Here is a 57,671-nt window from a genome sequence, read left to right as displayed (position 1 = left end):
GGCGTATCGGGCGGACAGGCGATACCGGTAATCGACGAGCGGCGCGTATACAGGTCGACCAGGTCAAACGCCAGTTTTTTGGCATTCTTGCGCGCCTTGTTGGTAGCCCGCGTCCAGTCGGCGGTGTTGAGCCTGGTCAAGCGCGGTTTATCGCCGTCGGGACCAACATAGCGCGTAATGCGGTCAACCTGCTCCAGTGGCACGTAGAGCTTGTCGCCATCGGCGTATTCCAGCAAAAAGTAGTCGCGTTCCTTGCCGCCCACTTCCTGGCGCGCGATCTCGCTAAAGAGAGCGATGCCATGGGTAGCGTGCACCACGTAGTCGCCCGGCTTAAACGGGAAGGTGATCTGCGTAATGTCAACCTTGCGGCGGCTGCGCGCGCGGTTGGCATCCATGCGGGCGTTGAGGTCGGCGATCGAGAACACGGCCAAATTGGCGTCGGGCACCACCACGCCCTGCGGCAGGGCAGCGTCCACAAAGGTCACGCGCCCGCGCGAGATGGTGGGCACGGCGGCGCCGGCGGCAGCCTGCGCGGCGCCCGCCTCGAGCGAGCGGGCGTTGAGCGCGTCGGCCTTACGCTCGCGAATGGAAGCATGGGCCTCCTGGCGTGCGGCGCGATCGGCGGAATCCGCCGCTGCCACGCGCACGCGGTCGCCGATAGCGCCGGCGTTTTCGGGCGCCGCGGTCAGCGATTCCTCAAAGGTAATGCCCTCGTCGCCAAAGGTGAGCTCCATCGACTCGCGCGCGCCGCGGTCGGGGATGGCAAACACGCAGGCATAGCGCTTGCCCACGACCTCCTGGATGCGCGTCATAAAACGGTTGTCCGAGCCCGCGATGGCAGGCTGCTCAATCTTGAGCTCGGCCGTCACCGCACCGCCGGCACGGATGAGGCTCACATAGTTCAGGCGTTGCTGGGAACCAAAGTCGAGTTGCTGGGCACGCACGTACAGGCCGTCCAGACGGTCGACCCCCGCCTCGCCGGCACGTGCCTCGATATCCTCGTAGGCGCGCAGGCAATCGTCGAACAGCGAGCGCGGCTCGGACAGTACCACGAGCGCCTTGCCGCTCACATGCGACAGCGGGCTCACGGTCTGGCCGTACATCACCGGCAAAAAGCGGTCGAGCTCAGGCGTGACGATGCGCGCATCCACCATCTCGAGCAGCGCCGCCAACTTGCTGTCGTCCTGGCTGGCGCGGTAGAGCGCCACATGCATGTTGTGGACGGCCTCGTCGGTAAGCGCCAGCTCACGGCACGGGAAGATCTCGATGCTGTCCTCGTTGCCGATGGTCTGGCCCGTGGAGCTCACCATGCGGCGGATGCGGTCGATCTCGTCGCCAAAGAACTCAATGCGCACGGGCGCCTTTTCCTGCGCGGGAAACACCTCGACGGTGTCGCCGTGCACACGGAACAGGCCGGGCGCGTCGGCGGCGCCGGCATTGGTGTAGCCCATGCCCACCAGACGCTGCGGCACCTCGTCAAAGGGAATCTCCTCGCCCACCGCAAAAGTAGTGGACTCCCAGTAGCGGCTCTCGACCGGCGGCACGCAGCGCAGCAGCGCGCGGGCCGAGGCGACCATGATGCAGTTGTCCCCGCGTACGATGCGCCCGAGCGCCTCGCAGCGCTGGGCTACCACGGCATCGTCGGGCGCCTGCTCGCGCCAAGGGTAGTCCTTGCGCTCGGGAAAGCGGCACACGTGCGCCAGGCCCACATAGGCGGCCAGACTGCGTGCGGCGCGATCGGCCGCATCCTCGCCACTCACGATGTAGACCGTGGGGCGCGGACGACGCGCAAACTGGGCGGCGGCCATAAGCGTTCGGCCCGACTGAGACACGGCCAGCGTCACGTCCTCGCCAGCATCGAGCCCGGCCTCGACGGTCTGCAGTGCCTCGGCAGTGTAGAGCTGCGCGGCTATACGGTGAATGAGCATGCTGTTCCTCCGGCATCGCAACGCCAAAAGCCCGCCGGGGCAAGCTCGGCGGGTCGTTCGTCAAATTCGTTGCCTGTCATGGTAGCGCATGGAGAGGACTCCAGCTCAAGCGTACGCCCAGCCCCGCAACAAAAACGCCAGATAGAACTGGACTCGCCGGCTTCGCCCAAATCTCCCCGTCACGTCGAACGCCGCAACCACGGAAGCTCCCCAAGAAACGGCTATTCCTCAAAAAAGCTCGCAACGTTCAAACGGCTCGTCCACTCTCCTATGGTGTTAGCAAAGCCGACGCGTGTGTACACGCCCGCAAAACGGCCGCGATACAGGTACAGGCCTTCCATATTAGAAGCGGGCGCAAAACCAAGATCATCCACAAGTCCTTTGGGTGCCTCTCCTCGATGCGGCCCATCGACAAGCGTTCCGCGCAAGCAGGGAGTCTGATACTGCTGAGCATACTCCTGCACAATCGCCCCAGCGGCCGCAGCACGAGCAAGCACCTGGGACCATTCCTGTTCCGTGGCATCCAAACCAGCGACAACGCCAACCGCATTGTAGCCGCCGCACGGCTTGACGATCCATCGGTCCTTTTCGGCAAATCTCGACAACTGGGTGCTTTCGTCCAAAATCTCGGTATAGGGCACATGCTCCCGTACAAACGATTGCTCCTCCGGGCTCAACAAGGACTGCCCGGCTCGAGACCACAGAAATGCAAATACGGTCTTAGTCGCACACGGCCACGTTCTAAATCCCCCGACGATGCACGCGATCCCTTCTTGAGCCGCCTCAATTAAGGCCGAGCGTCCATCGCACGGCTTATCCCACAACTCGCCGGTCACCGCGCGCCGCCAAACGCAATCAATAGGGCCGACGGCATCGCACAGCCGCCTAGCACCGCCCTCGCCTTCGCCAATCCGCAGGTCGCGCACATCCGCAAAGCGTGCGACTACACGCCGCCGTCTCATAAGGTCGACAAAATGAGCCGCATCTTCCAAGTCGATGCTTTCCGAATAGTCGACGATTGCCACCGAAGCGGGATATATCTTTGATTGCGGTGCATAAAACCTCTCGTCAACGTGGGCCCCGTCGTCCGATCGCGCACTATCCTCGGTGCGGCGAGGATGGGCCAGTTCCCACTCTGCATAGGTCTCAAACAATGCATCTATCCAGCTACCGCACAAATCGTACTGCCGAAAGCCGGGATGGTCTGATGCAAACTCCTCAAAGGAAGGCGTCATTCGCACTGCCTGACAGACCGCATCGGTCACTACCATTCCGGCACTGCCGTCGGTATTGAGCTCGCAAAACGTATACGAACCGGCATCTTCGTCAAGAAAGATATCAACACGCGCAAGGGGAATTTGGCAATCATAGCCGGCATCCATAGCGCACAGGTCAGCAAAAGCCGGATCCATGCGAAACCACGCACGCACGGAGGCATCGGAACAAAACGCCCGCGTCACCTTGTCCATAATGCCGTACATGCGCTCGGCGGCCTCCTTAAGAAGCGCCGTCATATCCTTGTCGAATATCTTTGGCGTCAGAGCCCAGGGCGCAGAATCACCATGGTAGAGCGCATGGGTTTGAGACAAGTATTCGTCGCCTTTGCGACGACCAGGTAGGTCACCTTCGCGCGTGCGTACGATGCGTTCAAAATAATCTTCGAGCTCTCGCGTCTTCAATGTTGCCACGTTACCCTCCATTGCTTGATTTTTTGCTCATGCTACGCCAGCACGCACGACTTCGGCGCGCTTGAATAGGCTTCTAAATTAGCAACACATTTTTGCATGGGGCGGCAGGCGGCGACATATACTCCTGCTCGAGCGCATGCACAGCCCCGCAAAAAACGCCAGACGGGCAAGCCGTCTGGCGCTATCAGAGTGAGCTATACGCCGAGCCTAATCGTAGACGCCCATTTTAAGCAGTGTGAAGGTCGGAGCGCCGTCACCCTGCGCGACGCGGACCGTGCAAATCTCAGTACGGCCCATGGATGCGTCCGCTTGAATTGCGGCGATGAACTGGTCCTTCGGCAGGCCATAGGTGCTCTCGGGAATGTCGGAGGGTAGCAGCGTACCGCCAGCACTGTAAACCTCATAGGTGAGCTCGTAGATGTTGTCGCCAAGGTCAGTCGTGCCCGTAACGATGGCACACGGTGGGTTGTAATTTCCCTGGCCATATTCCTGTTTCAGGTACAAGTACCCGTCATGCGCTTCGGCCGAATCAGGAATCGCCTGCCCCTCCGGCGTTCTGTCATAAGTCATATCGGCATCGGAAAGCGTCAGACCCGTCAAGCGATTGAGTTCCCTATTGATCACATCAGTCGCCACACGCTGGCTATTACCGTTGTCATAGTCGCCTTTCTCGATTCGATACGGCGCGTTGTCAATAAAATGGCACCAGATAAACTTAACCAGCTTGTATTTCTCGTCATCAGAAAGTCCGTCAGTCGAATCGAAGCCGCCCGTCTGATACCAGTCCCGATCGAAGTGCTCCTCCGTAAAGTTCGACAGGAACAGGTTTGCGGCGGCATAGGTTGCCTGGTCATTGAGGTCGACTTTTACACTGCTGCCGGTCTGCTCAGGCTCATCCGCCTCATCCCCGTCGGCGGCAGGCTTCTCCTTGGCGCTTCCCTTGTCCTTGTGCTCGGCTGAACCCTCGTCGGACCCCAGTACCGTAATCTGCGATGAGTTGCCCTGCCCAAGCGGACCCAGCACGCCGGTCAGCGCCAGAGCGGCACCGCCGGCAACGAGCACGCCCGCCACGCACATGCCGACAATCACCGCGCGCTTATGCGATTTCTTTTGTACGGCACCCTGCACGGGAGGCATCCCTGCCGCCGGCATCGGTGCGGGCTCAGCAGGCGCGGCCGCCGGAGAGGCAGCGCCCATGCGCGCCCCGCAGTTCGTGCAAAAATCGGTTCCGTCGGGCATCTCGGAGCCACACTTGGTGCAAAACATATTCGGGCATCCCCTTACAACAAACGGCATCTGTCGCCATCATATTGAGCCCTCGCAGCCCAAATGTGTTGCGCAACATTGATCGCCGTCTTCGAGTGCCGGCAAAACGTGCCGGGCCCTATCCCGTCACACGCACGCTGGGGCAAAGGTCTGCCAGCGGGCACTCGTCGCACTTGGGCTTACGGGCATCGCAAATCTCGCGGCCAAAGGTGATCCACTGGTGATTGACCGACTCCCAATACTCGTGCGGCAAGATCTTGAGCAGATCTTGCTCGGTCTTGAGCGGCTCTTTGGCGTGCGTCTTGGGACTCAGCATCAGGCGGTGCGCGATGCGGTTGACGTGCGTATCCACCGCGATGCCTTCCACGATGCCGTACCCCACGTTGAGCACGATGTTCGCTGTTTTGCGCCCCACGCCCGGCAGCTTGACGAGCTCCTTCATGTCGGCCGGCACCTCGCCGCCGTAGTCGGCAACAATCATCCGCGCGGCCTCCACGGCATGCTTGGCCTTACTCTTATAAAAGCCGAGTGACTTAATGGTGTCCGCCACGTCGGTCACACTTGCCCCGGCCATGGCCTCGGGCGTGGGCCACTGGGCAAACAGTTGGGGCGTCACCTTGTTGACCTGCGCGTCGGTCGTCTGAGCCGAGAGCAGTACCGCGATGAGCAGCCTAAATGGATTCTCGTGGTCCAAGAAGCACTCGACCGGGCCATAGCGACGGTTAAGGCGCTCGCACACCTCGATGGCGCGTTCGCGTTTGGCGGCATTGGTCTCGCGTGGCATAACGACTCCTCGGCTCAGCGGCATAACAAACCTATGGGCACGATTGTCCCACGTATGGGGTCTTTACGCCTCCAAAAATGCGCCGGTCTGGCGGCTCCACAGGCTTGCGTATTCGCCGCCCGCCTCGACGAGCTGAGCATGGGTGCCATCCTCGACAATCTCGCCGTCTGCCAGCACCACGATGCGGTCGAGCGCCGCCACGGTGGACAGGCGGTGCGCCACCACAATGGAGGTGCGGCCGCGCATCAGGTTCTCGAGCGCCTCCTGCACCAGCGCCTCGGACTCACTGTCCAGGGCAGAGGTCGCCTCGTCGAGCACCAGAATCGGCGCGTCGGTGAGGATGGCACGGGCGATGGCCACGCGCTGGCGCTGGCCGCCCGAGAGCTTAACGCCCCGCTCGCCCACCATGGTATCAAAGCCATGGGGCAAGCGATCGATAAACTCGGTCGCGTTGGCCAGGCGCGCTGCCTCGCGAATCTGCTCGTCAGTGGCGTCGGGGCGGCCGTAGGCGATATTCTCGCGAATGGAGCGGTGGAACAGCAGCGCCTCCTGCGGCACGTAGGCAACCTGGCGGCGCAGGCTCTGCTGCGTGCAGCGCGAGACGTCCTGGCCGTCCACGAGCACGCGACCGCCCTGTACGTCGTCCAGGCGCAACAACAGCTTGGTGAGCGTCGTCTTGCCCGAGCCCGATTTGCCCACCAGGCCCACGCGCTGGCCCGCCGCCACATGGAGCGTCAGGTCGTTGAACACGCTCTCGCCTGCCGCGGCGTCACGGTATGCAAAGCTCAAGTGCTCAAAATCAATCGCGCCCTCGGTCACTTTGAGCTCGGGGGCATTCGCGTCGTCCGCCACCAGACGCGGCTCGTCCAGCACGCGTGTCATCTCGGCCGCATCGCCCAGCGCGCGATTGATGCGCTGCATCATGGAGCTCACATAGTTCAGACGCATGGTGAGATTGTACGTGTAGGTAAAGATCATGACGAGCGCGCCGGCAGAGATGCCAAACCACGCGTTGCCGCCCGCGACGAACACGCTCACCACGGCCATGGTGATGACGATAAGACCCGAGGTCGTAAAGTTGCGTTGCATCATGGCGTGCATCGATACCGTCTCGGCATCGCGCGCGGCGCGGTCGGCAGCATCGAACAGGTCGCGCTCAAAGTCCTCGCGCCCGCAGGTTTTGACGGCCAGGATGTTCGTGACCGCATCGGACAGCACGCCCGATAGCTTGTTCTGTGCGGCGGACGTCGCGGCCGAAAGCGGCATGATGCGCTTGTACATAAGCCAAACGAATGCGATGTAGACGACCATGATGCCCACCAGGATCACGGTAAATGCGGGCACCACCGGAGCGAGCGCCGCCACCGTGCAGACAACCGAGGTGATAGTGGGAATAAGCGAATACACCGTCACGTCCACCAGACCCGTGTAGCCGCTCATAAAACGGCTCGTCTGGCTCACGAGCGATCCGCCAAATCGGCTGGTGTGGAATGTCATGGATTGATTGGAGAGCGTGTCAAAGCACAGGCGTGCCAGGTGGTAGTTGCCCGCAATCTCGAGCTTGTAGACAGTGTAGTCCTGCAGCTTGGAGAGGATCTGGCCTACCAGGTTAACGAGCACGAGCGCCAGAATGTAAGGGCCAAAGACCTCAAACACCTGGTCGCCTGCCACGGGGCCGGCCTGGACGCGGTCGACGATAAGCGCCATCACGTAGGTGTTGGCAAACGTAAGCAAAAAGATATAGCCCGCCGACGAGAATACCGAGAGAAAGACGATCAGCGGCTGCGTGCGCGTGACATCCCAAAAACGCTGCAACGTGCGGCGCACGGTGGAGCGTTTGAGCGGACTGGTGCTTCTCTGAGACATGGGCTTCCTTTCGCGTCTGATAGGGCGAAACGCCATTGTTGCACACTAAAGCGCACTTCAGGCAAGCACGATGCGAAAAGCGCCCGCGCCCCGCGCTTGCGCCGACGCCCCGCCGTCCGTTGCGGCTAGCCCTCGTCTTCTTGGTCTGCGAGCAGGCCCGCGGACGTGAGCCCCAAGATCTCGTCGGCCTCCTCGGCATCCTCCAGCGCATCGATGTCCTTGAGTTTGCGCTCCATAACGTTGGTGCGCGTAGTGATAATGCCCTCGACCGTCTTGCCCGCAGTCTCGATCTGCTGTTGGGCGCGGCGTAGCGCCGCCTGATAGCGCGGCAGCTCAGCCTTGACGGCGGAAAGCACGCGCAGCACGTCATCGGTGCGTTTTTGCAGCCTAAACGTCTGGTAGCTCATCTGCAGGCTGTTGAGGATGGCGGCCATGGTGCTGGGGCCGGCAACGTTGACGTGATAGTCGCGACCCAGGGTCTCGATAAGCCCGGGACGACTGACGACCTCGGCATACAGGCCCTCAAACGGTACGAACATGATGCCAAAGTTGGTGGTCGCGGGCACGCTCAGGTACTTCTCGCAAATGTCCTTGGCCTCGCGCTTCACCATCGCGTCGAGCGTCTTGCGCGCAGCAGCGACGGCCTCCGCGTCGCCCGACTCCTGGGCGTCGAGCAGATGCTCGTACGCGTCGCCCGGGAATTTGGAGTCAATCGGCAGCAGCACGGGATCGCCCTCGTCTACCGGCAGCTTGACGGCAAACTCAACGCGCTCCGAGGCGCCGGGCTTGGTGGCAACGTTTTCCAGATACTGGTCGGGTGTGAGGATATCCGCCAGGATCGCGCCCAGCTGCACCTCACCCAAAATGCCACGCGCCTTGACGTTGCCCAGCACGCGCTTAAGGTCGCCCACGCCGGTGGCGATAGACTGCATGTCGCCCAGGCCCTTGTACACGGCCTCGAGCTGGTCGCTCACCTGCTTAAACGATGCAGACAGACGGTCGTTGAGCGTACGGGAGAGTTTCTCGTCCACCGTCGCGCGCATCTGATCGAGCTGCACGTTGTTATCCTTGCGAATGGCACCCAGTTGGGCATCGACCGTCTCGCGCACCTTGTCCAGGCGGTGCTCGATGCCCTCGCGGTTGGCGCCGAGCTGTTGGGCCGTCTCGCGGCGCAGGTCATCCATACGGTCGCCAGCCTGCGAGAACTCTCGCGCGATAGTCAGGTAGCGTTGCTGCTCCACGGCCGCATCGGTTGTCTGCTGTTGCGCGATGGCATTTGCCGTGCGGCGGGTTTCGGCCAATGCGACGTTCAGGGTGTCGAGCGCGTTGTTGGCCTGCTCGAGCGCCGCAAGCGTCTCCGCGTCGTTGCCGCCACGCTCTCGCAACTCGACACGAAGGCCTTTAAGCTGCAGGGCGCAAACCACAGCAACCCCCACCGCCACCAAAGCAATCACAATAAGCGCAATATCAATAGCAGGCATAGACTCCGCCCAACAAACCCAATCGATTATCAATCAAAACCGCGATCAATCTTACCCCGCCACACGCACCGGGCGCCCGGCCCCTTCTTGGGTGCTTCTCTCTTCCGCATATTCCATAATGCGGCGCGCCGTCTCCCTGCTCACCTTTGAGTCATCGCCGGCTAAGTATGCGTACACGTTTCCCTTATTCAGATTCAAATCGCGGCAGAGACCGTAGCGCGTTACGCCCGATTCTCCTAGCGCTCCCAATGTTCTCTTTCGCATCAGGGCGTTGATCCTTCTGTCCGCCACTGGCTTTTCCTTCACCGCCCTATACGCACGCCAAACGTTGGCATAACGGTTAGGGAGCTCGCTTTTGGCGCATAGAGACGCCATGCCACCCGCTTGATCGTACAAGGACAAAACGCCTCGGTAATCTTCTTCCATCCACGAGCCCTCGGATAAACCCAGAACGTATTCGGCTTTTCCTTGCGCCAAAGCGAGCAAAAATAGAGGCTCCGCCACGCGCGGCGCAACCGTCGTCGCCTGCTCAAGCAGTTTTCTAAAACTCAGCGACTGCTGTCCGGATAGCTCTCGGCAATAGCCTTTCAAAAATCCCTCAAAAGTCAGATTCAACCGAGCACCTCCTTTTTGTATTGCCTGTATGCGCAGACCATCTCTTGATAGCTCCGCTCCGAAGGCGACGATGCCAGCGCCTCTCCATCGTCGAATATAAGCCGCTCGAGTAGATCCCAATCAAGTCGGTCGATAAACGCTCGACTATGGAGGTCGACGATGTCGTTCGGACGATAGGCATAAAGCTTCATCACCGCCATGTCCTCCAAAGATGGCGTAAAGTACCTAATAAAACGCGCCCCAATCTCCAAGGGGATCAATCGATCTTCGTAATTGAATGGCATCTGGTTGCAATATGCCACCGCCATACCATTCACCTCGGGGTATCGAGCTATGATCTCGCGGAGGCACCTGTCTGCCTCAAACACATCAATGTCATGTGTAACCGACCGATTCGTCACATCGTTTAGCATGAAGGCGCTTCCTCCCACCAATACAACGCTCGGCCTGTCGTCTCTTGGACCTATTTCCAGCTCCGCCTCTTCGTCAATGCCCAAAAGAGTCTGCTCTAAATCCTGCTTATACATAGCAAATCCTATTATTATTTATCTTCAATAATACTATTCAGTTGCACGACAGGACCCACAGGTTGCAAGAATTCTACTCGTGGCGATAATCCCTACACCCTAGAAGTCCTAATGTGACAAACGCTAACTCTCCCAGCCGGCGCGAACGGTTGTTACGACATCGCCTAGGCGCTGGCCGAGGGCTGACAGATGTTGGAGCACTTCGCTGGGCGAGGCACCGTTGAGGATGCAGGTGAGTGCATACGAGACCAAGAAAATCGCCGCAAGTCCTAACGGAATGAGCACGATCATCGCTAATGTGCGCAGGCGCTGGCCCACGCGGCGGTGACGTGTGCGGCGCTTGTCAAACGCAAGCTCCTGCGCATATGAATCTTGTTGTACGGAATAGTTCTCTGGCGCCGATCCGCCCGCAGGCGAAACCGCGGGCGTGGCATTTTGCGCAGGGGACTGGGCGGCTACCCCTTGCATTTGCATCTCCATGAGCCGTTGCTGCTGACGCAACATGCGCTCAGCTTGTTGCTGCGGAGTCTCAAGAAACAGATCCATGTTGGCCTCCAAAATCGGAGCATTCGACGCTTACGCCCAGCATCCCGCACCGCCAAGGCCACGGCAACGCAATCCGTAGCAATAGCTGCAAAGTTTCTTGCTGACAAAAGCTGTCGAAAACCTCAACAACTCCCCCACCAGCACTTTCTTTGAGCTTTTCTATCGAATGATCTTTTGCCCTTCCGCCAGCCCGCCAACTAACCAAAATCTAACCAAAAGCTTGACGAAAATTGTGAAGACCGGGACCCCACACAAAAAGTGCCGCCCCAAAGGGGCGGCACACAAACTTATTATCAGCTTTTCTGTAACGAGCATGCGACGACTCAACGCCGGAGCGCAGGGCGGGGAAACCTTTGCCTCGCGCGACCCTGCGAAGCCGTGAGCGAGAGGGAAAGGTTTCCCCGCCCTGCGTTCCGTGGTAGGTGAGGACAGACTACATGCCCGCGAGACCACGGGCGGCGGTGGCGCACATAAACGCCAGGACCAGGATTACGAGCGAGCCCGCGATATCGACCAGCACGCCCATTGCGCGACGCTCAAACAGCCAGCTCTCAAAGTGCGGGGCAACGTTGCGCCACACGCGCCACAACAAAATACCCATGCCGATGACGCCGGGGATATTGAGCAGCAAAATCTCGGAGCACAAGAGGCCGATCAGGTTGCCGGCGGCAAAGCCCGCATCGCCCTCGCAGTATTTGCGATAAACCATGTACAGCATGTACGCCACAAACGGCTGCAGGCACGCAGAGATAAACGTAACCACCATCGAGGGGTCCTGAGAAAAGACATCGGTGAGCTTATCCACACTCGTGGCATCTTTCGAAGCCAAGAACAAGCCAATGACCACCACGGGCACCACGCCCAAGATAACCTCGACCAGAGTAAACAACTTAGCAGTCAGATCCTCGCTAGCCGTATTGAGGTGAGGCGCCCACTCAGGATGAGCATGCGCACCGACCTTCTTCTCCTTATCGGCACGGGCAACCTTACCGCCCTCATCAACCACGCGATTAGGATCACGACGAGTCCCAGCAGCAGCCACCCGAGCCCGAGACTTCTTACCCATACAAAAACACCCCACAACAGGAAATAAACTAAAACGCCACTACCCAGTGTACCCCACCCATGAACGGTGCCGTCCCAACCAGTCCCCATACAAAAACGTGCCGCCCCATAAGGGGCGGCACACAAACTTTTTATCAGCTTATATGTAGCGAGCACGCGGCGACCCGAAGCGGGCCGGGAGGGCGGGATTACCTTCCCTCAACGCGACCCTGCGAAGCCGTGAGCGGGGAGGGAAGGTAATCCCGCCCTCCCGGCCCAGCTCATGCCAGCGCCAAGCGCTAGTAGTTCACCACCTGCTCCTCAAAGTACGCCTTCGGGTGGTTGCACACCGGGCACACCTCGGGTGCCTCGGCGCCCACATGCAGGTGCCCGCAGTTCAGGCACTTCCATACCTTCACGCCCTCACGCTCAAACACCTCGCCCGACTCAATGCGCTCGACAAGCTTGTTGTAGCGCTCCTCGTGAGCCTGCTCGACAGCACCGACGCCACGGAACTTCTCGGCGATCTCGGTAAAGCCCTCCTCCTCGGCGGTCTTGGCGAACTCGTCGTACATCGTGGTCCACTCGTAGTTCTCGCCCGCAGCGGCATCACGCAAGTTGTCCAGGGTGTCGGGAACGGCGCCGTCATGCAGATACTTAAACCACAGCTTGGCGTGCTCGGACTCGTTGCCTGCGGTCTCGGCAAAGATATTCGAGATCTGAACGTAGCCATCCTTCTTGGCCTTAGATGCGTAGTAGCGATACTTGGTATGCGCCTGGGACTCACCGGCAAAAGCGGTCTCGAGGTTCTTCTTGGTTTGAGAGTTCTCAAAATCCATAGGTGTACTTCCCTTCAACATGCCGCCCGTAGGCTTCGAGCGGCCTTGTCTTTAGGATGCCCTCAAGCCGAGAATTTAAACCTTACAATCCTCTTCTTCAGATTCGGGTTGGTTACACGCTTAGCCATCGGTCACCCTCGGAGCGGCAAAAGCCCTCGCGCTCCAAGTCGGCCAAAATGTCTGCGACAAGATCGTGATCGACCGGCTCGCGACCTGCCGCCGCCTCCATTTCGTTGACGCCCGCCACGGCCTCGGCGAGTGTGATGCCCGCCGGCCGCCCATCGCGCGCAGCCAGCAGCATGCGCACAATATGGGCGCGCTTTTGACGGCGCGAGCCCTCAAACTTAGACTGACGGCTATAGCTCGCCGAACGCCTGGACGGATTGGGCAGCGTCTTCTTAAGATACGCGCCATAATCCAGCAGCGCGTAATACCATGCGCGCGGTGTGTCGGCATCGTCTTGAGGCGCGGCAAAGGGCGCAATCTCATCCACCGCCGCACCAGGGGCCGCCGGACAGGCGGCCTGAATCAGCGGCACCAGCTCGCGATCGGGAACGGCCGGCACGTCGGGAAAGAAATGATGCAGAAAGACCGTGCGCACGTTGGTCTCCAGATACACACCCGGCAGATCAAACGCAAACGACCGGATGCCCTGCGCCGTCGCCGGGCCGATGCCAGGCAGCGCGACCAGATCGCGCGTCTCACGTGGGAACTCCCCACCCCAGTCTTCCATAACGCACTGAGCAGCTCTGTGAAGCGCCAGGGCACGCCGATTGTAGCCCATCCCCTGCCAGGCATCCAAAACGTCGGAAGGAGCGGCCTGAGCGAGCGCCTGTACGGTCGGAAAGCGGTCGAGCCACGCGGGCATACGCGTCTCCACGCGCGGCACCTGCGTTTGCTGCAGCATAACCTCGGAAAGCCAAATAATGTACGGGTCGCGCGTACGACGCCACAGAAGGTCGCGATAACGCAGGACCCCTTCCGAACGAATCATCGAACGAAAGGGGTCCTGAATCATGACAATGCTCCTTATGCGGCGCTATTCCTCCCGGCAAGCATACGCGCAGGCGGCGTACTCGGGAAACGCATCGCGGTCGGCGAACTTGGGATCGACAGCCGGGAACTGGCGATGGGCGACGATATCGCCGAGCGAAACGGAATCGAGATAGTCGCGCATCAGCGCCTGGGCTCCGGCCCACAGGGGATGATAGCAGCACGTGCCCATGCGCGCACAGTCGCCATCGGGGGCGGTACAGTCGTTCATGACCATGGGACCCTGAACGGCCTCTACAACCTGACGAATCGTGACATCGTCGGGGCTCACCTTAAGGCGCATGCCGCCATGAACACCACGCAGGCTCTCCACAATGCCAGCCTGAACCAAACCGTGTTGGATCGAACGGGCAAACGAATACGGAACATTGACCTCTTCGGCAGCAGTGCGAACAGAAAGCAACCGCTCCGGCTCCTCGGCAAGCATCGCAAGCATGCGAAGGGCATAATCAGTCTTCCTCGATATGTCCATGTTTCCCCTTTCAAGGAATACGAACAGCTCGAACGAGCTCCGGGGCCGAGCTTGTGTCGAGACGCCAAATGACCGCCTGGGCAACCAAATTATAAATTGGGTGTCCACTGAATGCCGCGCTTGAAAACTGGATGAATCAGGTACGGCCTACAGTGCAATTTAGTATAACCGAACCCCCTGCTTCATTGAACAGATGTTGCGCAACAAACCCCCTGCTTGAGCACATATATCAGTAGAGGCTGACTCACTCGTTGCAAATGTGGTGATTTGAATAAAGAGGCCTATAAGATCGATGGCCTATTAAACGCAAAAAGCCACGTCCGAAGACGTGGCTTTAATTGCGTTGGCGGGAAGTACGGGGCTCGAACCCGCGACCTCCGACGTGACAGGCCGGCGCTCTAACCAAACTGAGCTAACTCCCCAGGCAGTCGTTCGCGTTTGTTTCCGCTCGCGTGCGCTGCGGGGATTAGTATACACAGAAGTCTGTCCGCCGCGCAACAACTTTTTTGAAAAAATTTTTTGGCTGTCCGGGAGGGTCTCCGGGGCTGAGGGCGGGGGTTAAGTTTGCTGCTCTACAGTCCTGCGCAAGACGGAAAGCACATTAAGTGCTTTCCTTTGCGTGCGGAACTCGCGACAAACTTAACCCCCGCCCTCAGCCCCGGAGACCCTCCCGGCCGTCACATTGTTCGAGCCGTTGCTGTTGCTCGCCGCTTCGCGGCTCGGGATCCCCGTGCTCCTCGGCGAGGTTGTCTGATGGTTGTTGTTGAACTTCGGCCTTTGGCTCAAATGGAAACGGGAGATGCAATCTGCATCCCCCGTTTTTGTTGCGGTTAGTCCAAGTCAATAAACTTGGTGCTTATGACATGGCCGTCTTTTACGAGCATTCTGGCCATGGTGGGGCCTCGGGTGCCTCTGGGATAGCTGGCGCTGCCTGGGTTGAGGACCAAGCAGCGGCCCACTTGGGCTTCTTTAGTTACGTGGGTGTGACCGTTGATAGCTACGTCTACGGATCCAACCGGGAGGTCTTCGCGGTAGTGGGCTACGGCGAACTTGAGTCCTTCGTAGGTAAAGAGCGCCAAGCGGTCCACATCGGGGCCGTAGTCGCGGTAGTAGTCGTTATTACCCAGCACCGCTCGCACGGGGGCGATGGTGCGCAGGTGCTCGTAGTCCATCTCCGACGTAAGGTCGCCGGCGTGGATAATCAGATCCGCACCCTTAAGCTCGTCCAGGAGCGCAGGCGAAAGATAGCCGTGGGTGTCCGAGATAATGTCGATACGCTTGGCGCTTGCACTGTTCATGGAATCCCTTCTGCAAAACCGATTCGACGTATATGCAAAAAGCCCCACGGCTCCGCAGACAATTGGTCTACAGGGCTGCGGGGCCAGTGTACTAGAGGCTCAGGGCCTTCTTGAGCGGCACAACGCGGCGGCGCGAGACCGGCACGCGTTCGTCGACGCCCGTAATGCCCAGTTGGATAGCGCCCGAGGGCACCGTCTCGACATCCGTGACGCACGCCAAGTTGACGATATAGCGACGATGAACGCGAAAGAAGCCAAAGTCGCAAAGCTTGGCCTCGAACTGCGCCAACGAAGTCGTCGATAGAAAACGATCATCGACGGTATAGATACAGGAGTAATCGTCCTTGGCCATGATGAAGCGAATGTCATCCACGGGGATGAGGACCTTACGGCCGCCCTTTTCCACCGGAATGCGCTCGATGGTGGCTTTGCTGTCCGTGACGGGCTTGGCGTGCTGCATGACCTTCTCGATCGCGCGATCCAGGCGTGCCTCCTCAACCGGCTTCATGAGGTAATCGACGGCATCTACGTCGAACGCCTCGACGGCATGATCGCTATACGCGGTCACAAACACAATCGCCGGCGGATTCTTAAGCTTATGCAGTGCCTCGGCAAGCTGCAGACCAGAAGCGCCGGGCATCGAGATATCGAGAAATACGACATCGACGCGGCTTTCCATCAACATCTCAATGGCGGAGCGGACGCTCGACGCCTCAGTGATCGTGCCGATCTTGCCCGTCTGCTCGAGCAAGAAGCGAAGTTCCGAACGGGCCGGGGCCTCGTCATCCACAATCATCGCACGCAGCATAGGGATTAAACCTTTCGTCAACAAACTACGCTGGGCATCCGCCGCTTGGCGTTGAGCCCATAGCCTTTTATTTTACTCTTGAATATCAAAGATGCTCTCTGACAAATCAAGATGCAGGAGCACTTTGGTGCCCTTGCCCGGCGCCGATTCGACGCGCGTATAAGAGTGCGGTCCATAAAAGCGATGGATGCGCTCAGAAATATTGTGCATGGCCACGCCGGCGCCGCCGCCTTGCGGGGAACTGGCATCGGGGCGGGCGGAGCGCTCATCAAACAGCCTGGCGGCGGTGCCCTCGTCCATGCCCACGCCATTGTCGGCCACGGCAATCAGGATTGCGTCGTCGCCGTCTTGATGGACGGTCACATCGATCCGCAGGGCATCGCCATCGCCCATGCCATGCCGCACGGCGTTCTCGACGATGGGCTGGATTACAAAGGCCGGGACCAACGTGTCCTCGACATCCTCGGAGACATCGAAGGTCGCCAGTACGCGGTCCTCGCCAAAGCGCGCCTTCTCAAACGTCAGGTAGCGCTTGGTCTGGGCAACCTCGCGCGAGACCGGGATAAGCGACCCCGAGTTGTCGAGCGTGGCGCGATAGAACGAGGAGAACTCGCGCAGCAGCTCGCGGGCGCGCAGCGGGTCGGTACGCGTAAACGACGCGATGGTGTTGAGCGTGTTGAACAGAAAGTGCGGGTTGATCTGCGCCTGCAGGGCACGCACCTCGGCACGGGCCGTCAGTTCCTTTTGCACCTCGAGCTCGTGGATGGCGAGCTGCGTGGACAGGATCTCGGCAAAACCCGAGGCGAGCGCATACTGGGTACGGTCGACGGCACGCGGGGTCTTGTAGTAGAACTTGAGCGTGCCGACGGTGCGGTCGCCCACCTTGATGGGCGCGATGATGCCGGCGGGAACATGGTTGTGCGAGCCATCCGAACCCACCACGTCCACCACGCGGTTGAACGACTGCACGATGCCGTGCTCAATGACGTAGCGCGTGGCAAGCGTATGGATGGGCGAATCGGGCAGCAGCTTTTCCTCGAACTCGCCCGCGCAGGCCAGCACGTTGCTCTCATCGGTGATGGCAACGGTCATGGCACGTGTCTCGGGCAGAATACGCCGGCACACCAAAAGCGCCGATTCCTGCGTCAGGCCGCCCTTAATGTCCTCGAGCATGGCCGAGGCAACCGAGAGCGTCTCCTCGGTGTACTGGGAGCGTACCGAATCGGGGTTGAGCGTCAAATAGATAAAGATGCACAGGAAGATGCACAGCAGCGCACAGGCGATCACCGTGGCAATCGGCTCAATGCCAGTCGCCAGGGCAAAGATAAAGTACACCAACACGCAAACGGCGCAGACAACGGCGATGATGCGAAAGATTGAAATTGAATTATCGCGCTGGGCGCGGCGGTCGATCATTCAGCCCCCTCCAGGATGCTAATCAGTTGTGCGTCGCGCCAAAGTTCGTCCATGATCTTGGGCCAGAAACTCTGAAAACGCAGGTAGCTTGCGGCGTTTTGGCGGGCATAGGTCTTGGCCTCGTCAATACCATGACGCCAGATGCGCAGATACCCCTCGTGCTCGCGGGTAAACATGCTGCGAACCATGGCGGTCTTGCGCACGCGGTCGTCGAGCTCGCGCGAGATCCACGGACCCGGATAGGGCATGAGCGATGCGGCCGTAACCGGAATGAGCTCCTTTTGGTGCGCAGCGAACGTCAGCTTGGCCCGCTCGTAGTACCAACGGTACACGTCCTGCATAAAGCGCGGCGAGCGCTTCTCGGACTCGGGCGGCAGGTGGCGCACGGTCCACTCGTTATCGAACCACACGTCATAGCCGAACATGCGCATGTTAAACAGGTAGTCCAGATCCTCGCCGCGGGTGATAAACGGGTCGAAGGCCACGCGCGTAAAGGCGCGGGCATGCAGGGCCACAAGGCCGCCGCACACGTAATTGGAGCGCGAGATGCGGGTGCCCGAAAGCGCCTTTTTCATCCAGCGATTGAACTCGATACGCTTGGTCCACCAGCGATGGCAAATGCCCACTTTGTCCGTGGGAGCCAGCGGCGACCCGTCGCGATCGTAAAAGTATCCGCTCTTGACTAAAATCGGCAGGCCCTGACGCGTCTGTTGACCCAGTGCATAGGTCGCACGCTTCATAAAGTCGGCATCGATGACGGTCTCGTCGTCATCCAAAAACACAACCGCGTCGTGCCCCAGCACCGCCGCGCAGGCAAGACCCATGTTGCGGATGGCACCGTAGCCGCGCAGGCTCACGCACTCGCCCGAGCCTTTGGGCGCAATCTGCGCCACGCGGTCGGCAACACGCGAAGCCTGAGTATTGGTAACGATGGTGACCTTAAGTGTGGGATGCGCATTGACGATTTCGTGCACGCGATGGGATACGTCGGCCGTGGCAGAAACCGGACAGACCACCAAGAGAATGATGCGCGGAATGTCGCGCACCTGTTCGAGCGAAGTCAGGCAGCGATCGAGTTCCGGGTTGGCGGCATTGAGCGACGTCGAGTGATCGTAGGTGCCGGGAGCGTTTGCTTGGGTATCATCGCCCGCCCAATATGTTGGGATCACAACCGTGGCGTTCATACCTTTGCCCTCCTTGCAACACAAAAACGGGGCGCCGCCAAACACAGGCGACGCCCCGCGACCTAGCTGATTCCATCATACCCACTTGGGCTAAACATTGTTCGGAAGTCAGAATGATTTATGCGGCTACTTCCAAAAGAGTACTGCAGATAGGCACAAATGCTGCACTGAGCCCGGTTGCCTTACGCCGCCGCCTGAGCCATGCGGGACAGACGGACCAGCAGCACAAAGCCAACAACCAGCAGAACACCAATAGAAAGGACGCCCAGCGACGGGTTGCCGGTCAGCGAGGTGACAACCGACACCAGGAAGGTGCCCATAACGCTTGCGTAACGGCCAAAGATATCGAAGAAGCCGTAGTACTCGTTGGACTTTTCCTTAGGGATAATACGACCGAAGTAGCTGCGGCTCAGCGCCTGCACGCCGCCTTGGAACAGGCCGACCAAAATAGCGAGCACCCAAAACTCAAAGGCAGTCTTTAAGAAAAACGCGGCAAAGAGCACGATGCCCATGTAGGCGGCGACGGCCACCAAGATCATGTTGAGCGTGCCCACGCGTCCGGCGAGCTTGCCGTAGATGATGGCGGACGGGAAGGCCACAAACTGCGTAACGAGCAGAGCCAGCACCAGTTGGGTCGAGTCGATGCCCAGAGCCGACCCGTAGCTGGTTGCCATGGAAATGACCGTGTGCACACCGTCGATGTAGAAGAAGAACGCGATCATGTAGACCAGCACGGTCTTGTTGTGGGCGATCTCGCGCATGGTGTGTCCGACCTCGGAGAACACGCCGCCCACGATGTGGCCGATGGTGTCCTCGGGACCGCGCTCGCGACCGTACTTTTGCTTATAGGTGCGAATGAGCGGCAGGGTAAAGATGAGCCACCAGGCACCAGTGATGATAAACGACAGACGCGTTGCCAGCATGGTGGGGACGCCAAGAGCGGGGCCACCCATGATAAGCGCCAGGCAGATGATGAACGGCACGGTAGAACCGATGTAGCCCCAGGCATAGCCCGAGCTGGACACGGCGTCCATGCGCTCGTCGGTGGTAATGTCGGGCAGCATGGCGTCGTAGAACGTCATAGAAGAGTTAAGGCCGATGGTGCACAGCACGTACACGGTCAAAAATGCCATGGCGGACATTGGGATAGCCTGCGACAGGCAAAGAACCAGGCCCGTGAGGAAGAAGCCCAAGAAGAACTTGATCTTGTTGCCGGCGTAATCGGCAAGCGCGCCCAGAATGGGCATGAGCATGGCAATGACCAGCGAGGCAATCGTCTGTGCGTTGCCCCAAGCGACCACCAGGTCTGCCGAGGAAGCACCGGTATTGATGGCGTTAAAGTAGATGGGCACCACCGAGGTATTGAGCAGCACGAGGGCCGAGTTTCCCACATCGTACATGACCCAGTTACGCTCGAGCTTGGTGTATTTCATGGACAGGGACCCTTCGTATTCGCCCGATATGCAGTTAGTTCATCGTACCCCAATTGCACAGAGGCACCGGTAAGGATTCGGCAAAGGGGCCGAGAGCGACACCCGCGGCCTTTGCCCGGAACAAACTCCTCGCGCTCCAACGCAGTTGCGGTGGAATAGTTCCTATTCAAGGACTCCAGGAGTCCAAGCAAGAACTATTCCACCGCAACTTATGAGTCAGCTTGTTATTCCTCGCGGTCGAACTCCTCGTCGGCGCCGAGCACGCGGCCGCTGTAGTTGACGTGACCGGTCACGGCCTCCATGTCGCCCGTTTCGGTGAATCGGGCGACCGTGCACCCGTAATCGGCCAGCGCGCGGTCAAAGACCTCGGGGAAGCTCTCGTTCGAGACCCCATCGGTAAAGGGATTCTTCCACGTCAGATGGCCCAGATTGCCGGTGCGCTCGGGCGGCTCGGTCGTCACGCGGTGAGCAAGGCCATCGAGCAGGGAGTAGTCGTGTACCAAGCCCTCGACCAGGGCAATTGCACGCGTCTTGGCCGAGCCCGCCGGTTCAATGGTGCGATAGAGCAGCTGCATGTCGGCAACGGCGGCTCCGTACTCCCCCGCCGGGATATCGATACCGTACACACGCCCGGCGACATAGCTCATCAGCACGCCGGCGACACGATTGATGCGGTCGGTGGTGACGATCTCGCCCGCCGGCGGATAGTCCTCGGCCGTGGCCCCGTCGCGCTTGAGCTGCAGCATCAACACGTCCAGGTCACTTTCGAGCACCGCATGAACTTGACTGCCCGAATCCCCCAGCTCGGGATCGGATTCGACAATGCCAAACTGCTGCTCGTAGACAAAGGGGTGAGCATTACGGTCGAGCACGTAGTGCGACAGCAGGCCCAGCGCAAAGGCGCGGCCCAAGTTGGCATCGCGCGGGAGCAGATGGGACACGCCGTCGCGCAGGCACGAGAACTGGCGCGACATACGCGAGCGGTGCATGACCTGCGCCAGCAGCGTGCAGTCGGAAACGCGCGGCGTCAGGATGTGGAAGAAAAACGGGTCGGGACCCTGGTTGCCCAGGATAAAGGCGATGCGTTCCTCGTCGGACGTAATGACGCCCTGCGGAAGACGGTCGATGCTTTCCTCGCCAAACAGATGATGCGTAATAAGCGCGGGCATAATGATCCTTTCGATTTCATTCGATGCAATCCATTATGCCCACCGCACAGTCATGCCAAACCTGTAACGGCAAACGATGACACACCGACCCTTACGCTAGCCCCAAGTGCGATTTGACCTCGGCAGCACGACGACGGGACACGGGCACCGTCGAGGTTACGCGATCGAGCCTGAGCTCCATAAGACCCGTGGAACCGATCTCGACATTGTGCACGTCTTCCAAATTGACCAGATAGCTGCGGTGGACACGGATAAAGCCCTCGGAGGCCAAGCGCCGCTCGAGCGAGGAAATCGACTCGTTAATCAGGTATGTTCCCTCGGCGCAGACGGCGTTGCAAAAATCGGCGCGCGCCTCAAAGTAGCAGACATCCGCCACGGGAATGAACACCTTTTTACCCCCACGATCCACCGTCAAGCGCAAAGGCTGGCGCGGAGCATGAACGACACGGCGGGCGCCCAGGGCGGTCTCGATCTTGTCGAGTGCCTTTGACAGGCGGGCATCCTCGACCGGCTTGACGATGTAATCGACGGCATCGAGGTTATAGGCATCGGCCGCATACTCGGCAAATGCCGTCACAAACACCACGACCGGCGGTGTCTTTAGGTTCTGCAGCGTCTCGGCAAGTTCAATTCCCGAGCGACCGGGCATGGTAATGTCTAAAAACAGCACGTCGGGCTTGTTCGACAGAATCGACTCCACGGCTTCGGTGACATTGCCCGCCTCGGCAATCTGGCCCACACGCGCATCCTTTTCCAACAGATAGCGTAGCTCAGCCCTAATTGGAGGTTCGTCATCAACCACCAAGATGTTCCAGCCTTCGGACATATGCGCTTCCCCTCTTTTTCTCTCAATCCAACCGCGTGCTACACCGTTAGCGGCGCCGGCTCATGCGGCTCGCCGTTCAACTCAACGATGACCTGCGTTCCCACGCCCTCCTGGGACTTCACACGCATGCCAGAATCTTCTCCGTAAAAGAAATGGATGCGCTGAAGCACGTTGAAGAGCGCCAGGCCGCAGCCTCGCTTGACGGAGCCGTCGGCGGTAATGCTTTCGGGCTCCTCTCGGCGATGCTGCTCAAACAGATGCGCACAGACTTCTTCGCTCATACCGATGCCGTCATCTTCGACGATGATCTCCAAGCCGTCATCGGTCTCAAAAGCCCTAACACGAATAGAAAGCGACTCAGTCTCGCGCTGCGCATGCTTGATACAGTTTTCGAGCAGCGGCTGCAAGATAAACGGCGGTACCAGGCTGTCGCGCACCTCAAAGTCGATGTCGACCGAAACGCGCAGACGGCCGTCGCCATACCGGGCCTGCATAAGATTGATATAACGAGTGCCCTGTTCCACCTCGTGTTCGAGCGTGGTGAGCGTATCGGAGTCAGAAAGCGTCTGACGATAATAGTTGGAGAAGTCGATCAGCAGCGATCGCGCCTTGTCGGGCTCGGTTCGAACGAGCGACACGATCGTGCTAATGGTATTGAACAGAAAATGCGGGTCGACCTGCGACTGCAGGGCACGCAGCTCCACGCGGGCCGTAAGCTCGTCCTGGCGCTCGAGCTCAAAGCTCGCGAGCTGCGTGGAAATGAGATCGGCGAAACCCGAGGCAAGCGCCGTCTGGCGCATATCGATGCTGCTCAGGCGCGGGTAATACAGCTCGAGTGTGCCCACGCAATGCCCGCGCACGGTAAGCGGCGCGACAATGCCGGCGCGCAGGCGGGGAAAATAACCGCCCGTCTCACTGGAGGCGTCACGCGAAAAAACGCTCTGCTCGCCCGTCTCAATCACACTGAGCGTGGTCTTGAGCACTACCGGGGTTCCGGCAGGGCACTTTGCCGAGTCCTCGCCCCAGCTTGCCAGCACCTGCTTGCCGTCGGTAAAGCAGATGGCAGAAGCGATGGTCTCGGACAGGATGATTTTAGAGGCACCCAGGGCCGCTTCGGGCGTAAGACCGCGCGACGTATAGGCGAATATTTTTGATGCGATGGCGAGCGTACGGTCGGTTGCGCTCGATGTGAGGTCGTCGGGGACCACAAAGACATACGAGAAGAAGAAGCACAGCATGACCATGCCGGCAATAACGACAACGCCCGGAACAGGATTGGGATTATCGGTTAGATCCCAGATAAGCAGCAGGATAAGCGCCGGAACGACAATGCCGAGCAGGATAGCCTGAACCACATGCTGGGCCGTGCGAAAAACCTTGGTAGAGTTGTAACTCTTGCCCAGAATCAGCCTATTGAGATCCACCGTCATCCCCTTCTTACTGACGCACCCCATAGCAATAAAGAGGGCCGCAAGCGACCCTCTCCATTGCATTATGCAATCAAATACTGTGTTTTACATCAAGCCATCGATGAACGGTAGCTTAGGCGCTGTACTTGTTTGCCTCGCCGAAGGTACCGGCCTCGACAATCCAGCCGTCCTTCATGATGACGTCCATGTTGTCGGTGTTGAGCACGTGGATGTCGGCGGCGACGTCACCGTTGACGACCAGCAGGTCGGCGCACTTACCGGCCTCGATGGAACCGGTCTCGTCCTCGATGTGACACATCTTGGCACCGTTGAGGGTGGCGCAGGTGATGGTCTCGACCGGGGTGAAGCCGATCTTGTCGACGAACTCGTACATCTCCTCGATGGAGCAGGTGCCGTACGGGGTGACGAAGGAGAAGGAGTCGGAGCCGATCGTCATGACGACGCCGCGCTTCTTAGCCTCGCGCAGGCAGTCGTAGTTGCGCTGCAGCTCCTTCTCGACCAGGGTGCCCTCGTACTTGTCGTGCAGCTCGGGAACGTAGACGGGCGGATAGGTGGCGTACCAGGTGGGCAGGAAGGCAATCGTCGGGGTGAAGAAGGTACCCTGCTCGGCCATGAGGTCCATGGTGCGCTCATCAATATCGAAGCCGTGAATCAGCTGCTCGCAGCCAAAGCGGACGGAATCATAGGCGGCGGCGTGGTTGTTGTAGCAGTGGCTCCACACGGGGATGCCGACCATCTTTGCCTCTTCGACCACGGCCTGGATCTCCTCGGAGCAATAGTGCTGGTCGCGACCGGAATCCCAGCGCCAGATGCCGCCACCGGTGGCCCAGATCTTGATGGCATCGGGGTTCTCGCGCAGGCGACGACGGACGGCCTTGCGCAGATCCCAAGGACCGTCGACCTGGTCGCCCCAGGGGTGGGATTCCTTGTTGAGCTCCTGGGTGCAGTGGTGGGAGTCGCCGTGACCGGCAACACGGCAGAAGCCCAGACCGGTGGCCAGAACGCGCGGGCCCTTAAAGACGCCCTTGTCGATGCAGTCGCGGATCTGGATACCAAAGCGGCCGATCTCGCAGACAGTGGTGAGGCCGTGGGTGAGGCAGTCGTAGGCCTGCTTGACGGCGACGGCCTGCTTCTCGAGGAGCGGCTGCATAACCCAATCGGTGTCATCGTCGGTCAGGTTGCCCGAGAAGTGCAGATGGGTGTCGATCAGGCCAGGAAGGACGGTCTTGCCGGCGGCGTCGATGACCTCAACGCCCTCGGGAAGGTCCTGCATAGTGCCGGCGTACTCGATCTTGCCGTTGTCGTCGACGAGAACGAGGGAGTTCTCGACCGGCTCGGCACCGGTACCGTCGATGAGCTTGCCGCCAACGATTGCATACTTAGTGGACATGGTTCCTCCTTATGGATCCATATAGTGGGCGAGGCCGTGTTGGGTTAAGGCCTCACAAAGCTACCCAAATGGTGCCGGGTTCAGTGCGCGGGAGAGAGGGTCCCGCGCACCCGATCCGCCCCGGCTAGGCGTTACTTTTGCGGGAATTGGTGAAAGCCATGAGGGCCAGGCCAATAGCCAACCAGCCGATCACGATGCTCCACTCCACCATGTTGAGGGAGGCGGGAGAGAACGGAATCACGAGCAGACCGATGATGATGGCGCAGGCAGCGATAGCGAGGCCGATGCCAAACTTGCCGCCGGGCACCTCGTAGGGACGAGGCAGGTCGGGCTCGGTGAAGCGCATGCGCAGGCAAGCGAGGGCGACCATGCCGCAGGAGAAGATGAAGGCGAGAGCCGACACGTTGGTCAGAGGGATGAGCATGTTCTTGCCCAGGAACGGACCGATGACGGTGATGACGCCCAGAACAACGCAGGCGAGCTTGGGAGCGCCGGACTTGGGGTCGACCTCGGCGAACTTCTCGGGCAGTTGGCCCTTGCGGCCCATGGCGAGCATGATGCGGCTCGTGGCGCCGTAGAAGGAGTTCATCGGGCCCATGGGTCCAAGCGTGGCGATGACGAGCATGGCCAGGTACAGAAGCATGTTGATGCCCTTGAGGCAGGCAAGCGCGGGAACCGGGCTCTTAACAAACTCATGCCAGTCGAGGATGGTGCCGAACGAGTAGATGCAGACCATGTAGAAGCCGCCGGCGGCCAGCAGGGCCAGGGAGATGATCTTGCCGAACTTGTTCCAGTTGAGGCCCTCGGCTGCTTCCTCAGCCTGCTGAGGAATGGTGTCGAAACCGGCGTAGAAGAACGGGGTCAGAACCAGGACCGACACGATGCCGGCGAACAGGCTGGCGCCCTCGGTAGCGGCCTTGCCGCCACCAGCGTCGGTGACCTGGGAGAACACGGGCATGGCGTTGTCCGGCGAGCCGGTGAACAGCGAGACGCCCATGGCGAGCAGCATGCCGCAGAGCAGGGCCTTGGTCAGGAAGGCCTGGAGCTTGGCGGCCGAGCTGGCACCGCGGAAGTTGAGGAAGATGACGTAGGCTGCAAAGCCGAGCGCGATCAGCGTCGGGAACAGGTAAACGTCGGCGCCCAGGATGGTGTAGAGCTTGACGGCGCGCAGCCACTCAAGACCGGGCAGGCTGCCGAACATCTCGGACACGAGGGTCGAAATGGCGATGGCCTCCCACGGGCACAGGATACCGTTGCCCAGGGCCAAAAGCCAACCGGTGATGTAGCTCAGCGTACGGCCAAAGCTACGATCGACATACTCGACGATGCCGCCCGAGATGGGGATAGCAGCCGTGAGCTCACCGAAAACAGCTCCGACGGGCACGAGGAAGATTGCACCCAAGAGGAATGCGATCATAGCGGGAACGGGACCGCCGCCCACGACCATCCAGTCGCCGACCTGCAGAACCCAACCGGTACCGATGATGGCACCGAAACCGATGGTGAAGAAGTTCCAGAGCGAAAGCGTTTTCTTCATGCCGCCGTTATCCTCGACTGCAACTTCTGCGTTCTTGTCCGCCATTGTTCCCCTCCTTTCCTTTTTGACGCCCCTTGACGTCACCCCTTGCGCGGTCCGTTTCGCCGCGCTCTTTTATTTCGTGGCTTTAAGATACGGCCTTGGCGCAGCAGCTCCGCTTGTAGCTCGACCGAAGGCAGAACTGCAAAACGAGCGGCGCCGTTTTTGGGACGAACGGCGAGGGGCGCCACTCGGTGCGAGCGCCCGTTTTGATGGCGCGATTCGATTGCTCGCGGAAGGTGTCGCTTTATGGCGCCAAGCCCACCCTGTTCGTGCCGTTTATCGAACTTTTGTCGCACGTGCTCATTTGCTGCACGTCTTTTTTGTAGGATGAACGGGTTATACATGAGACGAGGCGGTACAAATGGCATATGAATACAATGACGGCGAACGGCAGCGAAACGTTCGCCTTGCCGGGCGTACCACGCCAACATCCAGGAGTGTTTCTGACAACGACGGGCCGCAGAACCCGCAGCGTCCGCAGAATCGCCCCTCGTCGTCTATGCCGCAGAATGCCAACACGCGCCAGACGGATCGCCCATACTCGGGCACCTGTCAACGCCGGGCCGAAGTGCCTCGGCGGCAGAAATACGATCGGCGAAAGTCTGGCGATCACATCAGCCGTTTCTTTTCGAAGCCCCGCGGCGGACGCGGCGCAAAGCAGCCACGGCCGATGGGACGTGCCAGGGCCGCCAATCCGCAGATTCATCGTCTCCGTCTTGCCCTGTGCTCCATCATGGCATGTCTGGCCTTTGTGTATCTGGGGTCGTGTGCCTCGCATGGCTCTGCCGGTCTAGAGCCCACCGCCGAGGAAAAGCTCCTCAAAGCCCCGGTCGCACTCGGCTACTCGTTTGCTTTTTCGACCCCGCGTTCGCAGTGGAGTGCCGGCACCATGCCGCATATCTACCAGATTGACCCCGCATGGTCGGAGCTGCCCTACGCCGGCGGTACCATCCGCCAAAATGCCTGCGGCCCTACCTGCCTCACCATGGTCTACATCTTTAAAACGGGGCGCACCGATATGACACCGGCAGATATGTGCGCCCTTTCCGAGGCGGGCAACTATGCCCCCACCGGTGCCACCGAGTGGTCATTTATGACGAGCGGCGCATGGCAGCTGGGGCTTAACGGGACGCAGCTCTACAACGATCGAGACTCGATGGCCCAGGCCTTGCGCTCAGGTGCCCCCGTAATCGCCGCCGTGCGTCCCGGCACGTTTACCAACGTGGGTCATTACATCGTGCTCTACGGCATTGACGACGCCGACCAGATCGGTGTCTACGATCCCAATTCGCCCAGCCGTAGCGCCCGCCGCTGGGGCGTCGTAGAGGTCCTCAATGAAGCCGAAGCCATGTGGGCCTACTACTAGTCATTGGGGACAGACTTAAATGAGTGGTCGTTGGGGACAGCCTTTAGGGACTGTCCCAAGCTGCCGGCAGGAAAGGAACGTCCCCAAGTGCCGGGCTGAAACAAAAGCCCCGCAGCCGGAGCGGACTGCGGGGCTCATGAAGAGAGGCTAGTTTGCGGGCGCTTTGCCTGGCGCCCACGAGAGAGGCAACAGAGTAGAGACTACTCGTGGATGCGGGTACCGGAGAGGCCGGCCATGGTCTCGGCGGCCTTGTCCAGAGCACCGATGATGCAGGTGCGGCCCTTGCGGGAACGGGCAAACTTGATGGCAGCGCGGACCTTGGGCTCCATGGAACCCTTGCCGAACTGGCCCTCGTCGGCCAGGCGCTCGGCCTCGTCGGCGGTGATGTCCTCGAGCTCCTCCTGGTTGGGCTTGCCAAAGTTGATGGCGACATGCTCAACGGCGGTCAGCAGGAACAGAACGTCGGCGTCGCAGTCCTCGGCCAGCAGCTCGCCGCCCAGGTCCTTGTCGATGACGGCGGGAACGCCCTTATAGCAGCCCTTGTTCTCGTAGTCGCGGACGACGGGGATGCCGCCGCCACCGCAGGCGATGACGATGAACTCGTTGTCGAGCAGGTTGAGGATGGAGTCAGCCTCGACGATCTTCTTGGGATCGGGGGAAGCGACGACGCGACGCCAGCCGCGGCCGGAATCCTCGACGAAGACCTTGGAAGGATCCTCGGCCATGAACTCCTTGGCCTGCTCCTCGGTGTAGAAGGGGCCGATCGGCTTGGTCGGGTTCTTGAACGCAGGATCATCCGGGTCGCACTCGATCTGGGTGACGACGGTGGCGGCGTGCCAACGCTTATAGCGCTTGTGCATCTCGCGGCCAATGCCCTGCTGCAGGTGATAGCCGATGTAGCCCTGGGACATGGCGCCGCACTCGGGCAGCGGCATCTCGGGGGTGCCGATGGCGTCGTGGGCAGCGGCGAAGGCGTTCTGGATCATGCCAACCTGCGGGCCGTTGCCGTGGGTGATGATGATCTCGTTGCCCTGCTCGATCAGGCCGAGGAGAGCGTGAGCGGTGTTGCTCACGGCCTCGATCTGCTCAACGGGGTTGTTGCCGAGGGCGTTACCGCCAAGGGCGACGACGATACGATCGGGCTTGCCAAGAGGCTTAGACATTGCTGGAATCCTTTCTGTAAAAGGCCTACAACCCATTAATAACCCGCGCCCGTGCGATACGCGAGTTTATTAAGGTTTATATTCTCTTTATCGCTCATTTTATTCATTTTGAAAATAGCTGAACGGTGAACGGTCGTTTTTATCCGCTCAGCGTACAGAACCCCAGCTCAAGCATATCTACGTCATTTACGTGCAACTTTATTTTAATAGAGCAGGGATTAGACCAGATTATGCAAACTTTATCTTTGCTAAACATAAAACAGACAGCGCAAAATCTTACTCGCACTATACGAGATTCTATGCACTTATTGGACGAGTATGCAGCCCTGCAATAACATGGCGTTTTTCATCCAACTTAAGGAATAGACGAGCGCCCATACCGCGCGTCGGCCGGCAGCCGGCGAGCCGTCTCGTCGATTGCCGCTTCCAGAAAATCAAAAACTGATATTGCGCGCAATTGCTGCATGGTACTTTAGCGAAGAACAGCGCGGGCTGGGGCGACAGAGATTTGTCGTGAAGTTTGGGTTCGGCGACCCCGCTGCTGTCTTCTCCTTATCCGCCAGCGAACCCCTTGAGCGACGGATTGAGGAGGTCCTTACTATGACAAAAATGCTCAAGATCACGCTGAATGGCGAGACGTTTCTCGCCGACATGCTCTGGGACAAGGCTCCCGAGGCATGCAAGCTGTTCGAATCATCCTGTCCAGTCGAGTCACGTATCTTTTCGGCCAAGATCTGCGATGCCGAGGTAACCTATCCTGTCTCGGGCCCCATCGCCAATTACGAGCACATCGAGAACCCCGTCTTTCACGAGCCAGCGGGCGCCGTGAGCTGGTATGGCGGATGGTCGTCAATCTGCATCTTCTTTGACGTGTGCGAGCCCTTTGGCACCTGCAACATGTTCGCCCGCATCTGCGAAGCCGACCGCGAGCGTTTTGCCGCCGCCTGCCGCAATGTCTGGGACAACCAGGGCATGTACATTAAAAACGAAATCGTCGAGATCGAAACGGAGGCCTAAAGATGATGGATATCAACAATCTGCTCACGCTCGACCTTGCCGAGTACACCACTGCACTTGAGGCCCTCGCCGATCAAATGATGCTCGAGGAACCGCGTGACATCGACTACATGCGCCGCCGCAAACTCGACACCGGCCGCGAATTCGCCGTCTGGAACTTCACCGTCGGTTACTGCATGAACGCCGCCGACGCCCTCTCCCTCCTGCGAGCCCAGGCCAACGAAAACGCCAACGACGGCACCGCCGACCTCGCAACGATCAAAAACAGTGCCGCACGCCTGTGCGACTGGTTCTCGGGCGCCTTCGACGTCACCGGCAAAATGGATGACACGACGGCAATCCTCGCCCACAGCCGCGACCTCTACGCCCAGGTTGAGACTCACGAACAGTTCGCGGCCCTCACCCGCGCCACCGAGCGCTATCTGGTCCAGCTCCAATTTTGGGTCGACCGCCAGATTCCCTGGCCGGCTATTAGCGACCTCGTCCACGGCTACCGCCTACGCACAGAGTCCGGCGAGACAAGGTAACCAAGCAAGCAGCACCGACAACACCCCACCATCGGGATCCAAAGTAAGAATCAGAGGGCTGGAGACGCACCCAACAGCGTCCCCAGCCCCTTCGCAAAGTAGAGCACTGTTTCAGTGGCTTTGAGGCCTATTCGAACCTTTGCTATCTCCCAATTTTTGTATATTTACGACAATATTATCTGCCAATTTTTGTATGATTTTAGGCGATTCTATCTGTTAATTTTTGTCATTTGGGGGTTTAATGCTACGCCGTAAGGTCACTGATAGGCTTTTGAGCTGGAAGAATAACTCCAATAAGGCATTACTCGTTACTGGTGCGCGTCAGATTGGCAAGAGCTATGCGATTCGCGCGTTTGGAAAAAGCAACTACGCGTCGTATTTTGAGGTCAATTTACTACTCGATGTCGAAGCAAGGAATGCACTTGTTGGCGCAAAGAACTCCGTTGACTTTATCAACCGCGTAGCCCTTCTTGCGGATGCGCCGCTTGTTGAGGGCGATACGCTTGTCTTTGTCGATGAGATTCAGGAGTATCCGCAGATCGTTACACTCATGAAGGCGTTGGTCGAGGATGGGCGCTTTAGCTATGTCTTCTCGGGGTCTATGCTTGGGACTGAGTTTAAGGGGATCTCTTCTTTTCCGGTGGGGTATGTAGAGCACATTGTTATGCGCCCGATGGATTTTGAAGAGTTTTGTTGGGCAAACAGCGTCAGCGAGAATGTGCTTGCAGGCATTCGCAGCTGCCTTGTCGAGAAACATCCTGTCGAAAACTATATTCATGAGGCGATGCTCAAGAACTATAGAGCTTATATCGTTTGCGGCGGCATGCCGGAGGTCGTTCAGAATTATATTGATTCGGGTTATTCGCTCGTGAGCACACGTGAGCTTCAAACTCAGCTGGTCGATCAGTACAAAAGCGATATCTCAAAATATGCATCGACTCGAGCGTTTAACGTTCGGTCGATTTTTGAGCAAATTCCCGTTCAGCTTGAGGCGGAGTCTCATCGCTTTGTTGTTTCGTCTCTGGGTGAGGGAGCTCGCCTTAAAAAATATGAGCAGGATTTCCTGTGGCTTGTTAACGCAGGTGTTGGATTGATGGTCGCCAGGGTGACGGAGCCACGGAGTCCTCTCAAGAGGACGGAGAAAACGACAGCCTTCAAACTATACGAGTCTGATACAGGCATGCTCGCATCGCGATACCCTGGCAGCACTGCACGCGCTGTCTATCTTGATATGAAAACTCCCAACCTTGGTGGTCTCTATGAGAACGTGGTCGCGCAGGAACTCGTTGCCCTCGGGGCGGATGCATGGTACTACCAAACGCGTGAGGTCGGTGAAGTTGACTTTGTGATCGAAGGCGTCCACGGTCATGTTGTCCCAATCGAGGTCAAATCGGGCAAGAAAGTTCGAGCGCATGCGGCCCTCGATCGTCTGATGAGTGTGGGCGAGTACAAAATTCCCGAGGCCGTTGTACTGAGCCACGAGAATCTCAGCAAAGAGGGCAAGGTTCTGTACGTTCCAATCTACATGACGTTTTGTCTCGATGAGTTTATGGAAAAGGATGACCCCAATAACGATTTCTCGTTCGCGCCCATATCTCTCTAGCCATTTGAATCCGCAATCCAGCCACGCCCTCCATCCATCCCCAAAGTGGCGCGAGCTTTCGCGGCAAAGCCGCGAAACAGCGACCGGGACAAGACGATATGAGAAAGCCATTTGGGTCGCCTCCCCCGCGGCGCAGCTTCTTTCCGCGGGCTCGGGATGCCACAATGGGCTTTGAGTATCGGCCCGTGCGGTAGCCCTTACCGCACCTGCGGGGAGGAGGCTTCCCATGCCCCATGTTACCTCCATCGGCCTGGACGTCCACGCGCGATCGGTCGCCGCCGCGGCGTTCAACCCCTTCACCGGCGAGGTGGTGCACCGTGACTTCGGGACGGACGCCGCCGAGATCGCGGAGTGGGCCCTCGGGTTCGAGGAGCCCAGGGCCTGCTACGAGAGCGGCCCCACCGGCTTCCACATGGCGCGCGAGCTGCGCGCGCTCGGCCTCGACTGCGCCGTGGCCGCCGTCTCCAAGATGCAGAGGCCGGCGGCGGACGCGCGCCGCAAGAACGACCGGCGCGACGCCGAGTTCATCGCCCGCATGCTCGCCACCCACAACATCGTGGAGGTCCCGCTGCCCGATGCGGCCGTCGAGGCCGCCCGGGACCTCGACCGCGCCCTCGACGACGCCACGGCAGAGTACCGCCGCGCCAGGCAGCGACTCAACATGTTCCTGATCAGGCTGGGCCACGTCTGGGACGAGCGCAACGCCGACGGGACGAGGAAGGGATCCTGGACGCGCGCCCACTGGAGATGGATATCCGGGATCAGGCTCGAGGGGCCCCAGCGCGACGTGCTCGAGTACTACGTCACGGCCGCGAGGTGCGCGGAGTCGGACCGCCGGCAGCTCGAGAAGAAGGTGCTCGCCCTCGCCCGGACCGACCGGTGGCGCCCGGCCGTCGAGGCGCTCTCCTGCATCAAGGGAATCGACACCCTGACGGCCTTCAGGCTCGCAGCCGAGGCGGGCTCCTTCACGAGGTTCCGGACGGCCCCGGCCTTCGCGAGCTGGTGCGGGCTAGTCCCGTCGGAGCGCTCGAGCGGCGAGACCGAGCGGCGCGGCGGGATAACCAAGACGGGCAACTGGCTCGCCAGGACGGCACTGGTGGAGTCGGCGTGGCACTACCTGACGTGCACGCCCCGCCCGAAGGCCCCGGCGCCCGGCGCGGACGTCCCCGCGGCGATCCGGGCGCGCGCCGACGCCTGCACCGCCAGGCTCTGCCGCCGCCGCGAGGCGCTGGCGGCGGCGGGCAAGAGCTCGTGCAAGGCAAACGCCGCCGTCGCGCGCGAGCTCGCCTGCTGGGTCTGGGAGATCGGGCGCCGGGCGGAGGGGACCCTCAGCTGACCCCGTCGGACAACAAGCCTCCCGCCGGGAGGGCCCGCGCCTCGACGCATCGCCGGCGCGCGTTCACGAGCCCTTTTTGGGCAGCCCAAGGGCCGCGCCCGTGAACAAGACTGGTTTCGGACGAGCGCGCCGGACGGAGAATCGAAATGCGGTGGGGTGTGCGGACATACCGGGCTGACCGCCGGCAGCGCGCCCGCAAGAGCCCGCGGATATTAGCTTGCCAGGCAAGCGTCGACTAAACGTGCAGCGTGCGCGGTCCCTCCCGACGGGAAACGAAAAAGCCCGGTTTAAAACCGGGCTCGAACAAACACGCCTATTGACAATGGCTTTCTCATATTAAAGGCCCCCACAGCCACGTCCTTCATCAGCCCACACAATCCGAGGACGTAGTCGTAGCAGGATCTGAGGGCTGACCTTCGCGGACACTCCGCAGGACGAAAGAACCCCCGCCGCACGTAGTGCGCAGCGGGGGTTCTTTCATGTCCGAGGACGTCCGCGAAGGTCAGCCCTCAGATCCTGCGGTGGGAGACCTAGGCCTCGTTGTACACCGTCTTGAGCTTCAGCAGGTGAGCATAGCGGTCCATAGCGGCCTGCTCGTTCTCCTTGAAGAGCTCCTCGGCGCGCTCGGGGAAGGAACGCGTCAGCGAAGCGTAACGGGCCTCGTTCATCAGGAACTCCTGATAACCGCCCGCGGGCTCCTTGGAATCGAGCGAGAACTTCTTGCCGGCAGCAGCCTCGGGGTTGAAGCGGAAGAGGTTCCAGTAACCGCACTCGACAGCCTTCTTCATCTCGGCCTGGCAGTTCTGCATGCCGCCCTTCTTGATGGAGTGCATCTCGCAGGGGCTGTAGCCGATGATGAGGGACGGGCCGTCGTAGGCCTCGGCCTCGTGAATGGCCTTGAGGGTCTGAGCCGGGTTGGCGCCCATGGCGACCTGCGCCACGTAGACGTAGCCATAGCTCATGGCAATCTCGGCCAGAGACTTCTTCTTGGTCACCTTACCGGCAGCGGCGAACTGAGCGACCTGGCCCAGGTTCGAGGCCTTAGAGGCCTGACCACCGGTGTTGGAGTAAACCTCGGTGTCGAAGACGAAGACGTTGACGTTGTGGCCGGAAGCCAGGACGTGGTCCAGGCCACCGAAGCCGATGTCGTAGGCCCAGCCGTCGCCGCCGAAGATCCAGAAGGACTTCTTGGTGAGGTAAGCCTTGTCGGCGAGAATCGCCTTGGAAGCGTCGCAGCCGCACTTCTCGAGCTCGGCAACGTAGGCAGCGGCAGCGGTCTTGGAGGCCTCAGCGTCGTTGACAGAGTCGATCCAAGCCTGGCCGGCAGCCTTGAGCTCATCGGACGGACCATCGGCAGCGATGATGTCCTGGGTAGCGGCGATCAGCTTCTTCTGGACGGCCTCGTAACCGACGGCCATGCCCAGACCGTGCTCGGCATTGTCCTCGAACAGGGAGTTGTTCCACGCCGGGCCGTGACCGTCCTTGTCCTTGCAGTAAGGAGCGGTGGCAGCGGGGTTGCCCCAAATGGAGGAGCAGCCGGTGGCGTTGGAGATGAACATGCGGTCGCCGGCGACCTGGGTCACCAGACGTGCATAGGCGGTCTCGGCGCAGCCGGCGCAGGAGCCGGAGAACTCCAGGTAGGGCTGCTTAAACTGGCTGCCCTTGACGTTGGCCGCGATGAGCTCCTTCTTCTCGGAGACGTTCTCGACCATATAGTCCCAAACGGGCTGCTGATCCATCTCCTGCTCGGTGGGAACCATCTCGAGGGCGCCCTTGGGGCAGACCTTGACGCAGTTGGTGCAGCCCATGCAGTCGAGCGGGGACACGGCCATGGTGAACTTCATGCCCTTGGCCTTGGGGCCCATGGCGTCGAGCGTGCGGGTAGCCTCGGGCGCGGCGGCAGCCTCGTCCTCGGTCATCGCGAACGGACGGATGGTGGCATGCGGGCACACATAGGCGCACTGGTTGCACTGGATGCACTTGGTCTCGTCCCAGTGAGGAACGACCACGGCGACGCCGCGCTTCTCGTATGCAGAGGCGCCCAGCTCAAACTGGCCGTCGGCACAATCGACGAAGGCGGAAACAGGCAGGCTGTCGCCATCCATGCGATCGATGGGCTCGAGCAGGTTCTTGACCTGCTGGGCGATGGCGGACTTGGTCTCCTCGGAGAGCTCGACGGGAGCGGCATCCTCGGCGGTAGCCCAGTCGGCCGGAACCTCGAACTTACGGAAGGCGGTAGCGCCGGCATCGATGGCCTTGTGGTTGGCGTCGACGATGGCCTGGCCCTTCTTCATGTAGGACTTGGTAGCCGCGTCCTTCATGTACTGCAGGGCGTCCTCGGCGGGCAGGACCTTGGCCAGCGCGAAGAAGGCGGACTGGAGCACCGTGTTGGTGCGCTTGCCCATGCCGACCTTGGCGGCCAGGTCGATAGCGTCGATCAGGTAGACGTTGACGTTGTTGTTCGCGATGTAGCGCTTGGCCACGGCGGGCATGTGCTCGGCGAACTCCTCGTCGCTCCACTGGCAGTTGACCAGGAAGGTGCCGCCCGGCTTGACGTCGCGGACCATCTTGAAGCCCTTAACGATGTAGCTGGGGTTGTGGCAAGCGACAAAGTCGGCCTTGGTCACGTAGTACGGCGAACGGATCGGGGAATCACCAAAGCGCAGGTGCGAGACGGTGACGCCGCCGGTCTTCTTGGAGTCGTACTGGAAGTAGGCCTGAACGTACTTGTCGGTGTGGTCGCCGATGATCTTAATCGAGTTCTTGTTGGCGCCGACGGTACCGTCGCCACCCAGACCCCAGAACTTGCACTCGATGGTGCCGGGGGCTGCGGTGTTGGGCGCATCCTCGGCCTCGGGCAGGCTCAGGTTGGTCACGTCATCGACGATGCCGATGGTGAACTCGCGCTTGGGCTCGTCCTTCTTGAGCTCCTCGAAGACAGCGAACGCGGACGCGGGAGGCGTGTCCTTGCTGCCCAGGCCGTAACGGCCGCCGACGACCTTGATGCCCGTCTTGCCGGCCTCGTAGAGAGCGGAGACAACGTCCTGGTAGAGCGGCTCGCCGATGGAACCCGGCTCCTTGGTGCGGTCCATGACGGCAATCTTCTTGACGGTCTCGGGGAGAACGTCGACGAAGTGCTTGATGGAGAACGGACGGAACAGGCGAACCTTGACCAGGCCGACCTTCTCGCCGTGAGCGTTGAGGTAGTCGATGACTTCCTCGAGCACGTCGCAGAAGGAGCCCATGCACACGACGACGCGATCAGCATCGGGAGCGCCGTAGTAGTTGAACAGGCCGTAATCGGTGCCGAGCTTCTCGTTGATCTTCTTCATGTAGCCCTCGACGACGGCGGGAAGCTCGTCGTAGACCTTGTTGCAGGCCTCGCGGTTCTGGAAGAAGATGTCGCCGTTCTCGTGGCTACCGCGGGTATGCGGGTGCTCAGGGTTGAGCGCGTGATCGCGGAAAGCCTGGACAGCGTCCATGTCGCACATCTCGGCCAGATCCTTGTAGTCCCACATGGCGACCTTCTGGATCTCGTGGCTGGTGCGGAAGCCGTCGAAGAAGTTAAGGAACGGGGTCTTGCCCTCGATGGCGGCAAGGTGAGCCACCGGCGAGAGGTCCATGACCTCCTGGACGTTGCCCTCGGCAAGCATGGCGAAGCCGGTCTGGCGACAGGCCATGACGTCGGAGTGATCACCGAAGATGTTCAGGGCGTGCGAAGCGACGCAACGCGCGGAGACGTGGAAAACGCCCGGGAGCTGCTCGCCTGCGATCTTGTACATGTTCGGGATCATCAGGAGCAGACCCTGAGAAGCCGTGTAGGTGGTGGTCAGAGCACCGGCGCCCAGCGAACCGTGAACGGTACCGGCCGCACCTGCCTCGGACTCCATCTCGACGACCTTGACCGGGGTGCCGAAGATGTTCTTGCGACCCTGGGCCGCCCACTGGTCGACATGGTCGGCCATCGGGCTGGACGGCGTAATGGGATAAATTCCCGCTACCTCGGTGTACGCATACGAAACATATGCGGCCGCCTCGTTGCCGTCCATAGACTTAAACTTACGCGCCATATACCCCTCTCCTCTCATATAGGTATACAGGCCCCGGCGATCGCCGGGATATTGGCGTGATGGGATTTTCGTTGTTGCTTCCAATCATCTGGCAGGCGGACTCAGCAGCAGGTACATGGCGTGGAGAGAAGGCATGCCAAGGCGAGGAGGGCTGCACGCGCTCCACAGGCCCAGCTACCCGTCTTGCACATGACCGAGCGCCGCAAAGGCCGCATGCCGGATGCTCCCGGGCACGCCCCGGCGATGGGAAGCGCCCGCAACGGAAATCCGCATGCGGGTTTATTGTACCCCGCCGTCAAGCCATATTTCGGCAAATATAGGTGGCCGGTAAAGGTTTACCTCGGGTGACTATTGTGCGCCCGGCACCGACGGATACAGTCCCCTGGAACCCCACAGCAGTTGCGGTGAAATAGGGACTGTTTTTGCTGTTAACGGCCTTAATCAGTCCCTATTTCACCGCAACTCATTGGGGGGATGAGCTAGAGGGCGCCGAGGAGGATGGCGTAGGTGGTGGATTCGCCGAGTTTGAGCTCGTCGCCGGGGTTGAGCTGGGCGGAGCGGCCGGGCTCTACTTGAATACACACACTCGTGGCCCCGTTTACCACCACGGTGCCGTTCGTGGACGACAGGTCCTCGACAAACCATGCGCCAGAATCGTCGCACCAGATATGGGCATGGCGGGCCGAGACGTCGTCACCGACATCGGTGATGTCGCCCTCCCCCGTTGCCAGCGCGCCGATCTCGACGCCTTCCTCACTCGGCTGAATCCAGCGCGGGGCGCTCACCACGTAGCCGTTTTGCACGCGCAGCAGTCCCAGCGGATGCGCCGGCGCGACCTCGCGCTCGCCCGCGACCGAAGATGTGCTCAGCGAGCGCGGCGTCGACGTGGCGCCGCCACAGGTCGCATGAGCGTAGTCGATGGCATAGGTCACCGACGAGCGGACATCTGCCGAGCAACCCACGGCGACAAACAGCACCAGGATGGCCTCGGCACGTTCTGCGGGCATGAGCTCAGCCGCCTGCGACAGGCGCTCGAGCGCATTGCGATAGAGATTCGTGTCCTGATGGCATTCCTCGAGTGCCCGCACCATGGGCTCGCCAGTGGGGCCGCACACCATATTGGTCACGGCCGCGGCGTCCATGGGATTGCGACGGCGCAGGGCCAGCTGCGACATAATGCGCGCGGCCGAGGTACCGTAATCGGCAAAATAACGTTCCTGCAGCGTGCCGACCGGCGCGCGCACGATAAAGCGCGAAACCCAGGAGCGATCGGCGGCACGGCTCTGCGGACTACGGCCGTCGGCGAGCGGGCGGCTCGAGAGCACCAGGCCGCACAGTTCGATATGGCTCAGGTGCGCTGCGCGCTTAAAGATGTCAAACATTGCCCCGCACGGGGTGAGCTCAGCTTGAGAAGCCATGGCTTAGCCCTCCTTGGTCGCAGAGATAGTGTCGGATACTTCGGCCGGCCCGCCAAAGGCGCGGACAGCCGCGGCTCCGCCGGCAAGCGGCGTCGCCATGGGAATTTTCGCACGTCGTGCTGACACGACGGGAAGCTCAAAGGCAAACCCCATCGCCAGCAAAAACCACGTGAGCGCATAGGTTGCAATTATGGCGGCCACCAGGCCACCCGCCACGGCATGCTGGGAAAACACGGCACATGCGAGTGCGGCCAGAGCCGGAACCTCGCAGGCGGAAAGGGCCAACACACCCTGCAGGAATCCCACACGACGGTCGCGCGCCAAGGCCCCGGCAGCGATGCCCACCATGCCCGGCAGCGCCAACGCCAGTGCCGCGATAATGGCCGGCAGCTTCCCGGACCACATAAGCGGTCCCACGACGAGCGTCACATGGGCGCCCGACGCCAACAGCGCCGCCGATACCACGACCACAGTCCAAAGCACGCCGCTTGCCGCCGTCGCACCAACCATCGCCGCACGCCGGGCTGTGTGCCCCGATGCCTCCATCGGGCACGGCATGAGCGGCTCGGCGCGAAGCGAGCGGGCGACATTTTGCGCATAGTGGTCGCAAAATGCCGAGAGCGCCGCCTCCACCGCAGCCGGCTCGGGACGATCTTCCTGATGGCAGGACAGGCAGGCCATCAACACATCGAACAGCTGAGCGTCGACAAACGCCAACGCATCGCGCAGATCCTCGGAATTTGGATCGAGCCCCAGCTGCTGAGCCTGTTCGACCGCGGCAAGTGCCACATCGGGCTCGCGTCGCAGCAGTTGCGTCAAGTCGCAGCCGGGCGCGTGGGCGCCGACGGGATAATCGGGCAGCGTATCCATCTTGAGGCGATAGGGGCTGGCGATATCTCGTGTCTTTTTGCGCGAGCCCGAAGTACCCGACGCACCCGGCGCCACTTCGTACGGCGCGACACCGGCGATGAGCTCGTAGACCGTACTCGCCGCTGCATAGACATCGATCGCCGGCGACATGCGAAGCATGCGCAGGTCGGGGATATCGTCGGTGAGCATCTCGGGCGGGGCGTAGGCCACCGTCGCGCGGCGCAACGTGGCATAGCGCTCGGTAAACGACGCCTTGCCGCCGGTGCCGGCCACCGCAGAGGCGGGCTCGAGCGCCAGCGACGAGCCAAAGTCGATCAAGCACAGGTCGAAGGTGCCTTCGGCAAGCTGCCGGTCAAGCGGCAGGCGCGCCGTACGCACCATAATATTAGCGGGCGAGATATCGCGATGGACAAAGCCCTCGCCCACCAGGCTCATACGGCAGAGCAGATCGAACAGGTCGCGACCCAGACGCGCCGCCACAAGCGGCGATAGGCGTCCGGCATCGTCCACGGCGAGTCGCGAGCGCAAGCGGGCGAGCGTCTCGCCCTCGACCCATTCCATGACAATTGCAGGCACACCGTCAACCTCGCCCCAGCCATAGAGGCGGGGAAAGCCCTTAAGGCCCGAAAGGGCGCGATGGCATTCATATTCCTCGCGAAATGCCGCTTTGAACTTGGCGACCAGCGACTCATGGGCGGCATCGTCGTCAAACTCATCGCGCGTCGGCAAGATGAGCTGTTTGAGTGCTACGTCCTCGCCTTGGGCGTTGACAGCACGCGTCACGCGGCCGATACCGCCACGGCGCATGGTGGCATCGTCGGCAAACAGTATCGTAAAACGACGCAGATAGGCAGGCAGTTCGTCCTGACCGAGCGCAATGGCCGGCTCAAACCCGTCGACACGCGCCAGGCGCAGGCCGACCATGGGATCGCGACCGAGCGATTGTGGTGTGGTGGATGCAAGATCGGTCATCATAGGGCAAGCGCCGCCACGTTATTGTTGAAGTTACCGAGCGCGACGTCATCATCGCCGTAATGGCCGACCCATTGACATAGGTTGGTGTAACAGCCCCACAGATTGGCATACTGCTGATACCACCTTGACCGGGGCGAGAATGTCTGACGACCGAACTCGGCTCGAATGACAAACATCTCCCCGACCAGGCTGTCGCACGGCCTGGGATCTCCCGTAGAGTTATAGGTCGAGACCACGTCATTGGCACGAGAAACATAGCCGTCGAGCATGTTGTACTTGGTCACAAGCCAACTGTGAATGCTCTCTTCCTCAGCAGCGGAAAGGCCGCCGGAGTTTGCATCGTTGTCAGTGTTGCCGCCCGTCGAGCCGCCGTTTCCAGGCCCTCCGGTAGAGGAACCCGACCCAGAGCCGCCGCCCGAACTCGATGAATCCGAGCCGGAGCCAGAAGTATCCGAGCTACCGGGCTTTCCGGACTGCTGGGCGTCCTGCTCCTTTTGCTGCTCGACCTTATTCACCGTTGCCGCCACGCTATTGTTGGACAATCGATCGATGATCTTGGTGTTGGTGAGCACGATGGTTTTGCCATTGGCAAGCGTGACTTCGTTGTCCGGGGCCTCGGCGCCGTCCGCATCGTCGGTGCCAAACACAATATGCCCGACCACACTTGCCCAAGCATATCCAGTCGTGGTGCCCAGATCGCTTTTGACCTCATGCCCCACGCGCGGTTCGCGTGCGGCATGCGCCTGCATCATGGACGGCACGGTCATGCCATAGGCAGAAACGCCAGCTATGACCAGCACCAGCGAGCACGATAGCAGTGCGTACGCCCGCGGCGCCAAGCCCAGTCGGCGTCGTATGCGCACCGCGGCGCCGCGCTTTGTCTGAGTGCCACCGGGCCGCATGCGTTCTCCTCCAACAAAAACACGCCGCTCGGGAGCGGCGCATTCATTCGAATCCATATTTGAGTGTATCAGCGAACCAAAAAGGTTGCGCAACGAATGGACAAATTAAGGATGCGAGCGGAAGCATCCATGCGATAAGCGGATACGAAGCATCTTTGTTGCACAACAAACTCACAGTCGCACGGGGAAATTATGACTACCCCGTGCGTCGCGAGGAAAACATACGGCAGGAGCAGGCTCGCCACCTAAATCGCGCGGCGGGCCTCGATGGCGCGGCCAAGCGTAAGCTCGTCGGCATACTCCAAGTCGCCGCCCACGGGAAGGCCGCTCGCAAGACGCGATACCTCAACGCCCAATGGCTTGATGGTGCGAGCAAGGTAGCTCGCCGTGGTCTCGCCCTCAATGTTGGGGTTGGTGGCGATAATGACCTCGTGGATGTCCTCGTGGCCCAGGCGCGCCAGCAGCTCGCGGATATGCAGCTGCTCGGGGCCGATCTTGTCCATGGGGCTGATCACGCCGCCCAGCACATGGTACAGGCCATGGTAGCTGCCCGTGCGCTCGATTGCCTGGACGTCGCGCGGCTCGCCCACCACGCAAATGCGAGTGGTATCGCGCATCGGGTCCTGGCAGATGGAACACTCGTCGGCCGTGGCGTAGTTAAAGCAACGGCTGCAAAAGTGGACCTCCTGCTTGACCTCCAGGATGGCCTCGGCCAGGCGGCGGGCCTCCTCGGCATCGGCCTCGAGCAGGTAATAGGCTATGCGCTGGGCCGACTTGGGACCAATGCCCGGCAGACGACCCAGCTCATCGAGCAGTTTTTGCAGACTGTGATTCGCGCTCATATATATGTGTCTTAGAACGGCATGCCCGGGATGTTGAGGCCGCCGGTGATGGCGCCCATCTGCTTGTTGGCGAGCTCGTTGACGCCGCGAACGGCCTCGTTAACAGCAGCCATGATCATGTCCTGCAGCATATCGACGTCCTCGGGATCGAGGGCATCGGGGTCGATGGTGAGGTTGACGAGCTCCATCTCGCCGTTAACGGTCACCTTGACCATGCCGCCGCCGGCAGAGGCGTCGACGGTCTGGGACTTGAGGTTCTCCTGCGCGGCGGCAAGCTGCTCCTGCATCTTGCGAGCCTGCTTCATCATCTGCTGCATGTTCATACCGGCCATGATGGCTCCTTTGCGTGCGGCCGCGCAACGAGCTGCAAGGGCAGCCGGGGCGCGGCGGGACTTTCAAACTCAAAAATCGTACCACGGCGCGAGGCCAGCAAGCGGGGCGGTCACGCTACCTCAGTCGATATACATGTCCTGAGTGCAGACCGCACCCAATGATTATGCAAAGTTGCATAATTCGCATCTGCATAAGATTGAAAGCTAAATCTTGTAGAGCCGGAATCCGACATTTAATGCGTACCACTAAATGGCTAAATGCCGAGCCACCACTCGAGGTGGCGCTCATGACGGTGGGGTATAATTTGATTGCCATAGATAGCAATTTGGAGGTACCCCATGAATGCCCCCGACGCGCTCCAAAACATCCGCTCAAAACACCCCGCTGCATATTTTGTTCTCTATCTCTTTGTCGGCTGGGCATTGTTGGTTGCCATCACCCATGCTATATCCTTTGGAGCAGAACTGCTAATAGCCAGCTCGGGCCAGCCCGTCGTCAAATGGGAAGCGACCGATGAGTGCACCGACGGAACCCGAACCGTTTACTACAACAGCCCATCCCTCTACCAAGAGTTCAAGGTCAAGATAAAGAACTCCAAGATTGTCGATGCCGAACTAGGCGTTTTCTCGACAATCGGAGCAACCGTCAGCGCCGAGCAAGTCGAGTACGCGGACAGCCATGCAACGTATCGTATCGACCTCAGCATCCTAGGCCGACCGTCACGTACCTGTCTACTCGAATGCGATATACGCGGCACCACATTACACATGTCCGAAATACAGATGCGCCCGGACAAAGAATTCTCTTCTTGAGCAGTATGCCCGCCCGCGCAGCTACTCCACCGGCTTGAAGATGGTGGCCTGGCCGAAGACGCTGCGGATGAGGGCTTTGGCCTCGTCCTCGGTCTGCGGGATGTTCGGGGCTGCGCCCTGATGGCCGAAGGGGCTGCCCGCGCCTGGGTTGGACTCCCAAGGGGCAGCGGGGGCGTCCTCCTCTTTGGGGGCAGCTGCAGCGGGCTTGGGCGCGGACGCCGCACCCGGCACGTCGAACGGCGGCAGATCGTCCCCGCCGGCATCGGCAGCAAAACCGCCGACCATGGCATCGTCGTAGGGAACCTGCTCGGATTCCCACGGCGCAGACGACGCGGCAGGCTGAGATTTGGGGGCGGCAGAGCGCTCGGACGCACGGGGCGCGGGCTCGGTCGGGAGCTTGCCCGTAGCGGGAGCGCCGGCAGGGTTGTCGGAGCGCAGCCAGGGGGCCTTAGCCAGGTCGGATGACTTGGGCGCAGGCGCGGCAGCGGGCTTGGGCGCGGGAGCCGGAGCGGCCGGTTTGGGCGTGACGGGCTTAGGCGCCGACGGGGTCGGTGCCATCACCGGCGTCGCTTGCTGCTGCGGAGCGCTGGCGCTCGAGGATGCAGGGGCCGCCGAGGACACGGGTTGCGGGTCCGCAGATACCGCAGCCCGTGCAGATGGAGAATGCTCCTCATGTTGAGGAGCCGGCGTGCCACCCCCATCCAGGACATAGTCGACGGTACGACGACCGAAGACCGCACTGACTGTCGGCAGAACCACCGACTGTGTGTCGGCGCGACCGAGCATCTTGATAGCAAAGGTCGAGCCCGCGGGGAACGAAACCGTGAGCTTGGAGCCGTCGTCGGCCGTGGCGCGGGCGTTGAGCAGCAGGCCTGCGTAGGAAGCCTGACGAGCCTTGACGCGCTCGACGACCTCGGCCCATTTGCGCTGGAGCTCGCCGGCGTCCTCGACCGCGGGGGTCTCGGCAGCACCGGCGGCGGCAACCTCAGCGGCGTTGTTGGGCTTGGACACCGGCACGGTCGATGCAGCAGGCACGGGAGCCGGAGCCGCAACGGGCTGAGGTGCAGGCGTTACAGGCTTGGGCGCGGGAGCCGGAGCCGCGGACTTGGGTGCAGGCTGGGCAGCCGGAACAGCAGCGCCGCGGTCCCAAGGCATGCCGCCCTGATGCGCGGACGTAGCAGCGGGAGCGGCAGATGCCACAGGGGCAGCAGCCCGGGCACCCGAGATCAGCGTCGGCTGCTGGACAGCGGGTGCGGATGCAGCAGGCGCACTCGCTTGAGCAGCAGCCACGCTCGCCGGCACGGCGCCGTTGGCAACCATGGCCTCCAGGCGTGCCACGCGCTCGGCCAATGCCTCAATCGTTAAATCAGCCTCGGGACGTGCCAGACGCGTGCAGGCGATCTCGAGCACCAGGCGCACGTCGCTCGCACCCCTCATCTCCAGTGCGGCATCGTCGAGCACTGTCAGCACACGGGCCAGGCGGTCGGCAGGATGCTCGCCAAAGGCAGCGGCCTCGGCAGCAAGCGCCTCGGCCTGCTCGGAGCCGCCCTCAAACAGCTCGGCACGGGCACCGGCAACGCAGGCAACATACACGTCGCGCACATGCGCCACCAAGTCACGCGTCAGCTCAAGCAGGTCATTGCCCTCCTCGACCTGTGCGCGAATGAGCCCATACAGCTCGGCGACATCGCGATCAGCAATGGCGCGCGCAAACTCGCCTAGAATCTGGTCCGAAACTTCGCCCAAAAGCGAACGGGCATCGTCCGCATGCACGGCGCCGTTGCCAAAAACGCTCAGCTGCTCCAGCGTGGAGAGCGCGTCGCGCATGCCGCCCTTGGCATGGCGCGCCACGATAGCCAGCGCCTCGTCGTCGTAATCGAAGCCCTCCTGCTCGCACACGTATGCCAGGCGGCGCTCGATATCCTCGTTGCCGATGCGATGGAAATCGAAGCGCTGGCAGCGTGAGAGGATGGTCTCCAGAATCTTTTGCGGGTCGGTGGTGCACAGCACAAAGATCACGTGCGCCGGCGGCTCCTCGAGCGTCTTGAGCAGCGCGTTAAACGCCGCCGTCGTGAGCATGTGGACCTCGTCGATGATATAGATCTTGTACTTGCCACGCACCGGGGCAAAGTTGACGGAGTTGATGATTTCCTCGCGCACGTTGTCTACGCCGGTACGGCTTGCGGCATCGAGCTCGTAGACATCGGGGTGGTTGCCCTCGGCGATGAGCTCGCATTCCTCACAGGTGCCGTCGGGCATGCAGCCGCTCGCACCCTCGGCGCGCGCCGCCTCGGCATTGCGACAGAGCAGCGCCTTGGCAAGAATACGCGCCATGGTGGTCTTGCCCGTGCCGCGCGGTCCGCAGAACAGGTACGCATGGGACAGGCGCCCCTCGGTGATGGCGTGCTCGAGCGTCGAGACGATATGCTGCTGGCCCACCACGGAGTCGAAGGTGAGCGGGCGATACTTTCGGTACAACGATTCCATGGGTGCTCCCCCGGGTATACTGAGTCTTGTTGCCGCGGCGGCCATGCGGTCGCACGGCATACTGCATCCATAATAACCCGTACGGCGAGCCCGCCGCGATAGGAGTCCAAAGAGCATGGCAGACGCAGAGAGCAACCTCGTTCCCTCCGAAGCAGCCGACCAGGTCGAGGTCGCGCTCGAGGAGCAGGCCGCAGCCGACGACGGCATTCTGTACCTCAACGAGTACCAGTACGAAAACGACCTCGTCACCGACTTTGCGCGCCTGGTCGCCTCGCCCAGGCGTCGCGGCTCGCTGTATGTCGCCGCGGCAATTGCCGCGCTCATCGGCATCGGCATGCTGGTGGCCGGCGGCAACTGGATCAAGTTCGGCGTCGTCTTAATCGTATTCGGCGCCTTTTTGGCCTGGTGGAGCAAAAATCTGCACCATACGCTCGCGCGCGACTTTATCGAAGCCGTCGAGGCAGACGAGTCCATGGGCGGCCGCTACCGCCGCGTCGCCGCCAACGAGGACGGCCTGATGGTCTGGGGCAAGAGCGGCAAGTCGCAGTTCTTCCCGTTTGAGAAGCTCGACCATGTACTCGACGGCGAGCGCATCTTTGTGGCCATGTTCGCCGACCAGGGCGTGACGATCCCTAAGGACACCTTTGTGCGTGGTGATGCCGAGCAGTTTGGCTCCTTCCTCAAGACGCGCATCAACAAAAAGCTGCGCATCGAGACCAAACGCAAAAAGATGAAGGCCGAAAAGGCCGCTGCCAAGGCCAAGCAGGAAAGCGAGCCTAAGAATGCAAAGGCCAAACAGCGCAAGCAGAAGAAGAACAAGAAGAAGCGCTAAGGCCAAGTCAGATAGGCCACCTCGCCCCGCTACCTTCACCATGCACCCGAGCGTGCTACACTAGCAGCATCTATGCCACCGCGAACGGCTCGGCTCCGCGCCCGCCGCTCGCAAACGAACTTTAAACGCACGAGGGTTGGCCATGCCGCTTTTCTCGCAACATACCGCCCGGTTCTCGCCGGACGTTCCCTTGGAGGGCACCAGCTCTCGCGAGCTGCTCAAGCGGTTCCAGCCGCTCGAGACGCTTGCGACCGGCGGTTTTGGCTCCATCGAGATTTGCCGCGACACGCACCTGCGCCGTCGCGTCGCCATTAAGCGCATCCCCCTTATCAACGGCGCCGGCATGCCCGCCAGCGACATCATGGATGTCCTGCGCGAGGCACACACCGCCGCCATGCTTCAACATCCCAATATCGTGCAGGTTATCGACTTTACGCACGATACCGCCTATGCCTACCTCGTCATGGAATATGTCGACGGCATGTCGCTCGCCGACTTTTTGCATCGCGTGGACGGCCATTCGCTCACCTTTGACGAGGCCGCGGCAATTGCCGACGCGCTGGGCCAGGCGCTCACCTTCGCCCATAGCAACGGCGTGCTCCACCTGGATATTAAGCCCGCCAACGTGCTCATCGACCACTCGGGCAACGTAAAGCTCACCGACTTTGGCATGGCGCGACTGTCGTCTGCCGGCGGCTTTGGCGGCTCGCGCGGCGGCACCATCGGCTACATGCCACCCGAGCAGCTCGATATCGAGACCGGCACAGTCGACGAGCGCGCCGATGTCTTTGCCCTCGCCTGCGTGATCTACGAGGGCCTGTGCGGCAGCGCCCCCTTTATGGCCGCCACGCCCGGCGACTCGCTCGGCCGTATCATCGGCGGTGCCACCTACCCCAGCGAGCTCATCCCGCACTTTCCCCCGGGAGCCGAGGCTGCGCTCATGAGCGCCCTCTCCCCCATGCCGCAAGACCGCCCCAACAGCATCGAGGCATTTTGCGACCAGCTGCTCGCCGGCTTGGGCAGCGTGCGCGAGGGCCGTCGCAGCCTGGAGCAGATGGTGGGCGAGCTGTCGGATGACGAGCGCGCGGCAGACGATATCGAATCGTTACCCTATGAGGACGACACCATCGAGGTCGACCCCGCACTCGGCTGGGCCGGCACGCGCTGGAGCCACGCGCGCGATTACACCATGCGCGCCATCTCGGCGCTAACGTGCGGTGCCTTTAGCTTTTTGATCATGCAGACGGCTGGCGTCGCGGCGCTTCCCGGACTTATTGCCGCGGCCATCGCAATTGGGGCGGCCGCCGGCCTGGCCCCGCAAATTGGCTCGGCCATCTCGGCCGTGGGCTTTTTGGTACTTATGGCCAACGCCACTATGCAGACGCAGGGCATCCTGTCGATGCTACCCGTCGCGGTGCTCTTTGCCGCCACCATGTCCGGTTGGTGGATCGCCTGGGGCCGCACCGAGGCCGCCGCGAGCGCTGCGCTCACCTGCGCGGTGGCACTTGGCTGTCTAACGGGCGACGCCCTCCTTGCCGCCGGGGTCGCCGCCGGCATCGCTGCCTTTTGGCTCGACCCGGCAAGCGCCGCGGCCGCCACGGGGATGGGCGCACTTTTTGGCCGCCTGGCTACGGTTGCGCTTTCCGCCGGAGGCGTGCTGGGGCTCGGCAATGTTGCCGCGGCGCTGGGAGACATGCTCTTCTGGGCTGCCGTCGTGCTTGTCGCGGCGACAGCTGCACTGACATCTCTGCTGCTCAACGCCCATGCCAGGCGTGCCGAGCAGGGCTCGAACCTGGCTGCAATCGCTGCCATCGCCGGCTGCGGAATAGGCACCGCGGCGTCGCTCTGTCTTGCACACCATATGGAAATTGCCAGCCTTGCGGCCGCGGTCGTCGTCAAGGCGGCGGTTGCGGGAACCCTATCCTCTATAATCGTTGGGATATGCCTATATTTGCTCGGATACCAAAGAACCTATACGGAGAGTGATCTTTCGTGAACTTCCTGAACATCTTCGAGGACCACGTGGCCGGCATCTTCGGTGCCACCCGTGCCCCGTTCTCCTTTAAGAAGCTTGCCAAGCAGGCCGCTCGCGACATGGAGGATCAGACTCTGGTGATCAACGGCGTCAACACCGCGCCGGCACTCTATACCATCCTGATCGCCGCCGACGACGATCCCATGCTCGCTCCGTTCTACCCCGAGCTTTCGCGCGAAGTCCGCGAGTTTGTGAAGGCACAGGCCGAAAAGCGCCGCTATGTGTTTGTCGGCGAACCCCTCGTTCGCTTTATGATCGACCCGCAGCTGCGTGCCGGTAAGTTCTCGGTCTTTGCCGAGAACGTCGACGCCCCCACGCTCGGTCGTCTGTACGAGGAAGAGCGCGCCTACCAGAATGGCCTGGGCCAGAACAACTCGGCCGCAAGCCGCGCCGCCAGCGCTCCCCGCGCCGGCAAGCAGCAATTCGCCGCTCCGCAGCAACAGCACCCCGCCGCCATGCCCCAGCAGCCGACGCCCCGTGCCGCCGCTCCCGACCCGCTCGCCGTGGCCGACCCCTTTGCGCCCAACGTCCCCGACCCCGCCGCCGCGCCCATCCCCGTGCCGCAGACCGTCTCTCGTGACGCCCTCGCCGGTATGGGCGGAGCCGCCGCAACCGGCGCCGCCGTGGGCCTTGGCGCCGCTGCCGGCATTGCCTCCAACATGGCGAGCACCCGCGCCCCGCAGCGCCCGCTCGCCCAGCTCGTCGACGTCGTGAGCGGCGAGAGCCACAGCATCACTTCCGCGCAGGTGACCATCGGTCGCGAGCGTTCGGTTTCGGACATCGCCCTGCGCGACCCCAACGTGTCGCGCCGTCACGCCCAGCTCACCTTTACCGGTTCGGACTGGTCGATCGAGGACCTCAATTCCACCAACGGCACGCTCGTCAACAACCGCCGCATCACGCGCTGCCCGCTGCGCAACGGCGACCTGCTGACGTTTGGCCTGAGCACCTTTGAATTTAGGGGATAGTCGCTTATGAACATCGATATCGTCCTTTTTGCAGGCCGCATCGTCCTGGTCGCCCTGCTCTACATCTTCCTGTTCGCCGTCATGAAAACCGGCGTGGGACTCGTACGCGGCCAGCGCCGCGACTCCGCTATCTGGACGATCGATGTGGACAAGGGTCCGCGCGGCATCCGTGGCATCCACGTAGACATGCTCGGCCCCGTCATCGTGGGCCGCTCGCCGTCCTCGGACATCTGCATCAACGAACCGTTTGTCTCGGCCTCGCACGCACGCTTTTCGCTGCAGGGCCCGGCACTCATCATCGAAGACCTCAACTCTTTGAACGGCACGCTCGTTAACGGCCGTCAGCTGGTGGAGCCCGCAACGCTGCGCGAGGGTGACGAGGTCCAGATTGGCGACGTGGTCATGAAGGTGAACCGTCGATGATCGACGAGGAGAACAAGTCCGCAACCATGCCCGAGACGCCAACTGTCCCCGCAGCTGCGCCGGCTCATGCCGCTCCAGCGCGCCCTGCGACCGTGGAGCCCGAGGACACGGTGTTCTCCCTGCCTCTTTCGCATGTAACTCAAGAATATCCGGCACTCGTCGATGACGAGGACGCCAGCACCGAGCAGCTCGACGCCCCCATCGGCGCGCACGCTGCCGAGCAGCCCGCGGAACCGGAGGCAGCGTCCGCACCGGCTCACTTTGCCGAGCCCGTCGCCGAGGGGATTAACGAGAGCGCTGCCGTGCTTGCAGCCCCCGAGCCTGCCGCGCCGGTATTCCCCGTCGCCCCGGCAAGCGAGGCGGCACCCGAATCTTCAACGCCTGCCGAAGTCGAGCAGCCCGTTGCCGCGCCCGCCGCAGCTCCCGAGCCCTCTGCTCAACCCCAGAGCACGCCCGCGCCGTCGCACTTTGCGACGCCCGAGCCGACGGCTGTCGAGCCGCAGCAGGACGGCGATCCCGTCGACCGCGTAACCGAAGATCTCAACCTTCCGGACATCTCCGACGCCGAGTCGGGAGACGATGCCGACACCGTCTCCCCCGGCGACACCGCCGAGATCGATGTCGCCGCCGTGGAGGCAAAGCTCAAAGATCCCGGCTCGACCATGAGCTTCGAGCCGCTGACCGACGAGCGCATCGAGACCGACTCGACCTACGACGCCGGCACCACCACGCAGCTTATGTGGGGCGCCCGCTCCGACGTCGGGTGCGTACGCCCACACAATGAGGACTCCTATCTGGTGCAGTCGCCGCTCTTTTGCGTGTGCGACGGCATGGGAGGACACGCCGCCGGCGAGGTGGCATCCTCCATCGCCGTCGAGACCATCGCCAAGACGGCGCCGCAGTCCGCCGACGCCGCGCGCCTGGCCGCAGCCGTCGAGGCCGCCAACGCCGCCGTGATCGAGGCCGCCCTCAACGGCCTGGGCAAACCCGGCATGGGATGCACGGCCACCTGCGCCTACATCGAAAACGACACGCTCGCCATCGCCCACGTGGGCGACTCGCGCGCCTACCTGCTCCACGAGGGTACGCTCATCCGCGTGACCCGCGACCACTCCTACGTGGAGGAGCTCGTGGATGCCGGCGAGATTACGGCCGACGAGGCCCGCGTCCACCCCAACCGCTCGGTCATCACCCGCGCGCTGGGCTCGGATCCCGCCATGTATGCCGACCACTTTACCCTGCACATCGAGGAAGGCGACCGCCTGATTCTGTGCTCCGACGGTCTTTCGAGCATGATTCCCGATAGCGATATCGAGAACATTGCTACGCAGTCCTCGAGCGCACAGATCTGTGTCGACAACTTGGTGGACGCGGCGCTTGCCGCCGGCGGCCACGACAACGTGACCGTAGTAGTCGTTGACCTGGTTGACGATGGCGTTATGCGCGAGGCGCAGCGCGTGCGTCGCCGCAACATTACTATCGCCGCCATCCTGGCCCTCGTCTTTGTGCTGGCAGCTGGCATCTGGGCCTACACGGGTGTCACCGGCTCGTACTACCTGGGTACCTACCAGGGCAATGTCGCCGTCTGGCGCGGCCTGCCCGGCAAGCCGCTCGGACTCAAGCTCCACTGGCTCGAAAGCGAAACCAGCATCAAGCTATCCGACCTGCCCGAAGACACGCAAAACCGCCTCAAGGCGGGTATTCCGCAAACAAGTGTCGACGATGCGCAGGACACGATATCCAAGTACCGCCACCAGATCGACGAGGAGCAGACCCGCCAGGTGATCGACGCGCAAACGATTCGCGACAACACCGATCAGGAATCCACCTCCGAATCAGATTCCGAGAAAACCGCCGAACAGTCCGCCGAGGCCGAAGCCTCCGATAAGAATTAGAAAGGGAGTGCCGCTTATGAGTCGCCGCAACACCGAACTGCTTTTGCTCATCGCCTCGGCGTTCCCCGTCATCCTGCTGTATGCGATGTACGTGCTCACCGCAGGCGCCGCCATCTCGTTTGAAACACTTGCCGTTCCGATCGGTCTCTTTGCCGCCTTCGCCGCGGCGCATATCGCCGTGCGCATTCTGGCACCCGGCGCCGACCCGGCCATCCTGCCCATCGTCTTTGTGCTTTCGGGCATTGGCATCACGTTTGTGACGCGCTTGGCGCCCACGCTCGCCATCTCGCAGCTCGTCATCCTGTTTATCTCGGTGGCGTTGATGGTAGGTACGCTTGCGCTGGTCAAAAACCTCGACGTGGTCATGCGCTACAAGTACACCTTTGGCATCATCGGCATCATCTTGCTGATGCTGCCCATCTTTATCGGCACCACGATCTCGGGCTCCAAACTGTGGATTCGCATCGCCGGCTTTACCATTCAGCCCGGCGAGTTCGCCAAGGTCTTTATCGTGCTGTTCCTAGCCGGTTACCTGGCCGAAAACCGCGAACTGCTCTCTATCTCCAACCGCAAGATCTTGGGTCTTAAGATTCCGCGTCTGCGCCTGCTGCTGCCGCTGTTTGCCGTGTGGGGTGTGTGCCTGCTCGTCGTTGTCTTCGAACGTGACCTGGGCTCGGCCTTGCTGTTCTACACCATCTTCTTGCTGATGCTTTACGTTGCCACGGGTCGCTTCTCGTATGTCATCATCGGCCTTGCGCTCTTGGCCGTGGGGGCCGTGGGCGCCTACAAGTTCCTGTCGCACGTCCAGGTGCGTTTCCAGATCTGGGCCGATCCCTTTAAGGACGCGCAGGGTCAGGGCTACCAGATTGTCCAGTCCCTCTTCTCGCTGGCCGACGGCGGCCTTGTTGGCGTCGGCATTGGCAACGGTATGGCCAATAACATCCCCGTCGTCGAGTCCGACTTTATCTTCTCGGCTATCGGCGAGGAGATGGGCCTTTTGGGCGGCGGCGCCGTTCTTATCCTGTTTATGCTCTTTGCCGTACGCGGCCTGACCACGGCGGCCCGTGCCAAGTCCGACCTTGCCGCCTTTAGCGCAACCGGTCTTACGGCCGCTATCAGCTTCCAGGCCTTCTTAATCGTTGGCGGCGTTACCCGCCTGATCCCGCTGACCGGCGTCACTCTGCCCTTTATGAGCCAGGGCGGCTCCTCGCTGCTGGCAAGCTTTATCATCGTCGCGCTTTTGCTGCGCGCCGGTGACGAGGCAACCGGTCGCGAGGCCGAGCTTACCGGCACCGGCACCATGGCCGCCATCACTGACGACCAGGTCGCCTCGGCGTCCTCCCCGGCCGGCACGCGCTTCGCCACTTCATCTTCGTACGCCCGTGGCAGCCACTCCGCCGCCTCGCGCATGCGCCGCCGCCTGCTCGACACGCCCGAATCCGGCGTGCTCGGCCGCGTGGCGCTCGCCAATCGACTGACCCGCGCCGTGTTCGCCTTTACGGCGCTGTTCGCCATCCTTATCGGCAACCTCACCTATGTCCAGGTCATCAAGGCCAAGGACTATCAGGACATGCCGACCAACAACCACACCATCGCCCGCTCCAAGTACATCCAGCGCGGCTCCATCATCACGTCCGACGGCGTGACGCTGGCCGAGTCGCTGCAGCAGGAGGATGGAACCTACGCCCGCTCCTACCCCAACGGAAACATGGCCGCTCACGTGGTGGGCTATGTAAGCCAGCAGTACGGCACCGCGGGTGTCGAGAGCGTCATGAACGACACGCTCACCGGCTCCAAGGATTATTCCAGCTGGAACAACGCCCTCGCGTCGCTCGCGGGCCAAAACCAACCGGGCAACACCGCCAAGCTCACCATCGACTCGCGCATCCAGACGGCTGCCGAGCAGGCACTCAAGGGCTTTAAGGGCGCCGTGGTGGTTATGGATCCGCGCACCGGCGCGGTCCTCGCATGCGCCAGCTCGCCCACCTACGACAACACCAACATCGACGCCCTAATGCAATCGGGTGGTGGCGAGGACGGCTCCATGTACGACCGCGCCATGAACGCGCTCTACACCCCGGGCTCCACGTTTAAGGTCGTCACGCTTGCCGCGGCACTCGAGACCGGCACCGCCAGCCTTACCAGCACGTACCAGGCGCCCAGCTCCATGGATATCGGCAACGCACCGGTCACCAACTACGCCAATGAGAGCTTCGGCACCATCAGCCTCCAGCAGGCCTTTGCCGTATCGTCCAACGTCGTCTTTGGCCAGGTAGCCAACGAGGTCGGCGCCAACTCTCTCGTCCAGTTTGCCAACGCCTTTGGCTACGGCCAAAAGCTCGGCCAGGACCTGACCGCCGCGGCTTCCATCATGGCCGACCCCTCGCTCATGACCGAGTGGGAGACCGCCTGGGCAGGCGCCGGCCAGCCCGTCGGCATGGACCACACGCCAGGCCCGCAGACCACCGTCATGCAAAGCTGCGTGATAGCGGCGGCCATCGCCAACAGCGGCGTGGTCATGGACCCGTTCTTCGTGGCCCAAGTGCTCGCCCCCGACGGAACCGTGGTCAAGACCACGCAGTCCCGCTCGCTCGGCCAGGCCGTCAGCGCCACCACGGCCGAGCAGGTCAAGCAGGCCATGCTCGCCGTCGTCCAGTCCGGCACCGGCACCGATGCCCAGATTCCGGGCGTCAAGGTCGCCGGCAAGACCGGTTCGCCCGAGACTGGCGGCACCAACGTCAACTCGACGTTCGTCGGCTTCGCACCTTACGATTCACCCACGGTCGCCATCTCGGTGGCCTTGGAGGATTACGACAAACACGACGTCAAGGCAGCCAAGATCGCCGGCATCGTCCTGACCGCGGCACTTGCCGCCCAAGGAGCGTGATGCCTGTGATCGAAGCGGATACTTGGGGCGCGCCGCGGCCGATGAGCTAGCGGCAAGGCGCCACGCGGTCCCAGCGACCATAGATTTGGTACTACACACATCGTTGAGCGAATAAGTTAGTTAGGAGCAGGAATGGAACAGAGGGTCCTCGGGGGAAGATACCTCCTCAAGGATAAGGTGGGAACGGGCGGCATGGCGACCGTCTTCCGTGCGCAAGATCAGGTCCTCGACCGCACGGTTGCCGTCAAGATCATGCTGCCGCAGTATGCCGGCGACGCCACCTTCGCCGCCCGCTTTAAGCAGGAGGCCCAGGCAGCTGCCGGCCTGTCCTCCCCCTATATCGTGGGCGTCTACGACTGGGGCAAGGACGGCGACACCTATTACATCGTCATGGAGTACCTGCGCGGTACCGACCTTAAGAGCGGCATCAAGAGCCACGGCGCCCTCGATCCCAAGAAGGTCGCGCAGATCGGCTCGCAGATCAGCTCCGCGCTTTCGGTCGCACACAAGCACGAGATCATCCACCGCGACATTAAGCCGCAAAACATCATGGTGCTGCCCGACGGCAACATCAAGGTCATGGATTTTGGCATCGCACGCGCCAAGAACAGCCACCTCACGCAGGATAACAACGTGCTGGGCACCGCCCACTATGTAAGCCCCGAGCAGACCCGCGGCCAGGACCTCGGCCCCACCTCGGATATCTACTCGCTGGGTGTCGTCATGTACGAGTGTGCCACCGGCCGCGTACCCTTTGACGGCGACGACGCCATCTCGGTCGCGCTCAAGCAGGTCAATGAGCTCCCCATCCCTCCGAGCCAGATCAACTCCGGCGTCGATGCCGACCTGGAGCGCATCATCCTCAAGTGCATGGAAAAGGACCCGTCGAACCGCTTCCAGACGGCCGACGAGCTGCGCCAGGTACTCAACAGCTACCTGTCCGGCCGTGCCGTCAATGTCTCGGAGCCCACGCGCATCATCGGTGCCGCCGGCGACCTGGGTGCCACCAAGACCCGCGAGCTTTCCGACTCAACGCGCGCTATGGTTCGTCCCGTCTCGGGCGTGAGCGGTCAGAATACCGCCCGTAGCGCTGTCTCGGGCTCCACGGGCTCCTACGAGGTCGAGAAGCCTAAGTCCAACAAGAACAAGATCATCGCCGCCGTGATTGCCGCCGTCGCCGTGATTGGCGTGGTGGTGGCCTTTGCCACGGGCATGTTCAGTGGCGAACAGGTCACGGTGCCCGACGTGCTGGGCAAGGACCAGGAGACCGCTATTGAGCTGATCAAGGAAGCCGGCCTTGAGGTTGGCACCGTCGACCAAAGCTACAACGACGATGTCGACGAGGGAAAGGTCGCCGAGCAGACCCCCAACGGCAACACCAAGAAGGCCAAGGGCACGAGGGTGAACCTGGTAATCTCCAAGGGCCCTAAGCCCTCCGAGAAGGTTGAGGTTCCGCAGCTCCTCGGCCTGACCAAGGACCAGGCCGAGGCCGCACTGGCAAGCGTGGGCCTGAAGGGCAGCGCTTCGGAGGAAGCCAATGAGGCCGAAGAGGGCCAGGTCTTTGAGCAGAGCACTGCTGCCGGCAAGGAGGTCGAGAAGGGCACGACTATCTCGTACAAGGTCTCTGGCGGCCCGGACACCACCTCGGTGCCCGATCTGACCGACATGACCGAGGCCCAGGCGCGCAACGCTCTCGACATGGCTGGCTTTGGCGTCGACGTGAGCTACCAGGAAAACGACTCGGTTACCGAGGGCACCGTAATTAGCTGGAACCCCAGCGGCAAGCAGAAGCCCGGTGCCACGATCACCGTCGTCATCGCCAAGAAGTCCGGCAAGGCCAGCGTCCCGGGCAACCTGTACGGCAAGAGCATCTCCGCCGCCGTCACCGCGCTCAACAACGCCGGTTTCTACAACATCGCATTCTGCGATCAGAACGGCAACCCCGTGAGCGGCAACGAAAACGCCACCGTTACGGGTGTCTCCCCCACCGGCAAGCAGTCCACCGACAGCACGATTACGCTGACGGTTTCGATTTCTGGCTCTGGCTCCGGGGACGATTCCGGTACAAGCAACTAGTCGGCTGCTTATTACCTGCGGCAGCGAACGCTGCAAACATATTCGCTCAGAAGCGCCCACTTGCTCCCCGGCAAGCGGGCGCTTTCTTTATCTAGGGCAGCGGAAAGGGCGGCTTCGATAGCAGGCCGGATTTGTTTTTTGAAATATGGACGAATTCCTCGCCAGGAGGGTAAAATGGTGCCGACGGCAGCC

The 57,671-nt window shown here is 61.3% G+C and carries 45 protein-coding genes and 1 tRNA gene (1 of these 46 running past the window's edge); 13 read left to right on the top strand and 33 right to left on the bottom strand.

The window, feature by feature from the left end; translation table 11 throughout:
* The 24 genes from mfd to AAA138_RS00115 all read right to left on the bottom strand — a co-directional run.
* Positions 1–1,928, bottom strand: partial view of a transcription-repair coupling factor gene (gene mfd, locus AAA138_RS00230; protein ID WP_349089128.1) — the 5' portion only. It extends 1,705 nt beyond the left edge of the window; only the first 1,928 of its 3,633 coding nucleotides appear in the window; it begins with the start codon at positions 1,926–1,928; its stop codon lies off the left edge, out of view.
* 221 nt (positions 1,929–2,149) lie between these two features.
* Positions 2,150–3,616, bottom strand: a complete 1,467-nt coding sequence (locus tag AAA138_RS00225) for a hypothetical protein (protein WP_349089127.1) — start codon at positions 3,614–3,616, stop codon at positions 2,150–2,152.
* 207 nt (positions 3,617–3,823) lie between these two features.
* Positions 3,824–4,882 (bottom strand): zinc ribbon domain-containing protein, encoded by a 1,059-nt coding sequence (locus AAA138_RS00220; protein WP_349089126.1) that lies wholly within the window; start codon positions 4,880–4,882, stop codon positions 3,824–3,826.
* A 118-nt stretch (positions 4,883–5,000) separates the two neighbouring features.
* Positions 5,001–5,666: an endonuclease III gene (nth, locus tag AAA138_RS00215; RefSeq protein WP_349089125.1), complete on the bottom strand. Its 666-nt coding sequence runs from the start codon at positions 5,664–5,666 to the stop codon at positions 5,001–5,003.
* A gap of 63 nt (positions 5,667–5,729) precedes the next feature.
* Positions 5,730–7,532, bottom strand: coding sequence for an ABC transporter ATP-binding protein (locus AAA138_RS00210; protein WP_349089124.1), 1,803 nt, complete (start codon positions 7,530–7,532; stop codon positions 5,730–5,732).
* A gap of 125 nt (positions 7,533–7,657) precedes the next feature.
* A complete protein-coding gene (gene rmuC / locus AAA138_RS00205; protein ID WP_349089123.1) occupies positions 7,658–9,013 on the bottom strand; it encodes a DNA recombination protein RmuC in 1,356 nt (451 codons plus the stop codon).
* Positions 9,014–9,064: 51 nt separating this feature from the next.
* Positions 9,065–9,628 (bottom strand): hypothetical protein, encoded by a 564-nt coding sequence (locus AAA138_RS00200; protein WP_349089122.1) that lies wholly within the window; start codon positions 9,626–9,628, stop codon positions 9,065–9,067.
* Positions 9,625–10,155 carry a DUF6036 family nucleotidyltransferase gene (locus AAA138_RS00195; RefSeq protein ID WP_349089121.1) on the bottom strand — a complete coding sequence of 177 codons (531 nt, stop codon included), beginning with the start codon at positions 10,153–10,155 and terminating at the stop codon, positions 9,625–9,627. The genes AAA138_RS00200 and AAA138_RS00195 overlap by 4 nt, the downstream gene beginning before the upstream one ends.
* Positions 10,156–10,278: 123 nt before the next feature.
* Complete coding sequence (locus AAA138_RS00190; protein ID WP_349089120.1) at positions 10,279–10,701, bottom strand: hypothetical protein; 423 nt, start codon at positions 10,699–10,701, stop codon at positions 10,279–10,281.
* 433 nt (positions 10,702–11,134) lie between these two features.
* Entirely contained in the window at positions 11,135–11,767 is a 633-nt protein-coding gene (locus AAA138_RS00185) for a hypothetical protein (RefSeq protein ID WP_349089119.1), read from the bottom strand.
* Positions 11,768–12,044: 277 nt separating this feature from the next.
* The gene (gene rbr / locus AAA138_RS00180; RefSeq protein ID WP_349089118.1) at positions 12,045–12,584 is read right to left on the bottom strand and encodes a rubrerythrin; all 540 of its coding nucleotides are present in this window, start codon (positions 12,582–12,584) and stop codon (positions 12,045–12,047) included.
* A 112-nt stretch (positions 12,585–12,696) separates the two neighbouring features.
* Positions 12,697–13,602 (bottom strand): adenine glycosylase, encoded by a 906-nt coding sequence (locus tag AAA138_RS00175; protein WP_349089117.1) that lies wholly within the window; start codon positions 13,600–13,602, stop codon positions 12,697–12,699.
* 21 nt (positions 13,603–13,623) lie between these two features.
* Positions 13,624–14,109, bottom strand: coding sequence for an Rrf2 family transcriptional regulator (locus AAA138_RS00170; protein ID WP_118080686.1), 486 nt, complete (start codon positions 14,107–14,109; stop codon positions 13,624–13,626).
* A gap of 344 nt (positions 14,110–14,453) precedes the next feature.
* Positions 14,454–14,531 (bottom strand) — tRNA-Asp (locus AAA138_RS00165).
* A 408-nt stretch (positions 14,532–14,939) separates the two neighbouring features.
* Complete coding sequence (locus AAA138_RS00160; RefSeq protein ID WP_161115171.1) at positions 14,940–15,407, bottom strand: YfcE family phosphodiesterase; 468 nt, start codon at positions 15,405–15,407, stop codon at positions 14,940–14,942.
* Between the two features lie 91 nt (positions 15,408–15,498).
* Entirely contained in the window at positions 15,499–16,215 is a 717-nt protein-coding gene (locus AAA138_RS00155; RefSeq protein ID WP_118238181.1) for a response regulator, read from the bottom strand.
* A gap of 72 nt (positions 16,216–16,287) precedes the next feature.
* A complete protein-coding gene (locus AAA138_RS00150) occupies positions 16,288–17,631 on the bottom strand; it encodes a histidine kinase (protein ID WP_349089116.1) in 1,344 nt (447 codons plus the stop codon).
* A complete protein-coding gene (locus AAA138_RS00145; protein WP_349089115.1) occupies positions 17,628–18,815 on the bottom strand; it encodes a glycosyltransferase in 1,188 nt (395 codons plus the stop codon). The genes AAA138_RS00150 and AAA138_RS00145 overlap by 4 nt, the downstream gene beginning before the upstream one ends.
* Positions 18,816–18,997: 182 nt before the next feature.
* A complete protein-coding gene (locus AAA138_RS00140) occupies positions 18,998–20,248 on the bottom strand; it encodes an MFS transporter (RefSeq protein WP_349089114.1) in 1,251 nt (416 codons plus the stop codon).
* Between the two features lie 224 nt (positions 20,249–20,472).
* Positions 20,473–21,417, bottom strand: a complete 945-nt coding sequence (locus AAA138_RS00135; protein ID WP_349089113.1) for a zinc dependent phospholipase C family protein — start codon at positions 21,415–21,417, stop codon at positions 20,473–20,475.
* Positions 21,418–21,508: 91 nt separating this feature from the next.
* Positions 21,509–22,243 (bottom strand): response regulator, encoded by a 735-nt coding sequence (locus AAA138_RS00130; RefSeq protein ID WP_349089112.1) that lies wholly within the window; start codon positions 22,241–22,243, stop codon positions 21,509–21,511.
* Between the two features lie 38 nt (positions 22,244–22,281).
* Complete coding sequence (locus tag AAA138_RS00125; protein WP_349089111.1) at positions 22,282–23,673, bottom strand: histidine kinase; 1,392 nt, start codon at positions 23,671–23,673, stop codon at positions 22,282–22,284.
* Positions 23,674–23,785: 112 nt separating this feature from the next.
* Entirely contained in the window at positions 23,786–25,063 is a 1,278-nt protein-coding gene (locus tag AAA138_RS00120; protein ID WP_055310078.1) for an amidohydrolase family protein, read from the bottom strand.
* Positions 25,064–25,187: 124 nt separating this feature from the next.
* Complete coding sequence (locus AAA138_RS00115) at positions 25,188–26,645, bottom strand: APC family permease (protein WP_349089110.1); 1,458 nt, start codon at positions 26,643–26,645, stop codon at positions 25,188–25,190.
* A gap of 667 nt (positions 26,646–27,312) precedes the next feature.
* Between AAA138_RS00115 and AAA138_RS00110 the strand changes: the two genes are divergently transcribed.
* On the top strand, positions 27,313–28,008 hold the full coding sequence (locus AAA138_RS00110; protein ID WP_349089109.1) for a C39 family peptidase: 696 nt from the start codon (positions 27,313–27,315) through the stop codon (positions 28,006–28,008).
* Positions 28,009–28,208: 200 nt separating this feature from the next.
* Here AAA138_RS00110 and arcC read toward each other — a convergent pair whose 3' ends face one another.
* On the bottom strand, positions 28,209–29,171 hold the full coding sequence (arcC, locus tag AAA138_RS00105) for a carbamate kinase (protein WP_055310076.1): 963 nt from the start codon (positions 29,169–29,171) through the stop codon (positions 28,209–28,211).
* Between the two features lie 600 nt (positions 29,172–29,771).
* Here arcC and AAA138_RS00100 point away from each other — a divergent pair.
* The 4 genes from AAA138_RS00100 to AAA138_RS00085 all read left to right on the top strand — a co-directional run bounded on the left by AAA138_RS00100 (position 29,772) and on the right by AAA138_RS00085 (position 33,654).
* Positions 29,772–30,188 carry a DUF3830 family protein gene (locus AAA138_RS00100; RefSeq protein WP_154518619.1) on the top strand — a complete coding sequence of 139 codons (417 nt, stop codon included), beginning with the start codon at positions 29,772–29,774 and terminating at the stop codon, positions 30,186–30,188.
* A gap of 2 nt (positions 30,189–30,190) precedes the next feature.
* Entirely contained in the window at positions 30,191–30,715 is a 525-nt protein-coding gene (locus AAA138_RS00095) for a hypothetical protein (protein ID WP_349089108.1), read from the top strand.
* Positions 30,716–30,986: 271 nt separating this feature from the next.
* Complete coding sequence (locus AAA138_RS00090; protein WP_222846629.1) at positions 30,987–32,318, top strand: ATP-binding protein; 1,332 nt, start codon at positions 30,987–30,989, stop codon at positions 32,316–32,318.
* A 226-nt stretch (positions 32,319–32,544) separates the two neighbouring features.
* Complete coding sequence (locus tag AAA138_RS00085; protein ID WP_349089107.1) at positions 32,545–33,654, top strand: IS110 family transposase; 1,110 nt, start codon at positions 32,545–32,547, stop codon at positions 33,652–33,654.
* A 530-nt stretch (positions 33,655–34,184) separates the two neighbouring features.
* On the opposite strand, the gene nifJ is transcribed toward AAA138_RS00085, so the two are convergent.
* The 6 genes from nifJ to AAA138_RS00055 all read right to left on the bottom strand — a co-directional run bounded on the left by nifJ (position 34,185) and on the right by AAA138_RS00055 (position 43,063).
* On the bottom strand, positions 34,185–37,724 hold the full coding sequence (gene nifJ / locus AAA138_RS00080; protein ID WP_346977128.1) for a pyruvate:ferredoxin (flavodoxin) oxidoreductase: 3,540 nt from the start codon (positions 37,722–37,724) through the stop codon (positions 34,185–34,187).
* Positions 37,725–38,203: 479 nt separating this feature from the next.
* Positions 38,204–39,142, bottom strand: coding sequence for an FHA domain-containing protein (locus tag AAA138_RS00075; RefSeq protein ID WP_349089106.1), 939 nt, complete (start codon positions 39,140–39,142; stop codon positions 38,204–38,206).
* Positions 39,143–39,145: 3 nt separating this feature from the next.
* Entirely contained in the window at positions 39,146–40,987 is a 1,842-nt protein-coding gene (locus tag AAA138_RS00070; protein ID WP_349089105.1) for a hypothetical protein, read from the bottom strand.
* Positions 40,984–41,889 (bottom strand): hypothetical protein, encoded by a 906-nt coding sequence (locus tag AAA138_RS00065; protein ID WP_055285294.1) that lies wholly within the window; start codon positions 41,887–41,889, stop codon positions 40,984–40,986. Before AAA138_RS00065 ends, AAA138_RS00070 begins: the two co-directional genes overlap by 4 nt.
* Before the next feature lie 245 nt (positions 41,890–42,134).
* Positions 42,135–42,731 carry a recombination mediator RecR gene (gene recR / locus AAA138_RS00060; protein WP_006235173.1) on the bottom strand — a complete coding sequence of 199 codons (597 nt, stop codon included), beginning with the start codon at positions 42,729–42,731 and terminating at the stop codon, positions 42,135–42,137.
* Positions 42,732–42,742: 11 nt separating this feature from the next.
* Complete coding sequence (locus AAA138_RS00055) at positions 42,743–43,063, bottom strand: YbaB/EbfC family nucleoid-associated protein (protein WP_006235174.1); 321 nt, start codon at positions 43,061–43,063, stop codon at positions 42,743–42,745.
* A gap of 339 nt (positions 43,064–43,402) precedes the next feature.
* Here AAA138_RS00055 and AAA138_RS00050 point away from each other — a divergent pair, with 339 nt between their 5' ends.
* The gene (locus AAA138_RS00050; RefSeq protein ID WP_346977124.1) at positions 43,403–43,876 is read left to right on the top strand and encodes a hypothetical protein; all 474 of its coding nucleotides are present in this window, start codon (positions 43,403–43,405) and stop codon (positions 43,874–43,876) included.
* Between the two features lie 21 nt (positions 43,877–43,897).
* On the opposite strand, the gene dnaX is transcribed toward AAA138_RS00050, so the two are convergent.
* Entirely contained in the window at positions 43,898–46,363 is a 2,466-nt protein-coding gene (gene dnaX, locus AAA138_RS00045) for a DNA polymerase III subunit gamma/tau (RefSeq protein WP_349089104.1), read from the bottom strand.
* A gap of 115 nt (positions 46,364–46,478) precedes the next feature.
* Between dnaX and AAA138_RS00040 the strand changes: the two genes are divergently transcribed.
* The 7 genes from AAA138_RS00040 (at position 46,479) to pknB (ending at position 57,479) form a co-directional block, all read left to right on the top strand.
* The gene (locus AAA138_RS00040) at positions 46,479–47,195 is read left to right on the top strand and encodes a hypothetical protein (protein WP_225094131.1); all 717 of its coding nucleotides are present in this window, start codon (positions 46,479–46,481) and stop codon (positions 47,193–47,195) included.
* Positions 47,196–47,337: 142 nt separating this feature from the next.
* Positions 47,338–49,191 (top strand): serine/threonine-protein kinase, encoded by a 1,854-nt coding sequence (locus AAA138_RS00035; protein WP_271739905.1) that lies wholly within the window; start codon positions 47,338–47,340, stop codon positions 49,189–49,191.
* Positions 49,188–50,198 (top strand): FhaA domain-containing protein, encoded by a 1,011-nt coding sequence (locus AAA138_RS00030; protein ID WP_118934736.1) that lies wholly within the window; start codon positions 49,188–49,190, stop codon positions 50,196–50,198. The genes AAA138_RS00035 and AAA138_RS00030 overlap by 4 nt, the downstream gene beginning before the upstream one ends.
* A 6-nt stretch (positions 50,199–50,204) precedes the next feature.
* Complete coding sequence (locus AAA138_RS00025) at positions 50,205–50,621, top strand: FHA domain-containing protein (protein WP_006235180.1); 417 nt, start codon at positions 50,205–50,207, stop codon at positions 50,619–50,621.
* Positions 50,618–52,516: a Stp1/IreP family PP2C-type Ser/Thr phosphatase gene (locus AAA138_RS00020; RefSeq protein ID WP_349089103.1), complete on the top strand. Its 1,899-nt coding sequence runs from the start codon at positions 50,618–50,620 to the stop codon at positions 52,514–52,516. The genes AAA138_RS00025 and AAA138_RS00020 overlap by 4 nt, the downstream gene beginning before the upstream one ends.
* Before the next feature lie 16 nt (positions 52,517–52,532).
* On the top strand, positions 52,533–55,403 hold the full coding sequence (locus tag AAA138_RS00015) for an FtsW/RodA/SpoVE family cell cycle protein (RefSeq protein ID WP_349089102.1): 2,871 nt from the start codon (positions 52,533–52,535) through the stop codon (positions 55,401–55,403).
* Between the two features lie 132 nt (positions 55,404–55,535).
* The gene (gene pknB, locus AAA138_RS00010) at positions 55,536–57,479 is read left to right on the top strand and encodes a Stk1 family PASTA domain-containing Ser/Thr kinase (protein ID WP_349089101.1); all 1,944 of its coding nucleotides are present in this window, start codon (positions 55,536–55,538) and stop codon (positions 57,477–57,479) included.
* A gap of 11 nt (positions 57,480–57,490) precedes the next feature.
* On the opposite strand, the gene AAA138_RS00005 is transcribed toward pknB, so the two are convergent.
* Positions 57,491–57,671 (bottom strand): hypothetical protein (locus tag AAA138_RS00005; protein ID WP_349089100.1); only part of this gene is annotated, 181 nt, incomplete at its 5' end.

Origin of the sequence: Collinsella sp. CLA-JM-H32B (assembly GCF_040098065.1) — a bacterium.
GTDB lineage: Bacteria > Actinomycetota > Coriobacteriia > Coriobacteriales > Coriobacteriaceae > Collinsella.
The sequence above is the reverse complement of the archived record's forward strand: the minus strand, read 5'-3'. Positions and strand labels throughout refer to the sequence as shown.

Bases quoted from the DNA above. Each gene is read 5' to 3' on its own strand.
- AAA138_RS00095 (WP_349089108.1), top strand. From the start codon at position 30,191: ATGATGGATATCAACAATCTGCTCACGCTCGACCTTGCCGAGTACACC.
- AAA138_RS00020 (WP_349089103.1), top strand. From the start codon at position 50,618: ATGATCGACGAGGAGAACAAGTCCGCAACCATGCCCGAGACGCCAACT.
- AAA138_RS00160 (WP_161115171.1), bottom strand. From the start codon at position 15,407: ATGAACAGTGCAAGCGCCAAGCGTATCGACATTATCTCGGACACCCAC.
- arcC (WP_055310076.1), bottom strand. From the start codon at position 29,171: ATGTCTAAGCCTCTTGGCAAGCCCGATCGTATCGTCGTCGCCCTTGGC.
- AAA138_RS00125 (WP_349089111.1), bottom strand. From the start codon at position 23,673: ATGACGGTGGATCTCAATAGGCTGATTCTGGGCAAGAGTTACAACTCT.
- AAA138_RS00040 (WP_225094131.1), top strand. From the start codon at position 46,479: ATGGCAGACGCAGAGAGCAACCTCGTTCCCTCCGAAGCAGCCGACCAG.
- AAA138_RS00065 (WP_055285294.1), bottom strand. From the start codon at position 41,889: ATGCGGCCCGGTGGCACTCAGACAAAGCGCGGCGCCGCGGTGCGCATA.
- AAA138_RS00100 (WP_154518619.1), top strand. From the start codon at position 29,772: ATGACAAAAATGCTCAAGATCACGCTGAATGGCGAGACGTTTCTCGCC.
- AAA138_RS00135 (WP_349089113.1), bottom strand. From the start codon at position 21,417: ATGCCCGCGCTTATTACGCATCATCTGTTTGGCGAGGAAAGCATCGAC.
- AAA138_RS00155 (WP_118238181.1), bottom strand. From the start codon at position 16,215: ATGCTGCGTGCGATGATTGTGGATGACGAGGCCCCGGCCCGTTCGGAA.
- AAA138_RS00070 (WP_349089105.1), bottom strand. From the start codon at position 40,987: ATGATGACCGATCTTGCATCCACCACACCACAATCGCTCGGTCGCGAT.
- AAA138_RS00140 (WP_349089114.1), bottom strand. From the start codon at position 20,248: ATGAAATACACCAAGCTCGAGCGTAACTGGGTCATGTACGATGTGGGA.
- AAA138_RS00145 (WP_349089115.1), bottom strand. From the start codon at position 18,815: ATGAACGCCACGGTTGTGATCCCAACATATTGGGCGGGCGATGATACC.
- AAA138_RS00120 (WP_055310078.1), bottom strand. From the start codon at position 25,063: ATGTCCACTAAGTATGCAATCGTTGGCGGCAAGCTCATCGACGGTACC.
- AAA138_RS00150 (WP_349089116.1), bottom strand. From the start codon at position 17,631: ATGATCGACCGCCGCGCCCAGCGCGATAATTCAATTTCAATCTTTCGC.
- AAA138_RS00110 (WP_349089109.1), top strand. From the start codon at position 27,313: ATGGGACGTGCCAGGGCCGCCAATCCGCAGATTCATCGTCTCCGTCTT.
- AAA138_RS00220 (WP_349089126.1), bottom strand. From the start codon at position 4,882: ATGTTTTGCACCAAGTGTGGCTCCGAGATGCCCGACGGAACCGATTTT.
- AAA138_RS00035 (WP_271739905.1), top strand. From the start codon at position 47,338: ATGCCGCTTTTCTCGCAACATACCGCCCGGTTCTCGCCGGACGTTCCC.
- AAA138_RS00210 (WP_349089124.1), bottom strand. From the start codon at position 7,532: ATGTCTCAGAGAAGCACCAGTCCGCTCAAACGCTCCACCGTGCGCCGC.
- AAA138_RS00170 (WP_118080686.1), bottom strand. From the start codon at position 14,109: ATGGACATATCGAGGAAGACTGATTATGCCCTTCGCATGCTTGCGATG.
- AAA138_RS00175 (WP_349089117.1), bottom strand. From the start codon at position 13,602: ATGATTCAGGACCCCTTTCGTTCGATGATTCGTTCGGAAGGGGTCCTG.
- AAA138_RS00130 (WP_349089112.1), bottom strand. From the start codon at position 22,243: ATGTCCGAAGGCTGGAACATCTTGGTGGTTGATGACGAACCTCCAATT.
- AAA138_RS00055 (WP_006235174.1), bottom strand. From the start codon at position 43,063: ATGGCCGGTATGAACATGCAGCAGATGATGAAGCAGGCTCGCAAGATG.
- recR (WP_006235173.1), bottom strand. From the start codon at position 42,731: ATGAGCGCGAATCACAGTCTGCAAAAACTGCTCGATGAGCTGGGTCGT.
- dnaX (WP_349089104.1), bottom strand. From the start codon at position 46,363: ATGGAATCGTTGTACCGAAAGTATCGCCCGCTCACCTTCGACTCCGTG.
- AAA138_RS00190 (WP_349089120.1), bottom strand. From the start codon at position 10,701: ATGGATCTGTTTCTTGAGACTCCGCAGCAACAAGCTGAGCGCATGTTG.
- AAA138_RS00015 (WP_349089102.1), top strand. From the start codon at position 52,533: ATGAGTCGCCGCAACACCGAACTGCTTTTGCTCATCGCCTCGGCGTTC.
- rmuC (WP_349089123.1), bottom strand. From the start codon at position 9,013: ATGCCTGCTATTGATATTGCGCTTATTGTGATTGCTTTGGTGGCGGTG.
- rbr (WP_349089118.1), bottom strand. From the start codon at position 12,584: ATGGATTTTGAGAACTCTCAAACCAAGAAGAACCTCGAGACCGCTTTT.
- pknB (WP_349089101.1), top strand. From the start codon at position 55,536: ATGGAACAGAGGGTCCTCGGGGGAAGATACCTCCTCAAGGATAAGGTG.
- AAA138_RS00025 (WP_006235180.1), top strand. From the start codon at position 50,205: ATGAACATCGATATCGTCCTTTTTGCAGGCCGCATCGTCCTGGTCGCC.
- nth (WP_349089125.1), bottom strand. From the start codon at position 5,666: ATGCCACGCGAGACCAATGCCGCCAAACGCGAACGCGCCATCGAGGTG.
- AAA138_RS00115 (WP_349089110.1), bottom strand. From the start codon at position 26,645: ATGGCGGACAAGAACGCAGAAGTTGCAGTCGAGGATAACGGCGGCATG.
- AAA138_RS00195 (WP_349089121.1), bottom strand. From the start codon at position 10,155: ATGTATAAGCAGGATTTAGAGCAGACTCTTTTGGGCATTGACGAAGAG.
- nifJ (WP_346977128.1), bottom strand. From the start codon at position 37,724: ATGGCGCGTAAGTTTAAGTCTATGGACGGCAACGAGGCGGCCGCATAT.
- AAA138_RS00075 (WP_349089106.1), bottom strand. From the start codon at position 39,142: ATGGCTTCTCAAGCTGAGCTCACCCCGTGCGGGGCAATGTTTGACATC.
- AAA138_RS00185 (WP_349089119.1), bottom strand. From the start codon at position 11,767: ATGGGTAAGAAGTCTCGGGCTCGGGTGGCTGCTGCTGGGACTCGTCGT.
- AAA138_RS00085 (WP_349089107.1), top strand. From the start codon at position 32,545: ATGCCCCATGTTACCTCCATCGGCCTGGACGTCCACGCGCGATCGGTC.
- AAA138_RS00050 (WP_346977124.1), top strand. From the start codon at position 43,403: ATGAATGCCCCCGACGCGCTCCAAAACATCCGCTCAAAACACCCCGCT.